The 57671-nt window shown below is 36.3% G+C and carries 66 protein-coding genes and 1 other annotated feature (2 of these 67 cut by a window edge); of the genes, 38 read left to right on the top strand and 28 right to left on the bottom strand.

Annotation, left to right across the window (positions count from 1 at the left end):
* Nucleotides 1–198, top strand: partial view of a potassium-transporting ATPase subunit KdpB gene (gene kdpB, locus FH508_RS15825; protein ID WP_172772052.1) — the final stretch only. 1866 nt of this gene lie to the left of the window's left edge; 198 of the gene's 2064 nt are visible here — the last part of the coding sequence; the start codon falls outside the window, past its left edge; the stop codon is at nucleotides 196–198.
* A 12-nt stretch (nucleotides 199–210) separates the two neighbouring features.
* Entirely contained in the window at nucleotides 211–852 is a 642-nt protein-coding gene (gene kdpC, locus FH508_RS15820) for a K(+)-transporting ATPase subunit C (protein ID WP_172772051.1), read from the top strand.
* 88 nt (nucleotides 853–940) lie between these two features.
* Here kdpC and FH508_RS15815 read toward each other — a convergent pair whose 3' ends face one another.
* Nucleotides 941–1996: a 2,3-butanediol dehydrogenase gene (locus tag FH508_RS15815; protein ID WP_172772050.1), complete on the bottom strand. Its 1056-nt coding sequence runs from the start codon at nucleotides 1994–1996 to the stop codon at nucleotides 941–943.
* Nucleotides 1997–2295: 299 nt separating this feature from the next.
* On the opposite strand from FH508_RS15815, the gene FH508_RS15810 reads away from it, so the two are divergent.
* The 6 genes from FH508_RS15810 to FH508_RS15785 all read left to right on the top strand — a co-directional run bounded on the left by FH508_RS15810 (nucleotide 2296) and on the right by FH508_RS15785 (nucleotide 6824).
* Nucleotides 2296–3597 carry a DEAD/DEAH box helicase gene (locus tag FH508_RS15810; RefSeq protein WP_139860784.1) on the top strand — a complete coding sequence of 434 codons (1302 nt, stop codon included), beginning with the start codon at nucleotides 2296–2298 and terminating at the stop codon, nucleotides 3595–3597.
* A gap of 12 nt (nucleotides 3598–3609) precedes the next feature.
* On the top strand, nucleotides 3610–4503 hold the full coding sequence (locus FH508_RS15805) for a deoxyribonuclease IV (protein WP_139860786.1): 894 nt from the start codon (nucleotides 3610–3612) through the stop codon (nucleotides 4501–4503).
* A gap of 184 nt (nucleotides 4504–4687) precedes the next feature.
* A complete protein-coding gene (locus FH508_RS15800; RefSeq protein ID WP_217270137.1) occupies nucleotides 4688–5476 on the top strand; it encodes a lipid II flippase Amj family protein in 789 nt (262 codons plus the stop codon).
* Nucleotides 5477–5545: 69 nt separating this feature from the next.
* Entirely contained in the window at nucleotides 5546–5896 is a 351-nt protein-coding gene (locus FH508_RS15795; protein ID WP_172772048.1) for a VOC family protein, read from the top strand.
* A gap of 215 nt (nucleotides 5897–6111) precedes the next feature.
* Nucleotides 6112–6615: a DUF6773 family protein gene (locus FH508_RS15790; RefSeq protein ID WP_172772047.1), complete on the top strand. Its 504-nt coding sequence runs from the start codon at nucleotides 6112–6114 to the stop codon at nucleotides 6613–6615.
* A gap of 14 nt (nucleotides 6616–6629) precedes the next feature.
* On the top strand, nucleotides 6630–6824 hold the full coding sequence (locus tag FH508_RS15785) for a helix-turn-helix transcriptional regulator (RefSeq protein ID WP_024362980.1): 195 nt from the start codon (nucleotides 6630–6632) through the stop codon (nucleotides 6822–6824).
* Nucleotides 6825–7078: 254 nt separating this feature from the next.
* On the opposite strand, the gene FH508_RS15780 is transcribed toward FH508_RS15785, so the two are convergent.
* The 7 genes from FH508_RS15780 to FH508_RS15750 all read right to left on the bottom strand — a co-directional run bounded on the left by FH508_RS15780 (nucleotide 7079) and on the right by FH508_RS15750 (nucleotide 11618).
* Nucleotides 7079–7717, bottom strand: a complete 639-nt coding sequence (locus FH508_RS15780) for an ABC transporter ATP-binding protein (protein ID WP_172772046.1) — start codon at nucleotides 7715–7717, stop codon at nucleotides 7079–7081.
* A gap of 12 nt (nucleotides 7718–7729) precedes the next feature.
* Nucleotides 7730–8428: a hypothetical protein gene (locus FH508_RS15775; protein ID WP_172772045.1), complete on the bottom strand. Its 699-nt coding sequence runs from the start codon at nucleotides 8426–8428 to the stop codon at nucleotides 7730–7732.
* On the bottom strand, nucleotides 8425–9162 hold the full coding sequence (locus tag FH508_RS15770; protein WP_172772044.1) for a hypothetical protein: 738 nt from the start codon (nucleotides 9160–9162) through the stop codon (nucleotides 8425–8427). The genes FH508_RS15775 and FH508_RS15770 overlap by 4 nt, the downstream gene beginning before the upstream one ends.
* Entirely contained in the window at nucleotides 9146–10039 is an 894-nt protein-coding gene (locus FH508_RS15765; protein ID WP_172772043.1) for an ABC transporter permease, read from the bottom strand. Before FH508_RS15765 ends, FH508_RS15770 begins: the two co-directional genes overlap by 17 nt.
* Nucleotides 10040–10152: 113 nt before the next feature.
* On the bottom strand, nucleotides 10153–10545 hold the full coding sequence (locus tag FH508_RS15760) for a hypothetical protein (protein ID WP_172772042.1): 393 nt from the start codon (nucleotides 10543–10545) through the stop codon (nucleotides 10153–10155).
* Nucleotides 10546–10675: 130 nt separating this feature from the next.
* A complete protein-coding gene (locus FH508_RS15755) occupies nucleotides 10676–11068 on the bottom strand; it encodes a hypothetical protein (protein ID WP_172772041.1) in 393 nt (130 codons plus the stop codon).
* A gap of 313 nt (nucleotides 11069–11381) precedes the next feature.
* Nucleotides 11382–11618, bottom strand: coding sequence for an endonuclease IV (locus tag FH508_RS15750; RefSeq protein WP_172772040.1), 237 nt, complete (start codon nucleotides 11616–11618; stop codon nucleotides 11382–11384).
* 108 nt (nucleotides 11619–11726) lie between these two features.
* Between FH508_RS15750 and FH508_RS15745 the strand changes: the two genes are divergently transcribed.
* The 3 genes from FH508_RS15745 to FH508_RS15735 are packed head-to-tail and all read left to right on the top strand — an operon-like array spanning nucleotide 11727 to nucleotide 13776.
* The gene (locus FH508_RS15745) at nucleotides 11727–12473 is read left to right on the top strand and encodes a metal ABC transporter ATP-binding protein (protein WP_172772039.1); all 747 of its coding nucleotides are present in this window, start codon (nucleotides 11727–11729) and stop codon (nucleotides 12471–12473) included.
* 14 nt (nucleotides 12474–12487) lie between these two features.
* The gene (locus FH508_RS15740; protein ID WP_172772038.1) at nucleotides 12488–13351 is read left to right on the top strand and encodes a metal ABC transporter permease; all 864 of its coding nucleotides are present in this window, start codon (nucleotides 12488–12490) and stop codon (nucleotides 13349–13351) included.
* Nucleotides 13348–13776, top strand: a complete 429-nt coding sequence (locus FH508_RS15735) for a Fur family transcriptional regulator (protein WP_172772037.1) — start codon at nucleotides 13348–13350, stop codon at nucleotides 13774–13776. Before FH508_RS15740 ends, FH508_RS15735 begins: the two co-directional genes overlap by 4 nt.
* Nucleotides 13777–13843: 67 nt before the next feature.
* On the opposite strand, the gene FH508_RS15730 is transcribed toward FH508_RS15735, so the two are convergent.
* Nucleotides 13844–14179 carry a hypothetical protein gene (locus FH508_RS15730; protein WP_172772036.1) on the bottom strand — a complete coding sequence of 112 codons (336 nt, stop codon included), beginning with the start codon at nucleotides 14177–14179 and terminating at the stop codon, nucleotides 13844–13846.
* 334 nt (nucleotides 14180–14513) lie between these two features.
* Nucleotides 14514–15602: a 3-phosphoserine/phosphohydroxythreonine transaminase gene (gene serC / locus FH508_RS15725; protein WP_172772035.1), complete on the bottom strand. Its 1089-nt coding sequence runs from the start codon at nucleotides 15600–15602 to the stop codon at nucleotides 14514–14516.
* 223 nt (nucleotides 15603–15825) lie between these two features.
* On the opposite strand from serC, the gene FH508_RS15720 reads away from it, so the two are divergent.
* Nucleotides 15826–16362, top strand: a complete 537-nt coding sequence (locus FH508_RS15720) for a hydrolase (RefSeq protein ID WP_172772034.1) — start codon at nucleotides 15826–15828, stop codon at nucleotides 16360–16362.
* A gap of 237 nt (nucleotides 16363–16599) precedes the next feature.
* Here the strand turns inward: FH508_RS15720 and FH508_RS15715 are convergent, their stop codons facing one another.
* Nucleotides 16600–17106 (bottom strand): PCYCGC motif-containing (lipo)protein, encoded by a 507-nt coding sequence (locus tag FH508_RS15715; RefSeq protein ID WP_172772033.1) that lies wholly within the window; start codon nucleotides 17104–17106, stop codon nucleotides 16600–16602.
* A gap of 80 nt (nucleotides 17107–17186) precedes the next feature.
* Nucleotides 17187–19487, bottom strand: a complete 2301-nt coding sequence (locus FH508_RS15710) for a YhgE/Pip domain-containing protein (protein WP_173477649.1) — start codon at nucleotides 19485–19487, stop codon at nucleotides 17187–17189.
* A gap of 191 nt (nucleotides 19488–19678) precedes the next feature.
* Between FH508_RS15710 and FH508_RS15705 the strand changes: the two genes are divergently transcribed.
* The 6 genes from FH508_RS15705 to FH508_RS15680 all read left to right on the top strand — a co-directional run bounded on the left by FH508_RS15705 (nucleotide 19679) and on the right by FH508_RS15680 (nucleotide 26461).
* Entirely contained in the window at nucleotides 19679–20158 is a 480-nt protein-coding gene (locus tag FH508_RS15705; RefSeq protein ID WP_172772032.1) for a thioredoxin family protein, read from the top strand.
* 151 nt (nucleotides 20159–20309) lie between these two features.
* The gene (locus FH508_RS15700; RefSeq protein WP_172772031.1) at nucleotides 20310–21011 is read left to right on the top strand and encodes a tetratricopeptide repeat protein; all 702 of its coding nucleotides are present in this window, start codon (nucleotides 20310–20312) and stop codon (nucleotides 21009–21011) included.
* 334 nt (nucleotides 21012–21345) lie between these two features.
* Entirely contained in the window at nucleotides 21346–23466 is a 2121-nt protein-coding gene (locus tag FH508_RS15695) for a bifunctional diguanylate cyclase/phosphodiesterase (RefSeq protein ID WP_172772030.1), read from the top strand.
* A 244-nt stretch (nucleotides 23467–23710) separates the two neighbouring features.
* Nucleotides 23711–24892 carry an NAD(P)-dependent malic enzyme gene (locus tag FH508_RS15690; RefSeq protein WP_172772029.1) on the top strand — a complete coding sequence of 394 codons (1182 nt, stop codon included), beginning with the start codon at nucleotides 23711–23713 and terminating at the stop codon, nucleotides 24890–24892.
* Between the two features lie 99 nt (nucleotides 24893–24991).
* Nucleotides 24992–25549, top strand: a complete 558-nt coding sequence (locus FH508_RS15685) for a hypothetical protein (protein ID WP_172772028.1) — start codon at nucleotides 24992–24994, stop codon at nucleotides 25547–25549.
* Between the two features lie 258 nt (nucleotides 25550–25807).
* A complete protein-coding gene (locus FH508_RS15680; protein ID WP_172772027.1) occupies nucleotides 25808–26461 on the top strand; it encodes an alpha/beta hydrolase in 654 nt (217 codons plus the stop codon).
* A gap of 60 nt (nucleotides 26462–26521) precedes the next feature.
* Here the strand turns inward: FH508_RS15680 and proC are convergent, their stop codons facing one another.
* Nucleotides 26522–27322, bottom strand: coding sequence for a pyrroline-5-carboxylate reductase (gene proC, locus FH508_RS15675; RefSeq protein WP_172772026.1), 801 nt, complete (start codon nucleotides 27320–27322; stop codon nucleotides 26522–26524).
* Nucleotides 27323–27628: 306 nt separating this feature from the next.
* Between proC and cyoE the strand changes: the two genes are divergently transcribed.
* On the top strand, nucleotides 27629–28579 hold the full coding sequence (gene cyoE, locus FH508_RS15670) for a heme o synthase (RefSeq protein WP_172772025.1): 951 nt from the start codon (nucleotides 27629–27631) through the stop codon (nucleotides 28577–28579).
* A gap of 38 nt (nucleotides 28580–28617) precedes the next feature.
* Here the strand turns inward: cyoE and FH508_RS15665 are convergent, their stop codons facing one another.
* The 6 genes from FH508_RS15665 to FH508_RS15640 all read right to left on the bottom strand — a co-directional run bounded on the left by FH508_RS15665 (nucleotide 28618) and on the right by FH508_RS15640 (nucleotide 33314).
* Entirely contained in the window at nucleotides 28618–29352 is a 735-nt protein-coding gene (locus FH508_RS15665) for a metallophosphoesterase (RefSeq protein WP_172772024.1), read from the bottom strand.
* Nucleotides 29353–29670: 318 nt separating this feature from the next.
* The gene (locus FH508_RS15660; protein WP_172772023.1) at nucleotides 29671–30123 is read right to left on the bottom strand and encodes a helix-turn-helix transcriptional regulator; all 453 of its coding nucleotides are present in this window, start codon (nucleotides 30121–30123) and stop codon (nucleotides 29671–29673) included.
* Between the two features lie 176 nt (nucleotides 30124–30299).
* Nucleotides 30300–30704 carry a hypothetical protein gene (locus tag FH508_RS15655; RefSeq protein ID WP_172772022.1) on the bottom strand — a complete coding sequence of 135 codons (405 nt, stop codon included), beginning with the start codon at nucleotides 30702–30704 and terminating at the stop codon, nucleotides 30300–30302.
* 161 nt (nucleotides 30705–30865) lie between these two features.
* Nucleotides 30866–32194 carry a hemolysin family protein gene (locus FH508_RS15650; RefSeq protein ID WP_173477648.1) on the bottom strand — a complete coding sequence of 443 codons (1329 nt, stop codon included), beginning with the start codon at nucleotides 32192–32194 and terminating at the stop codon, nucleotides 30866–30868.
* A 31-nt stretch (nucleotides 32195–32225) separates the two neighbouring features.
* Entirely contained in the window at nucleotides 32226–32567 is a 342-nt protein-coding gene (locus FH508_RS15645; protein ID WP_255639750.1) for a MerR family transcriptional regulator, read from the bottom strand.
* 261 nt (nucleotides 32568–32828) lie between these two features.
* Nucleotides 32829–33314: a hypothetical protein gene (locus FH508_RS15640; protein ID WP_217270134.1), complete on the bottom strand. Its 486-nt coding sequence runs from the start codon at nucleotides 33312–33314 to the stop codon at nucleotides 32829–32831.
* Between the two features lie 199 nt (nucleotides 33315–33513).
* On the opposite strand from FH508_RS15640, the gene FH508_RS23975 reads away from it, so the two are divergent.
* On the top strand, nucleotides 33514–33642 hold the full coding sequence (locus FH508_RS23975; RefSeq protein ID WP_255313805.1) for a hypothetical protein: 129 nt from the start codon (nucleotides 33514–33516) through the stop codon (nucleotides 33640–33642).
* A gap of 121 nt (nucleotides 33643–33763) precedes the next feature.
* Here the strand turns inward: FH508_RS23975 and FH508_RS15635 are convergent, their stop codons facing one another.
* The 4 genes from FH508_RS15635 to FH508_RS15620 form a co-directional block, all read right to left on the bottom strand.
* Complete coding sequence (locus FH508_RS15635) at nucleotides 33764–34336, bottom strand: 5' nucleotidase, NT5C type (protein WP_172772020.1); 573 nt, start codon at nucleotides 34334–34336, stop codon at nucleotides 33764–33766.
* A 12-nt stretch (nucleotides 34337–34348) separates the two neighbouring features.
* Nucleotides 34349–35464 (bottom strand): flavodoxin-dependent (E)-4-hydroxy-3-methylbut-2-enyl-diphosphate synthase, encoded by a 1116-nt coding sequence (ispG, locus tag FH508_RS15630; RefSeq protein ID WP_172772019.1) that lies wholly within the window; start codon nucleotides 35462–35464, stop codon nucleotides 34349–34351.
* Between the two features lie 96 nt (nucleotides 35465–35560).
* Nucleotides 35561–35905, bottom strand: a complete 345-nt coding sequence (locus tag FH508_RS15625; protein WP_172772018.1) for a hypothetical protein — start codon at nucleotides 35903–35905, stop codon at nucleotides 35561–35563.
* Nucleotides 35906–35958: 53 nt separating this feature from the next.
* On the bottom strand, nucleotides 35959–36468 hold the full coding sequence (locus FH508_RS15620) for a DUF1189 family protein (protein WP_172772017.1): 510 nt from the start codon (nucleotides 36466–36468) through the stop codon (nucleotides 35959–35961).
* Nucleotides 36469–36662: 194 nt separating this feature from the next.
* Between FH508_RS15620 and FH508_RS15615 the strand changes: the two genes are divergently transcribed.
* From FH508_RS15615 to FH508_RS15600, 4 genes are all read left to right on the top strand, one after another.
* Complete coding sequence (locus tag FH508_RS15615; protein ID WP_172772016.1) at nucleotides 36663–38294, top strand: Na/Pi cotransporter family protein; 1632 nt, start codon at nucleotides 36663–36665, stop codon at nucleotides 38292–38294.
* 64 nt (nucleotides 38295–38358) lie between these two features.
* A complete protein-coding gene (locus FH508_RS15610; RefSeq protein WP_173477646.1) occupies nucleotides 38359–38838 on the top strand; it encodes a DUF456 domain-containing protein in 480 nt (159 codons plus the stop codon).
* 196 nt (nucleotides 38839–39034) lie between these two features.
* A complete protein-coding gene (locus tag FH508_RS15605; RefSeq protein ID WP_172772015.1) occupies nucleotides 39035–39640 on the top strand; it encodes a superoxide dismutase in 606 nt (201 codons plus the stop codon).
* Nucleotides 39641–40043: 403 nt separating this feature from the next.
* A complete protein-coding gene (locus FH508_RS15600; RefSeq protein WP_172772014.1) occupies nucleotides 40044–42248 on the top strand; it encodes a peptidoglycan D,D-transpeptidase FtsI family protein in 2205 nt (734 codons plus the stop codon).
* Between the two features lie 165 nt (nucleotides 42249–42413).
* Here the strand turns inward: FH508_RS15600 and FH508_RS15595 are convergent, their stop codons facing one another.
* Nucleotides 42414–42608: a hypothetical protein gene (locus FH508_RS15595; RefSeq protein WP_217270153.1), complete on the bottom strand. Its 195-nt coding sequence runs from the start codon at nucleotides 42606–42608 to the stop codon at nucleotides 42414–42416.
* A gap of 232 nt (nucleotides 42609–42840) precedes the next feature.
* Between FH508_RS15595 and FH508_RS15590 the strand changes: the two genes are divergently transcribed.
* The 9 genes from FH508_RS15590 to FH508_RS15550 all read left to right on the top strand — a co-directional run bounded on the left by FH508_RS15590 (nucleotide 42841) and on the right by FH508_RS15550 (nucleotide 51826).
* Nucleotides 42841–43818, top strand: coding sequence for a PstS family phosphate ABC transporter substrate-binding protein (locus tag FH508_RS15590; protein ID WP_172772013.1), 978 nt, complete (start codon nucleotides 42841–42843; stop codon nucleotides 43816–43818).
* A 64-nt stretch (nucleotides 43819–43882) separates the two neighbouring features.
* Nucleotides 43883–44830: a phosphate ABC transporter permease subunit PstC gene (gene pstC / locus FH508_RS15585; protein ID WP_172772012.1), complete on the top strand. Its 948-nt coding sequence runs from the start codon at nucleotides 43883–43885 to the stop codon at nucleotides 44828–44830.
* A 1-nt stretch (nucleotide 44831) separates the two neighbouring features.
* On the top strand, nucleotides 44832–45710 hold the full coding sequence (pstA, locus tag FH508_RS15580) for a phosphate ABC transporter permease PstA (RefSeq protein ID WP_172772011.1): 879 nt from the start codon (nucleotides 44832–44834) through the stop codon (nucleotides 45708–45710).
* Nucleotides 45711–45722: 12 nt separating this feature from the next.
* Nucleotides 45723–46556 carry a phosphate ABC transporter ATP-binding protein PstB gene (gene pstB / locus FH508_RS15575; protein WP_172772010.1) on the top strand — a complete coding sequence of 278 codons (834 nt, stop codon included), beginning with the start codon at nucleotides 45723–45725 and terminating at the stop codon, nucleotides 46554–46556.
* A gap of 18 nt (nucleotides 46557–46574) precedes the next feature.
* The gene (gene phoU, locus FH508_RS15570) at nucleotides 46575–47234 is read left to right on the top strand and encodes a phosphate signaling complex protein PhoU (RefSeq protein ID WP_172772009.1); all 660 of its coding nucleotides are present in this window, start codon (nucleotides 46575–46577) and stop codon (nucleotides 47232–47234) included.
* A 241-nt stretch (nucleotides 47235–47475) separates the two neighbouring features.
* Complete coding sequence (locus FH508_RS15565; protein ID WP_172772008.1) at nucleotides 47476–48348, top strand: vWA domain-containing protein; 873 nt, start codon at nucleotides 47476–47478, stop codon at nucleotides 48346–48348.
* 115 nt (nucleotides 48349–48463) lie between these two features.
* Complete coding sequence (locus FH508_RS15560) at nucleotides 48464–49519, top strand: mechanosensitive ion channel family protein (RefSeq protein ID WP_172772007.1); 1056 nt, start codon at nucleotides 48464–48466, stop codon at nucleotides 49517–49519.
* Between the two features lie 57 nt (nucleotides 49520–49576).
* Nucleotides 49577–49788: a binding site (T-box leader), on the top strand.
* Nucleotides 49789–49862: 74 nt separating this feature from the next.
* The gene (trpE, locus tag FH508_RS15555) at nucleotides 49863–51248 is read left to right on the top strand and encodes an anthranilate synthase component I (RefSeq protein ID WP_172772006.1); all 1386 of its coding nucleotides are present in this window, start codon (nucleotides 49863–49865) and stop codon (nucleotides 51246–51248) included.
* Nucleotides 51245–51826, top strand: coding sequence for an anthranilate synthase component II (locus FH508_RS15550; protein ID WP_172772005.1), 582 nt, complete (start codon nucleotides 51245–51247; stop codon nucleotides 51824–51826). Before trpE ends, FH508_RS15550 begins: the two co-directional genes overlap by 4 nt.
* Nucleotides 51827–51949: 123 nt before the next feature.
* On the opposite strand, the gene FH508_RS15545 is transcribed toward FH508_RS15550, so the two are convergent.
* Both FH508_RS15545 and FH508_RS15540 read right to left on the bottom strand, forming a co-directional pair.
* Nucleotides 51950–52453 (bottom strand): hypothetical protein, encoded by a 504-nt coding sequence (locus FH508_RS15545; RefSeq protein ID WP_217270118.1) that lies wholly within the window; start codon nucleotides 52451–52453, stop codon nucleotides 51950–51952.
* Nucleotides 52454–52455: 2 nt separating this feature from the next.
* Nucleotides 52456–52908 carry a hypothetical protein gene (locus FH508_RS15540; protein WP_228134114.1) on the bottom strand — a complete coding sequence of 151 codons (453 nt, stop codon included), beginning with the start codon at nucleotides 52906–52908 and terminating at the stop codon, nucleotides 52456–52458.
* Between the two features lie 158 nt (nucleotides 52909–53066).
* On the opposite strand from FH508_RS15540, the gene rpmG reads away from it, so the two are divergent.
* The 4 genes from rpmG (at nucleotide 53067) to FH508_RS15520 (ending at nucleotide 56262) form a co-directional block, all read left to right on the top strand.
* Complete coding sequence (gene rpmG, locus FH508_RS15535; protein WP_008408521.1) at nucleotides 53067–53216, top strand: 50S ribosomal protein L33; 150 nt, start codon at nucleotides 53067–53069, stop codon at nucleotides 53214–53216.
* A gap of 65 nt (nucleotides 53217–53281) precedes the next feature.
* On the top strand, nucleotides 53282–53866 hold the full coding sequence (locus FH508_RS15530; protein WP_172772003.1) for a 5-formyltetrahydrofolate cyclo-ligase: 585 nt from the start codon (nucleotides 53282–53284) through the stop codon (nucleotides 53864–53866).
* Nucleotides 53867–54076, top strand: coding sequence for a YqgQ family protein (locus FH508_RS15525; protein WP_172772002.1), 210 nt, complete (start codon nucleotides 53867–53869; stop codon nucleotides 54074–54076).
* Nucleotides 54077–54366: 290 nt separating this feature from the next.
* Nucleotides 54367–56262 (top strand): LTA synthase family protein, encoded by a 1896-nt coding sequence (locus FH508_RS15520; protein ID WP_172772001.1) that lies wholly within the window; start codon nucleotides 54367–54369, stop codon nucleotides 56260–56262.
* A 307-nt stretch (nucleotides 56263–56569) separates the two neighbouring features.
* Here FH508_RS15520 and FH508_RS15515 read toward each other — a convergent pair whose 3' ends face one another.
* Both FH508_RS15515 and FH508_RS15510 read right to left on the bottom strand, forming a co-directional pair.
* Nucleotides 56570–57106, bottom strand: a complete 537-nt coding sequence (locus FH508_RS15515) for a TlpA family protein disulfide reductase (protein WP_172772000.1) — start codon at nucleotides 57104–57106, stop codon at nucleotides 56570–56572.
* A gap of 193 nt (nucleotides 57107–57299) precedes the next feature.
* Nucleotides 57300–57479 (bottom strand): DUF2759 domain-containing protein, encoded by a 180-nt coding sequence (locus tag FH508_RS15510; protein ID WP_172771999.1) that lies wholly within the window; start codon nucleotides 57477–57479, stop codon nucleotides 57300–57302.
* A 168-nt stretch (nucleotides 57480–57647) separates the two neighbouring features.
* On the opposite strand from FH508_RS15510, the gene FH508_RS15505 reads away from it, so the two are divergent.
* Nucleotides 57648–57671 carry the beginning of an MBL fold metallo-hydrolase gene (locus tag FH508_RS15505; protein ID WP_172771998.1) on the top strand. The gene runs 621 nt beyond the window's last position, so only the first 24 of its 645 coding nucleotides appear in the window; it begins with the start codon at nucleotides 57648–57650; its stop codon lies beyond the right edge, outside the window.

The raw sequence follows: 57671 nt of genomic DNA, 5'->3' as shown, positions 1-57671 counted from the left end.
TTAATTTTTAACGCGGTTATTATTCCGTTATTAATTCCTATAGCGATAAAGGGTGTAAAGTATAAGCCGATGAGCGCTGCAAAATTATTACAGAAAAACTTGATCATTTATGGAATTGGTGGCATCTTTGCTCCCTTTATTGGAATAAAGGTGATTGATTTACTAATAGGGCCACTGTTATCCATGCTTGGGCTATAGGAGGGACATGACATGAATCGATTTTGGAATAATGCAAAGCAAGCGTTATTTGTATCATTAATAATGTTTGTAATATGTGGTTTAATTTATCCTTTTACTGTGACAGGCATTGCACAAGGACTATTTAACGAGCAGGCAAATGGAAGCATTGTTGAAGTTGATGGTAAAGCTGTTGGTTCAGAATTATTAGGGCAAGCCTTTACATCACCAGCATTTTTTGGGGGACGTGTTTCTTCTATTAATTATAATGTGTATGAAAAAGAAGATATTGTACCAGATGAACATGGAGCAACTGTCTATGGAGGAGTTAGCTCAGGTACCTTTAACTATGCACCTTCCAATCCAAAATTAATAAAACGAATCGATGAAGACATTCAAGCATTTTTAGAGGCCAATCCAACAGTAAAACGACAAGAGATTCCTGCTGATTTAATGACAGCCTCAGGGTCAGGCTTAGATCCACATATTAGTGTGCAAGCAGCACAAATTCAAATAAACCGAATTGCACATGTAAGTGGCCTGTCAGTAAAGGAAATTGAAGAAATTGTAGAGGTTCATACAGAAGGACGCACGCTCGGCATATTTGGAGAAGAGAAAGTAAACTTTTTAATGGCGAATTTGGAAATTTTTAAAAGGATGAAGCAATATGAATAGGATATAAAGTGCTAATATAAAAGGCAGATAGAGAAAAGGGGATAGCATCATTTTCTCTATCTACTTGTAAAAGAAATGATACGGAGTTTTATCCTTGTGCGTTAACAAGAATTTTAATATGATTTTTCTCCTTTAGTAACGCTTCAAAGCCTTCTGTAACAATATCATCAAGCCCAATCCGCTTTGTGACAAGCTTGTCTGCTAGGAAGTAACCTTTTATCATTAACTCCATAACGGATGGGAAGACATCACGATAAGCCATAACTCCTTTTACGGTGCGCTCTGAACGCACAATAATATTAGGCTGTATAGAAGCGACAGATTCCCAAATAGAAACGATTATTGTTTCGCCTTCAAAAGTAGTGGAGTCAATGGCTTGTTGTAAAACGTCTGGTGCGCCTGTTACTTCAAATGCTACATCGACACCGCCATCTGTTAATGCATGAATACGCGTAACTGCATCCTCTTCCTTTGGATTAATAACAGCGGTTGCGCCCAATTCCATCGCTTTTGCAGCACGTTCGGCTGAAAGTTCCACAGCGTAAATTTCGGAAGCTCCAGATGCCCGTAATGCATCAATCAAGAGGAGACCAATTGGCCCTGTTCCAAAAACAGCTGCTTTATCACCAACTTTTAATTTACTTTGACGTACTGCGTGTAAAGCGACTGCTGCTGGTTCTACAAGTGCACCTTGTTCATAGGATAGCCCTTCAGGCATTTTGTGCACCATCCGTTCATCTACCATTGTATATTGTGAAAAGCCACCGCCGCCGCCGGAAAGTCCATGGAAACCAAGGTGCTTACAAATATTATACTTTCCCTTCCTACAAGCAGCGCATTCACCACAGGCTAGAGTTGGTTCGATTACGACTGCATCACCGATTTTTACCTTTGTGACCCCTGCGCCAACTTCTACTACCTCGCCTGAAAACTCATGACCCATAACAAGTGGATAAGTATCACTTCTATCATGATGGAGTTGTTTGACTGGAATAAAGATAGGTCCAACTGTATACCTATGTAAATCGCTGCCACAAATTCCTGCCCAATGTACTTTAATTTTTACTTTTCCAGATGCAATGGTAGGCTCTACAATATTTTCAACACGGATATCCCTTGCTTTATACCATCTTGCTGCTTTCATGATCTAGCAACCTCCTTATAGTATGTGATATTTTATTTTATCATGTGGAAAATATTCAAATCATTAGTTGGATAAAAATCGACATAAAAAATATAAAAAGTCTATTGGTTTTTTTGCATTATTCACACTTTACATTTTTCATTGCATAATAGTCGCAATTAAAGTAAGTTTGTTAAAGGTTAGCGTTGCATCGATGAAAAAAATAATAGAATTTTGTAAATGCTTATGTTAATAGTAAGGAAACATACCTAAAAGGCCGAATCATGGTACAATGGGAAAGATGTAAGGAGGAACGAATTATGTCAAAATATACTGATTATAATTTTCAGCCATTTTTGCAGGACGCAATTGCAAAACTTGGCTTCACAGAACCAACACCAATACAAAAGGAAATTATTCCGCTAATACTTAAAGGTAAAAGTGCGATTGGTCAAGCACATACAGGTACAGGGAAAACACATAGTTTCCTTATTCCGATTGTGCAACGTATTCAAGTTGACAAGCAAGAAGTACAAGCTGTTATTACTTCGCCAACACGAGAGCTTGCTCAACAGATTTTTGATGCGTTAAATCAATTAATAGAAGGAACAGAGATTCAAGCGAAATTATTTATTGGGGGTACGGACAAACAACGCTCCATTGATAAGTTAAAAACGCAACCACAAATCGTTGTTGGTACACCAGGACGTATTCGTGATCTTGTTTCAGCTCAAGCGTTATTTGTGCATACGGCACCAATTTTAGTGGTAGACGAAGCGGACCTAGCGTTCGATATGGGCTTTATCGAAGAGATTGATGGCTTTGCTTCTCAAATGCCAGAAAAGCTTGAAATGTTCGTATTCTCTGCAACAATTCCAGAACGTCTACAGCCATTTCTAAAAAAATACATGGAAGCACCTGTACACATTCATATGAACGATAAGCGTCCAGTAGCAGAAGGTATTGACTTTGTGCTAGTGCCTGTTCGTTCGAAATCACGCAACAAACGTTTACTAGATGTCATTGAAGGCATTAACCCGTTTTTAGCGGTTATTTTTACTAATACACGTAAAACGGCAGAGCATGTTGCTGGTTATTTAAACGAGCAAGGGATTCGCTGTGGTCAAATACATGGTGATTTAACACCGCGTGATCGTAAAAAAATGATGAAGCAAATTCGTGATTTAGAATATCAATATATCGTGGCAACAGATCTTGCTGCGCGTGGTATCGATATTCAAGGGATTTCACATGTCATTAACTATGAAATTCCAGAAGATCTTGAATTCTTTATTCACCGTGTTGGTCGAACAGCACGTGCGGGTAATAAAGGTACGGCGATTACATTATTTGAGCCTTCAGATGAGGACGCATTGGCTCGTGTTGAGAAAATGGGTATTCCATTTGAACAAAAGGATGTCAAAGACGGTGAATGGTCTGAACTAAAAGAACGTCATGCCCGTAAAAACCGAGTGAAGCACGAAAATGAAATTGATGTAAAAGCAAAATCTTTAGTGCGCAAACCGAAAAAAGTAAAACCAGGCTACAAACGTAATATGAAATGGGAAATGGAAAAAATTAAAAAACGCGAACGTCGCATAAAAGCACGCGGCAAAAAATAAGGAGGCATATATATGTTACTTGGCTCACATGTTTCAATGAGCGGTAAAGAAATGCTACTCGGCTCTAGTAAAGAAGCTCTTTCTTATGGTGCGAACACCTTTATGATTTACACGGGTGCTCCACAAAACACGCGTCGAAAACCAATTGCAGATCTTAATATTATGAATGGTCTATTACACATGAAAGAGCATGGCATGTCCAATATTGTCGTGCACGCTCCATACATTATAAATATTGCAAACACAGAAAAACCTGAAACCTTCCGTCTTGGTGTAGATTTCCTACAATCAGAAATTGAGCGCACGGCTGCATTGGAAGCAACGCAAATTGTTTTACATCCTGGTGCACATGTAGGCGCAGGAGCAGATGCAGGTATTGCCAAAATTATTGAAGGTTTAAATGAAGTGCTTTCACAAGATTATCCCGTGCAAATTGCATTAGAAACAATGGCAGGTAAGGGAACAGAGTGCGGGCGTTCTTTCGATGAGCTGGCAAAAATTATTGATGGTGTTACAAATAATGAGCGCCTTTCTGTATGCTTTGATACATGCCATACGCATGATGCTGGCTACAATATTGTAGAAGATTTTGATGGTGTGTTAAACGAGTTCGATAAGATTATTGGTGTGGATCGTATTAAGGTCCTTCATATAAATGATTCTAAAAATGTTCGTGGCGCAGGGAAAGACCGTCACGAAAATATTGGCTTTGGGCATATCGGATTTGATGCTTTAAAATACGTAGTCCACCATCCTCAATTGATGGACGTGCCAAAAATATTAGAAACACCATTTGTTGCATTAAATAGTGATGCTAAATCAAAAACAGCACCTTATAAATATGAAATTGAAATGTTACGTAGTGGCGAGTATAAACCTGAGCTTATTGACGCCCTACGAGGTTAATTAAACCGTAGACAAACGCAGAGAGATTTGTGTTTGTCTACGGTTTTTTGATAGTTAAATGGCTATAATTCACAGGTATTTTAAGCATTCTGGAACTAATTTAAAATTCAAACGTCTACATGTGAAATAATTGGAAAGTTAAGAGTAGGTATAGAGAGTGGAAATTGTAACGGAAAAATTAATTATGATTGCTTTATTTATTCTCATCATTCATTCAATCGAAACCCTTGCGTATGCAGTCCGTTTATCAGGCGCACGTGTAAGGTTGCTAGCTTCAGCTTTATCGCTTTTTAATGTGATGGTCATGGTTTCGAGGCTAGCGAATATGATGCAGCAACCATTTACAGGAAGTTTGGTGGATACAGCTCCTGCTGACAATGCGTTAGCCTATGTAGAAAACCAATATCGCATTATTATTGGAGCGGCATCGGTAGGAACTCTACTAGGGATATTATTACTGCCAACGTTCGTAGCCATCTTTTCGCGAGGGATAATCCATTTGGCTGAGGAAAGAGGTTCAATCCCAGCGTTATTGAAAAAAGGATTTACGCTTGAATATGTAAGACGTGGAATTAAACATATTCGTAAGCCAAGTTTTTCGTATTTAAAGGGAATTGGCTTAAGAGATATTCCAGTAAAATTATTTGTCATTAACATTGTCATTACAGCGATTTATACGATTGGTGTTTTATCAGCTTTATATGCTGGGTTATTAGTACCAGAATTAAGTAACACTGCTGTTATGGCGTCTGGACTAATCAATGGTATGGCGACGATTTTGTTAATTATTTTTATTGATCCTAAAATTTCAATACTTGCGGATGATGTGATTAACAAGCGAGGTAGCTATTTAGATTTAAAAAGAGCGTCAGTTATGATGATGACATCCAGATTTTTAGGAACGATTTTGGCGCAAGCTTTATTTATACCTGGGGCACATTATGTTGCTTGGTTTGCGAAGCTTATTACTTAATCACTAGAAGGAAATCGCTTTTATAAAGAGAATTGAAATGAATAACGAAAAGATAGGAAGGTGAAATTTATGAATATAAAGGGCTTTGGTGGAATCTTTTGGAGAACAAAAAATTTAGAGGATATTAAACAATGGTACAGTAAAGTTTTAAATATGGAAATCGAAGGCTGGAATGGTGCCATTATTACACCACAAGCAGACAATGAAACAATTTTTTCTTTCTTTACCGAGGATGATGGCTATTTTCCATTAGAACAACAAGTGATGTTAAACTTCCAAGTTGAAAATCTAGATGACAGTATTAAGCATCTAGAGAAATTGGGTGTTCCTTTTGTAAAGGAAAAAGAGGTTAGTGAATTTGGAAATTTCATATGGATTGAAGATCCAGAGGGCAGACGAATTGAGCTATGGGAAAAGTAAACGAATAGAAATTCCTAACGTTAATAGGCAACATGGACATTTTTAAAAAATGAATTTTTAAGGCACATTTTCCACAAGAAAATGTGCCTTTTTCATGTCTTTAAGAGAACTCATTTTGCATTTTGTAAATTATAAATAACTTTATGCAATTTATATATTGCAAAAAGCAATGTTGTTTTATATAATAAAATTAATAAAACGAATGGAGGAAAATTATGGCTGCCAGACAGAAGAAGCAAGTTGATGAACGTGTAAAAAATTTACAAAATAAAATATACAAAGAAGTTTATGTATTGATCATGATTGTATGTTCAATATCGATCTTAATTAAATTCTTTAAAATGGGCGTGTCCTTGGATAATGTATTAACAGAGTGGTTGATTATATTTATATCATCTGTCTATTATTATGTTAGAACGGCATATCTTGGCATTTTAACAGATGAAATAGAGGTTCACGATAGTAATAGCAAAGTCAAATTAGGAACAAAAAATGTACTTATTGGTGTTGTATTTGGTTTAGTTTTTGCAATTATTTTAGGGCTTAACAGTGCATTTAACTACGCAGACAGTACACAACAAGCAATAGAATATTTCTTCGTTGTATTTTTAGTATCTCTACTGATATATGTACCATTTTTTGCAGGGTTTTTGGGATTATCGTATAAGGCTGCAAAAAAGAAAAGTGATCAAGTCGTACAAAAAAATTTAGAAGATTAACAGTGGTGATTAGCATGAAAAATATCCGTTTAAAAATGGCTCGAATAGAACATGATTTGTCACAAGAAGATTTAGCACAAAAAGTAGGGGTTACTCGACAAACGATCGGCTTAATTGAAGTAGGTAAATATAATCCGACTTTAAACTTATGTATTGCAATCTGTAAAACGTTAAATAAAACGTTGGATGAATTGTTTTGGGAAGAGTAAATTAAAGAAAACCTCCATTTTGAACTTTGTCAAAGTGGAGGTTTTACTATATTTGAGGGAAAGCAAAAGTTAAAATTACTGCATTTGTTTTCAAAGAAAAGATAAATACCGCGGTTGATTTCCGCTACGGGCTGGCGCTTTCCGCGGGCACACTGTAAGCCGCAACCCTCGCTAACGCGCGGTTTGTTGCGGCTTACGTTGTGTGCGTTCTCGCAGGAGTCGCCCGCCCTCTGCTCCAATCAGGCAAAGAGAGGTCAGACGGGGCTTCCCGTTAACACACCTTCACGCAGTTTATATACTTGATCACATAGAGACTCAATATCGATTTTATTATGTGAAGTTAATAATATGGTAGCACCGCGCTGTTTTTCGGCGTTAATGAGGTTATATACATTTTGTACAGAATCTTCGTCCAAGCCATTCATTGGCTCATCTAATAAAATTAATTCAGGTGTTTCCATAATGCTTTGAGCAATTGCTAGTTTTTGTTTCATACCAAGAGAGTAGGCTTTAACAGGGCGTTTATCATCAGGGTCTAAACCAACTTTTGTTATTGCAGCTTTTATATCCTGGTCGGTAATTTGATTGCGTATCGCTGCTAAAAATTTTAAGTTGGAGAAACCTGAATAATGCTCTAAAAATCCAGGCTTTTCAAGGATAACACTTGCACTTTTAGGAAACGAAATATCCTGATGTAACACATCTCCGAATAATTTTACGGTTCCAACAGTCGGTTTTACTAAGCCACAAATAACGCGAAATAACATCGATTTCCCTGAACCGTTATGGCCAACGAAGCCATAGATTTTCCCTCGTTCTAGCTGAAAGTTTATATTTTGTAACACTGTCCTTCCTTTAATCACCTTAGAAACGTTTGATACTTCAATCGACATATCGTAACCTCCCTAATCGTAATCATTTTTTAACCCTATTCGAACTATGAATAAACTCAAAAGGCAAATAAATAGACCTTCCATAACTAAAATGACAGCGAACATATTTGCCTCGAAATTGCCCATTAGCCCATAATAAAAAGGAATATAAGGAGCGGATTGTTTAATACCTGCAAAAAATAGGACAATGAGCGAAATAGTCCCTATTTTTGCTGATAGCAATAATTCGATGATTTTCCATAGCAGTGCATGGCAGTACATATTGATGCCCAGAAACAATGCCTGTAGAACAATTAAAAAATCAAATTGTAGCACCACATGAGCTTTTAAAAAAAGGAAAAAGCTCATGATATAAGTCATTGCGACATAGCATGCAGTGAATATAAGTAGGATTAGCAGCCGATTAAGCCAAAACCAGCTTTTTTTAGGATAGCGTAATAGCATGTTGTATGAAAAAGAAGTGGAGCGAGGCTTCCAAATAATTTGAATTAAAAGTACATAACCAAACCATAGCAAAGTCCAGTACATCCAAGTAAGTTCCTCCACTTGTCCCAAAAGGGCAGTAAATGCTTGGCGCAATGTCATGCCATCAAAAAGTGATGTCATATAGAGTAACAATAAAGTAGTACATAATGGGTAGACGATACAAATACAACAAATTTTAAGGGCATCTTCTCGCAGTAGTTTCCACTCTAACGAAAATGTCCTCATGAATCATCATCTCGCACGTAAAAGTCTAGTTTATTGACTAAATAATGAATGGTATTGATTAACAATATCATAATGGCAACTATTATAAAGAATGTACTAATAGGTGACGTAAATTCAGTTTTATTAAAGGCAATATACACAAAGTGCTTTATATATCGATCCAACATGCCAAGAACCATAACTACAATCGCACTAATGAAGTTATTTTTGAAAAGTTGTTGGAACACGATATAAAGCAACCCAAAAATAGCCGTAACACAATAAAACATATACATAAAGTAAAGCAAGGAACCGTTTCCTTTTGGCTCAGGCACATATAATAATAGAGCACTGTAATTTGTGATATAAGGGGAAAATAGCCACTTCGCTAACGATGTGCTCAACATACTACTTCCGAAAGCAACCGCTGTAAAAAAGGCAGTCACGATAAAAACAAAGCAAATTTTATAAGTGGCAATTTGCCGTCGGTGACGATATCTTCTAAGCAATAGCCAATCATTGTCTTTAGATGAAAAGGGTGCTAATAATATTAAAAAAATAGGAATATAGAAATACTCATAAAGAGAGGCTAATATAAAGTCTTTTAGCGTATGCCATCTTGTTGCCACTGACATAAAAGGCAATACCTCAAGTAAATGTAGCGTTATCATAAAACATGCCACAATCCAAAAGAGCAATTTTTTCAAGCGAATATCCTGTCGACAATAGGTGCAGTACTTATAAAACATCTTCATGTTTCTTCATCCCAACTAAGTAAATGACAAATGTAATGGAAATTTGCAACAGAATTTCGATCATCATAATAGAGATGGAGTTGTCTCCATGTATACCTTCTGGGGCTAAAAAGTAAAAGGGAGCCCATTTTGGGTGATTGGCAGCTAAAAACCAAAGGCTAGTATAAATAATTTGCGGCATAAAAATTAATAAATAATAATTTTTAATAAACATAGATAGTGCTAGTCCCATACAAACATACGTACTAGCAAACAATCCTCCGATAATATAAAATACAGCAACATATGCATATGGAGACATGCTTAGTAAATCCGAAAAAAGAGGTTGGATATCTCCTTTAAAAGCACTTAAAACATTATCGGGTATTGCCAATGTTCCTTCAACAAACCCTTTATAGTTAGTAGCATAGGCTGTATAATCCCAGTGATTTGTAAATATATTAACAAGCACTACACCTAGACATAGTGGTAGTACGAACATAAAAAAAGCAGTTAGAAAAGTAGTAGCAAACTTTGCAATGTAATATTTTCGTCTATCCATACGCATAAAAATAAAATGTTGATAGCCGCTTTTTCTTTCGCGATAAATGGAATCCACGAGTGCAATTGAAATCAACAATGGAAAAATAAAATAATACAAATCAGATGGAAAATTATTAGTAAAACCGAGCCATTGTTTATGCGGAGATACGAAATTGAGCACTTCATCAACAATAGGTTTTTCATAGCGTTGATTAAAAAGTCTCTCTGTTAATAAATATTCTTCATTATGTTCTTTTACACCTATAAGCACAGCAATCACAACAACTAATAATAAGGCACAAATGCTAAGATAAAAGTTTTTATTTTTAAACAGCTTTTTATATTCAAGTAGCATTGATATCCTCCTATTCAAAGAATAGGGCCGTCCAGGATAGACAACCCTATCAATAAAATGCTGATAAAAGAATCACTATCAATGTTGTTATATTATAAATTGTGCATGCTAGATTATCGTGTGTCTGGATAAAAACTTCCTGAAATACTTACTTCAATAAGGGCAAATCTTGAATTTTCTGCTACTAGAGTTACATTGCCGCCAACAGCACTTTGATCTACTGTGAAGAGCCGTGTATCATTATCCGTTACTCTTGTAGTTGTTGGAGATACTTTTGCTCCTTTAGCATCCACAATCCACATATTTGCAGTGTAATTTTTATCAACTATAGCGTTTTCTACTTTTGATTGACTATTATTGTCTTTTGTTCCTGTTGCTAAACTAATATCACCTGAAAATTTCGGCAGTTCCTTCGCATAAGTGATAGCACTCGTCCCTGCACTTGCTATACCTGCACTAACCAATAAACCTAAAGCACAAACTGTTGTTGCTAGTCTTTTCTTCATAAAAAACCAACTCCTTCATTGTATTTTGCTGAAAATAAACTGAAAGCAACACAACAACATTGCAACAAAAAGATTATCTTTATGGAAATTCGATATGACAACCATCTATATATACTTAAATTCATTTATTTTATTTTGTATCTGGATAAAATCTCCCGGAAATTTCCACACTTACACGAGTTATTTTATCATTTTCTGCTACAAGAGTTACATTGCCGCCTACTGCACTATCATCTACTGTAAAGAAGCGTGTATCATTATCAGTTACATCTTTTGCAGTATTAGAAACCTTTTTCCCACTAGCATCCACAATCCACATAGTTGCCTCGTAATTTTGACCAACTATAGAATTTTCAACTTTTGAGTCACTGTTATTGTCTTTTGTTCCGTTCGCTAAATATATGTTCCTTTTAAACCCAGGCAGTTCCTTCGCATAAGTGATAGCACTCGTCCCTGCACTTGCTGCACCAGCACTAACTAATAATCCTAAGGCACAAACTGTTGTTGCTAGTCTTTTCTTCATGTCAATCCAACTCCTTCTTTGTATTTTGATGAGAATAAACCATAAGCAACAAAACAACTAAGCAACAAAAAACATAGACATAGAGAAAGAGTATTTTATTCTCTAATTATCAATTATTATAAAATTCCAAACTTTCTATTTTCAATATTTTTGTAAAGAAAAATCTATTTTAATTTACTAAAAAGTTCAAAAAAAATTTAAAATATAGGTAGATTTTGGAGGATATTTGTCAATGTAAGGATAAGAGGAAACAATTTTCACTATTACATAAAAAAAAGCCCGAAAGTCAAAACTGACCTTCGGGCTTACTATATTATTTAGTAAATAGTGCAATAAGCTGGCGGGAACGTTTTCTTCCTAGAACGGCTTCCACTTCACTCAGTACTTCTTTTGGAATACCTAAAAAGAGCCAAGAAAATGAGAATTGCTCAAGATAAGGTCGAAGCTTTTTTACTTCTGACGTGCTAATTTCAAAACCTTCGGCACGTGCAATGGCAACTACTTCTTTATCTGTACTTTGAGATAATTGCTGCAAAAAATGAATACTCACAACCAATCCCTCCTTTTAAGTCTTGTTTTCTTTACAAATATGGAACATTCATTTATACTTACAATTTGTAAATCGTAATGATTTTGAATTAGAAAGAAGCGATCATGCATGAAAAAAACATTAATTGACATCGATAATGTGTCATTTCAATATGACTATACACAAGTATTGAAAAATATCTCATTCCGTGTGGAAGAAGGAGATTTTTTAGCACTCCTCGGACCTAATGGTTCAGGAAAATCAACATTATTAAAAATTATTTTAGGTTTATTGAAACCAATGTCTGGTGAAATTAAGTTGTTTGGAGAGCCAAGTGCAACATTTAAACATCGTGAATGGATAGGCTACGTTTCCCAAAAATCCAATGCTTTCAACTCAGGTTTTCCAGCAACTGTACAAGAGGTAGTCATCAGCGGATTAACAAAAAAATTAGGGCTATTTAAAAGACCTACAAAAGATGTCAAAAACAAAGTATATGAGGCTTTAAAGGCAGTAGGAATGGACGCCTTTATGAATCAAAATATTGGTGAACTATCTGGTGGACAGCAACAGCGTGTCTTTATTGCACGAGCTTTAGTAAGCGAGCCAAGATTATTGATACTGGATGAACCGACTGTCGGCATCGATCATGAGAATGTGCAGTCCTTTTATGATATGCTGGCGAATTTAAATAGGGAACAAGGAATTACGATGATTCTTGTCACACATGATGTTGATACAGTTTCAAACCGAATTAGCCATGTTGCTTGCCTCAACCAAACGATTCATTTCCACGGTTACAAAGACGAATTTGATTCTATTTCTCAGGATGCGCTAGACGCTTGGTACGGCCATTCCGTGAGAAAGATTCATTAGAAGGAGAAGGCACAATGATTGAAGCAATTTTTAACTATGAGTTTTTACAAAATGCCTTTTTCTCTGGCTTATTGATTGGCATCATTGCACCTTTACTAGGTGTATTTATAGTAGTTCGCAGACTATCATTAATTGCAGATGCTTTATCCCATGTTACACTTGCGGGTATTGCTGGTAGCTTGTATGTAAGTCAATCTTTTGCTGCATTTGCAATGCTAAATCCTATTTACCTTGGCATTATAGCCTCAGTTAGTGGTTCAATATTAATTGAACGCTTACGTCGACTGTATAAGCACTATGAAGAGCTTGCCATACCGATTATTATGTCTGGCGGTATTGGAATTAGCGCGATTTTTATATCACTTGCCAGTGGCTTTAGCACCGATTTAATGAGTTATTTATTTGGCTCCGTTTCGGCTGTCTCAAGGCAGGATTTATGGGTTGTCATTGGGATTGCCATTGTAGTCATTGTTTTTTTATTTTTATTCTTTAAAGAACTTTTTGTGCTATCGTTTGATGAGGAATATGCGAAAGCTAGTGGACTACCCGCACGATGGGTTCATCTTTTATTTATGATTGTGACAGCGCTTGTGATTGCAGCAAGTATGCGTATCGTTGGTATTTTACTAGTATCTTCTTTAATGACTTTGCCAGTTGCTGCAGCAATGCGTCTTGCAAAAGGCTTTAAGCAAACGATTATCTATGCAATTGTATTTGGCGAGGTAGCGGTATTAATCGGTTTAGTAAGTGCATTTTACTTAGATTTAGCACCAGGTGGTACAATTGTTGTTACATCAATTCTTATCTTATTACTTGTAATAATAGGTAAGAAAACGATGTTAAAACTATCTGCAAAACAAGGGGAGGCAGCACAGTGAATATTTCACGAGCGTGGGAAATTTTAAAAGAAAACGGCTATAAAAAAACAGATAAACGTGAGTTAATTTTAAATATGTTTGCAGAGACGGATAAATATTTAACCGCTCGAGATTTATTAGATGTGCTGAAAAAAGATTTTCCTGGTATGAGTTTTGATACGATTTATCGAAATCTCTCAACGTTTGTACAGCTTGGCATATTAGAAGAAACCGAGTTATCCAGCGAACGAAATTTTCGCATGCATTGTGAGTCTGAACATCATCACCATCATTTCATATGTATGGATTGTGGCAATGTGAAAGAGCTCAATCTTTGTCCAATGGAGATGCTTGGTGAAAAGCTTCCTGATTATGAAATCGAAAATCATAAATTTGAAATATACGGTAAATGTCCAGATTGTAAACATGAAACCCTGTCAAATTAATATTTGACAGGGTTTTATTTATTGTGAAGGAGTAATGCTAGAAGGAAAGGGCATAAGAAGACTACTACTATCTTCTTACAATACGGATAGCATCTATTTTTTTACAGTCAATAATAAGTGGTGTTGTAGAACCTGCTTCTAGGAAATAAGCACAGCAATTTCTTGCATTAAAGCTCACGAAAGTCAAACCAAGGAAACTAAGGCCGCCTGTTAAGAAAACATCTACTACAGTGCCAACTTCTAAACATTTTAATTGCTCACAGATACAGCTTCTGCAGTGATTCATTGCTTTATGACCTTTTTCTTCTTTGCACTCATGTTGTTTCTTTTGGTGACAGTTGCAAGGTTTTTGGCATTTACAAGGAGCCCAATTCATGTGTGTAACATATCTTCTATCTTCCATTTGATACTACCTCCTTTCGTTAGAAATAATGTAAAGCTATTGCCTTACACTTATAATCTATGTTTTTTAAAAGGAAGGAGGTTGGTAATATGTCCGATAGACACTAAAAAAACTATTTTTTTCTTTAAAAAAATGCTTTGTAAGTTTATTTTATTTTGTAAATGTATGTTTGTACCAATGGAATTGTCATAGAGATAGAAGTCTATCATTGGGAAATGTGAAAGAATTTTTAGCGGAAGACGGAGGCTATAAATTAGAGAGGGAGCATAAAAATGCCATTGAATTAAAATAAACGACGAATGATATGATTAAGCTATCATTCGCCGTTGTATTATTATTGGTGTTTTTGTTGGAATGCGACCATAAAGTCACGTAGTGCTTTACAAGTTTCTAATGGAACAGCATTATATGTTGAAGCACGGCAACCACCAACTGAGCGGTGACCATTTAGACCAATAAATCCAGCTGCTTTTGCTTCAGCTAGGAATTGTTTTTCAAGCTCTTCATTAGCGACACGGAATGTGATGTTCATTAATGAACGACTTTCAGGCGTTGCGTGACCAGTGTAAAAGCCATTACTGTTATCAATCGCATCGTAAATTACTTGTGCTTTTTCTTCATTAAGTTTAGCAATTGCTTCAACGCCACCTTTAGCGTCAACCCATTTTAATACTTCACCTAACATATAAATACCGAATGTTGGCGGCGTGTTGTATAACGAGTTACCGTCTGTATGCGTTGTATACTTTAACATTGTTGGAATGTCTTTGTTCGCTTTTTCTAATAAGTCTTTGCGAATAATAACGACAGTTACACCAGAAGGGCCAAGGTTTTTTTGCGCACCAGCATAAATGATCCCAAATTTGCTGATGTCAACAGGTTTCGATAAAATGTCACTCGACATATCTGCTACTAAAGGAACATTGCCTGTTTCGGGGAATTCCTTCCATTGAGTACCGTAGATTGTATTATTTGATGTGATGTGAAGGTATGCATCATCTTCATTAAATTGAATTTCTGACAAAGCTGGAATGTTACGATATTTATTTTCCTTCGTGCTTGCGGCTTCAACAGGAGTACCAAATAATTTTGCTTCTTTGAATGCTTTTTCAGCCCATGAACCAGATAAAACGTAGCTTGCTTTTTTATCTGCTTGAAGGAAGTTCATTGGTACCATTGTAAATTGCAGGCTTGCCCCACCTTGTAAAAATAGTACCTCATAGTTTTCTGGAATAGCATAAAGTTTTTTTAGTAGAGCAATTGCTTCATTATGTACTTCGTCGAAGATCGCACTACGGTGGCTCATTTCCATAATAGACATACCTGAATTACGGAAGTTAACTAATTGTTGTTGAGCGTTTTCTAGAACTTCTAGCGGTAGTGCAGATGGACCTGCGTTAAAATTGTATGCACGTTGTGTCAAAGTGGTACACTCCTTGTTTGTTTTGTTTAATAAAAGCACTTTACTGGATTATAACTTAATTTTCAAGAGAAAAAACAAAATTCTCAATATTTTATTTATGTAGGATGAAAATGAGCATTTTAGTGTCAGGCACGCACACAATTCGCACACAATTTATTTAAACACTACAAAGACAAAGAAATTTCGGTATACTATCGTTAAGTAATGAAAAGGGGTGTTTTTAATGTTTACAGTTGAACAAGCAAGTCTAATTGTCGTTGATGTGCAAGGGAAATTGGCAACAATTGTAGATGAAAGCGAAACGGTTATTCAAAATGTGTCAAAACTTGTACAAGGAATGCAAGCGCTGGATGTGCCAGTATTATGGCTGGAACAAAATCCAAGTCGCTTAGGGGGCACTGCGCTAGAAATTGCACAGCATCTGCCAGGCAATCCAATTGCCAAAATGGCTTTTAGTGCATGCCAAGAAGAGGACTTCATTAATGCAGTTAAAGCAAGTGGACGTACGCAATTTATTGTAACGGGAATTGAAACACATATTTGTGTCTATCAAACAGCAAGACAGTTGAAGGAACAGGGGTTTGAAGTTGAGGTAGTCGTTGATGCCGTATCTTCTCGCACTAAAGCCAATAAGGAAATAGGGTTAGATAAAATGAAGGCACTAGGCATTTTGCCAACGAGCACGGAGATGATTTTGTATGAACTTTTACAAAGAGCAGATCATACTCATTTTAAAACGGTGTTACAACTTGTAAAATAATATAAAACGCACTAAGAGGATATGTTTATAAGTATCGTCAAAAGTAACATAGAAAGCATGGACATTGGTTGTTGCATATTTGTTAGAGATAGTGACTTTTGCTTACGGGGAAGCGGCTGACGCTAAGCTGGTGAAAAGTAATCGCCAAAGTGGGACCATTCACAGCGCAGCAAAAAAGTGTTAGGTTGATTGCAGTCAATCTAACACTTTTTCCTTTTCATCGATAGCTCTTATGATTTAAGCAGGCATTTCAGTTGGTGTTGGTTTGGCATAACCATTTTTGTAAGTCTCATCAATTGTTTGACGGATTTCTTTCAAGCTCATGCCATCTTTATGCATTTTTGCTGATTGCAGTGCAATTTCCAAGCATACGCCACAACGTGTACCATGATCGTCCCAGACGATTGTTCCATCTTCACGCTTTTCTTGAATGAAGCAGTTTAAATTGCTTTTATGTCCTGCGGATTCTCCACAGCCACAGTAGCAAGGCATCCACTCCAAAATATCTGTCGATTGCCCCGCGATTTGGTAAACTAAGCGAATATTCTCGGTTTGGCTATCTAAAAAAGATGGTAGAACATCAGCACCTGCTGTTTCTTCCTGAATATCTCCTGACACATGAGCATGTCCATCATGTGAAGCCTCATCTTGTGTGTCACTCGGATTTTCTTTCATTGCCTTATCTGTCCCGCAAGCACTTAATACGAGTAGTAATAACGTAAAAATGGATATTAGTTTTTTCAAAACAAACGCCTCCTACTTGTTTACAATATTTCCATTATAACATTGTCCCTGTCAATATTTATAGCAAGCAAGGACGATTTTCAATGAAATATATCTAAACCTCGTGTTTTGTTCATCAAAAGTTCCATTTTTTCGCCTAGTAATTTTTTTAAGAAAAAGCCAAACAGAAGAAAGACTAGCCAAAAGCCTAATAAGAATGCGAGGTCTACCCATACTTTTTGCCAGATGATTCCACCAACTGCTTCCCGCATCATTTCGATTGCATAGGTAAACGGTAAAAACGGATTGATTATTTGGAAAAACTTAGGTAGCAACTCGACTGGATAAGTACCACCAGAACCAGCAATTTGTAAGACCAACATAACAATTGCTAACGCCTTTCCAACATTTCCAAATACAGATACTAGCGTGTAGACTACGGTAATAAAAACAAAGCTAATAATTAGTCCAAACATAATGAAGAAGTAGGGTGCACTAATTGAAACATCTAATAGTAAAGCATCGCCAATGGTAATAATTAATGTTTGTATTAATGAGATCGTTGCAAAGGTCATTAATCGGCCGAAATAAATTTCCCGAATACTATATTGTTGATTGTCATGTATATTTACCGCAAGTAAGGAAATCAATAACAAACAACCTACCCAAATGGATAACACCGTATAAAAAGGCGTCATGGCTGTTCCATAATTCGCGATTGGGAACATTCTATGCTCTTCTAGTTGGACAGGCTCTTCAAAGAAGTTCCGTTCAGCATCAACATCGTTTTTTAATAACTGAACAATTTCAGAAATATCGGTTTCGTTTTCTAGCGTTCGAAGCTTATTAGCAAGATCAATAATTTTTTTACTTAATGTAGGGAAGTCTGACTGAATTGTCGCTATTGCCTTATTGGCTGTTACAAGTGTATTTTTAGCATTGTTTAACCGTTGCTGCGCCTGTGGAATGGAGCCTTGCACCTTTGTTAGCATTGTCGAAGCATTCGTTAACGTATCTTTTGCTGCATTCAACGTTGTATGAATTTGCGGCTCAAGATTTTCTGAATAATAGCTCAGAAACTGTTTTAAATTGTCAGCAGCATCTTGCGCAATTTTTTGGACTTCAGCAATATCGTTTTTTATCTTTTCTTCATCGATATTATTTATTTGCTGCACTTTACTTGATACATCTGTTAAAAGTGAATTTAGTTGACGCAAAGTAGAAAGTGCATCTATCGAAGAATCTGTTATTGTCGGATTTACTTGTAACGCATCTTGTATAGACTCCAATTGCTGAATGAGATTTTTATTAGCTTCAGCGGTAGAATCTTCTTGTTGAAGTGATTGAATCACATCAGTAAGTGAATTTTCAAGTTGTTTACGAGAAGTTGCGTCTGCCTGTGTTAGTTTTTGTAAAGCCTCCAATGTCTGTATACTACTGTTTACTTTGTCTAGTGAAGAGGTTAATTGTTTTTGCAGTTCGTCTTTTGACTGCGCTAATGTCGAAGTATCGGAAGTAGCACTTTGTAGCTTTTCTAAAAGATTTGTGAATTGCTGTGCGATTGTTTGCGCACTTTCTAAATCCTTTTGAACGATTGGTGAAAGCTGATTGAACAGTGTATCTGCTTCATTAATTAGCTTTAACCCGCTTTGAACAGTTGTGAGGCCGTTATTCGTAATTTTCTCTATTTCAGGAATTTCACTAATCGTCGTGTCTAATAATTTTTCAGCGTCTTTTCCACCTGTTGCCGTTTGCGCTAGAATGGACTCAATATCAGGTAAATGTTGCTCAATTGTAAAAATGTACTGTTCAAATTTTTTAAAGTCTGGAAGTTCATGTTCTATTTCAATACCAATTGTATTGAACATTGAAAAAAGGGTGCCATTGACAGTGGATATAAACTCACTCGAAACTTGTTGCGTAATAACGCCAGCCCCTTTACTAGTAATTTTAGGGGCAATCGGATTAATTTTTTCATTTACATAATAGTCTATATGCGCCTTTGTCGGTTCATCTGTCAAAATGGATGTGAGCTTCTGTGAAAAGTCACTAGGAACGATAAGAACTGCAAAATAGTCACCATTTTTTAATGAATCGAGCGCTTCTTGCTTAGGCGTAAAATACCAGGAAAAGCTATCGTTTTCTTTTAAATTGGTCATTAATTCCTTTCCTATATTTAGATCTTCTCCTTTAACGGTTGTCCCGACATCTTCGTTTACAACAGCAATTTTCATATTGGAAGTGTGAGCGTAAGGATCCATAGAGGCATAAATATTAAGCCATGCATAAAGTGAAGGTAAAAAAATAAGGCCACCAACGATAACTGCAACTACCCAGTTTGATACAATATTTTTAATATCACTTTTGTAAATTCGAAAGACATGTTGGAAAGTGTGTTTCATAGTCAAAGTTCACTCCAATTTCATTTTGAGCTTATAGTAGTATGTTCCCTTAAAAACACTAAATTATGTTTGAATAGTTGGAAAATTTAATATGAAAGACTAAATAGTTTACTAGGTTCTAAAAACACTTTATAATCAATCCCAAATACACTAAAAGTAGGGCATTTTTGTGTGAAAATGGAGGAGTTTAATTGAAAAAATTACTAATTATTGGGTCGGTTATTGTTGTATTGTTTGCAGCGATTATTGTGCTCACAAATGTCTCGAACAAAAACAAACTTGCTAGTGCGAATAATCCGTATGGAGACAAAAAGCTAACACAAGAAACAATCGATCAATTAGATGATGAAAATTACCAAAATATTATGTTGCCTGATGAGCTAGAAAAGAAAATTGAAGCAGGCGAAGATGTGAACGCATACTTCTTTAGTCCAGTTTGTGTGCACTGCCAAGCATTTACACCTGTATTAATGCCAATTGCAGATGAACTTGATGTAAACATCGCTCAATTAAACGTATATGAATATGCAGATTTATGGGATAAGTACGGTATTGAAGCAACACCAACTTTTATTCGTTTTGAAGGTGGTAAGGAAGTAGCACGCTTTGTAGGTGCTTTATCCGAACAAGATTTACGCTCTTTCTTAGATAAAGAAGTGTTAAAAAAATAAGCATATAGGAGACTAGTCCAATGGGAATATTGGACAGTCTCTTTTTTTGGCATAAGATGAGCTCATTTTTATAAAACATAGTTTGTTTACGATATGGAATATGTATAATGGATACTATAAAGACTGTAGGTTTAAACTGGAGGAAATTTGTATGACAATGGATGATTACTTTTATAATGGAGAGCTAATGAAATGTTATGAAGCCGCTTTGCAAGTACAAGAAGGACCCGAAAAGGCGTTAGCTATTAAATATCTAACTTTGCTAGAAGAGTACGATTTTGCTACATTACCAAAGCCAACAGTTTTAGTAGAAACACAGCATGCTGAACGCGCGAATGAAAGTTACCCTGAATCCGATGCTGTTGCAGAAATACGTGCGCTAAAAGATGAAGCTACATTCTCTAAACGTGTTAAAGAACTAGAGCACGTAGCTAGAACAGGAACAGCAGATGAAAAAGCACTATCATTTTTTACTCAGGGGGAGCTATTTTTATTTGCACATCATTATAATGAAAGTGTCCATTGCTTCAAACAAGCAGTTAAAGAAAATCCGAACAAGGCTGTATTCTGGGGGATAACAGGACAAACAATGCATCGTTTTGGTTGGATGCCTTTTGATGCACTTGCTTATTTAGAACAAGCGATTAATTTAGATCCAACAAATGCACGCTGGAAGTGGAATAAAGCACTTGTACTCATTCAACTTGCAAAAGATTTACAACTCGCACCCTTTATGGCCAATGCAGCGATTGTATTAGAAGAAGCGATTGCTGCTTGCGGCGAGCAGCAGCGTTCATTAAAAGAGGCTATTCAAAATACAATTGATAATATGGATAGTTATGTATTCTCATAAACGCATACTTAGAAATATTTATTTTAAGACTGAAGACAACTCATAAAATTCGAGTTGTCTTCAGTCTTTCGGTTTTTATTGGAAAACTACTAATATTGAAGGGGATTTTAATAGGAATTTAGTAATTCCATAAATTTTTCATCCGTGCTCAATAAAGACTATAAATAAAATTTTCTTTTGATTGAAATTTAGGTATATCATGGTAATCTATTAGTAGAATATTAGCTTTACATTATATATAGATAATGAATTACTTATGGGCAAAGAGAAGGTAGGTGTCATCTTGTGGGAATTAAATAAACAATATTCTTTTGTGAGGCAAGGGATTCAATACATGATATACTCCATTGTTATTCTGCTAATTATCGGTTACTGGAGTGAAGAATTTTACGCGATTTTCGGAAAAAACAATTATGTTTCCATTCATTTGCTAATGGAAATTCTTATTATTGTAGTAACGATGACCATTGCCATACAGTCGTGGTTAACGACACCATATATTTTATCGAATAAGACTTTATACATAGGTGCTTTGTTTTTAACCTGTAGTTTTATTGAAGTAGCTCATGCACTTGCCTATAAAGGAATGCCATTTTTTATTACGGAGAGTTCTAGTTATGCCGCAACATGGTTTTATATAATTGGTAGATTAGTTTTGTCCTGTGGAATCCTAGGCATTTTTTGCCTAAAGGAAAAACCTATTCAAAAAAATACATATCGATGGTTTATTTATAGTACACCATTATTTGTCATTGTTGCTTTACTTATGCTGATCTACGCGCCGAATCCTGTACTACCACCACTTGTTATTGATGGTGTTGGACCAACAACTTTGAAAACTTCATTGCAGTATGTCGCAATTGTTTGTCACCTCGTCATCATGTACATATTGATAACTAAAATCAACAATGCACCTAAAATCATTTTTTTATTACTAGGAAGCTCTATTTATTTAATTATTAGTGATATTCTTTTTACTATCTATCGGGATGTCTACGATATTAAAAATTTTTTAGGACATATTTTTCAATTAAGTTCATTTTATCTCCTTTTTAAAGCAGTGTATTTCTCCTCCATAGAAAAGCCGTTTCGGGAATTATTAGAAATGCAAAAACATCTGGAAAAATCCAGAGAAAAGATGCATCACATGGCTTATCATAATGAAGTGACAAACTTACCAAATGAACGCTTTTTAATGGAATCACTGCAAAAAAACTTATATAAAACTAAAGGCAATAAGGCTATTTTAGCTTTAGAAATCGAACGGTTTTCAGCGATTAAAGCTTCACTGGGCAGCTCATATGCAGATAAATTGCTTAGTATGGTGGCACAAAGGTTGAAGGATAGCTTACCTGAAAAATATTTACTAAGCATGCAACGAGAAGATTGTTTTATCGTTTTTCTGGATGAGGCGAAAAGTACACAACATATTATGCAGCTTTGTAAACAGCTACAGGTGGCTATGCTGGAGTCTTTCCAAATCCAGCATTTTTCACTAAACGGGAATTTAAATATAGGAATATCTTTATTCCCAACAGATGCCTATAAGGAAGAGGAACTTGTAAGGTATGCTGTTTATGCAATGCATGAAGCTAGCAAAGTGCCATCACGCATATTATTTTATGAAACGTCAATGTCGAGCGAAATTACAGAGAAACTTATTTTAGAAAATGATTTACATCATGCAATTGACAACAATGAATTATTGTTAGAATATCAGCCACAGGTTGATTTACAAACAGGGCAAATTCTCTCTGTTGAGGCATTGGTCCGTTGGCAACACCCTCGTAAAGGGATAATTTCACCAGGCGTCTTTATTCCAATTGCGGAGGAGTCAGGAATAATTATTCCGATTGGGCAATGGGTGTTAGAAACAGCATGTCAGCAAGTGAAGGAATGGGAGAGAGCTGGATTACCGCCCATCAAAGTAGCAGTCAATCTGTCATTAGGTCAACTGTTTCAGCAAAATATAGTGGAGATGATTCAGCATGTCCTTGAGCAAACAGAATTGGATCCTCAATATTTACAACTGGAAATTACAGAAAGTATGACAATCAATATAGATCATATGACGATGATTTTACATCAATTAAAGGCACTTGGTGTAACAATTGCTGTAGACGATTTTGGGACAGGTTACTCATCGTTATCCTATTTAAAGGATTTTCCAATTGATTGTTTAAAAATTGATCGTTCCTTCGTTCAAAAAATTCAAAGCGATGATACGGATAAGGCATTAGTTGATATGATATTATCGATGGCTAAGCATCTCCGTTTAAAGGTAGTTGCTGAAGGAATTGAGGAAGTAGAGCAGCTTAATTACTTATTGGCAGGTCATTGTGAAACAGTTCAAGGCTTTTTATTTAGTAAGCCATTACATCCATCTTCTTTACAAGAAAACTATCAAATGCTCCAGCATAATGCACAAAATATTTTAGAGCAATTACATGTCTAATTGTAATGGAACAAATGAAAAAGTGTTAGATTGATTGTAATTCAATCTAACACTTTTTTGTGCTGGTGATGTCCGCTAGACGCAAGCTTTCGCGAAAACATCTACACTATAAAGTATTCAAGAGCTTACTAATACGTTTTGTATTAAATATGTAATTTTGGTTAGTACTATAACGTATGCTATTTTGTCATTTTATAGGGGCATATTTTTGTAGGACAAGGAATGAAAGATAGGAGTTTTGCCGATGGATATTATGCAAAAAGCAATAGAGCTGCACAAAGAAGCACGAGGGAAAATGGAGATTGTTGCAAAGGTGCCAGTACAGGATACATATGATTTAAGTCTTGCTTATTCACCTGGCGTTGCACAACCTTGTATTGAAATCCAAAAAAATCCGCAAGCAGTTTACGATTACACCATTAAAGGAAATTTAGTTGGCGTTGTTACGGATGGGACGGCAGTTCTCGGTTTAGGTGATATTGGTCCAGAAGCGGCTTTACCTGTAATGGAAGGGAAAGCAATTTTGCTGAAGCGTTTTGCCAATGTTGATGCTTTTCCTATTTGTCTTGCAACACAGGATGTCGATGAAATTGTTAGAATCGTTAAGGCGATCGCTCCTACTTTTGGCGGTATTAATCTTGAAGATATATCAGCACCAAGATGCTTTGAAATCGAAAATCGTCTTCGTCAAGAATGTAATATTCCAGTATTCCATGACGATCAACATGGAACGGCGATAGTAGTAGGAGCTGGCTTAGTTAATGCAATGAAAATTGTTAACAAAAAACCAGAGGACATGAAGGTAGTCATTAATGGAGCAGGTGCTGCGGGAATAGCGATTTTACGTATTTTACTACAACTGGGATATAAAAATGTTGTGATGTGTGATACAAAAGGAATTATTTATAGTGGTCGAAAGGAAGGGATGAATAGCGTTAAAGATCAAATTGCAAAAATCTCTAACCCGCTAAATTTAAAAGGGACATTAGAGGATGCCATTGCACGAAGTGATGTGTTTATTGGTGTATCAGTTGCCAATTTATTAACAAAAGAGCATATTGAGTCAATGAATAAAAATCCGATTGTTTTTGCTCTAGCAAACCCTAATCCAGAAATCACTTATGACAATGCAAGAGCATGGGGCGTTCGTGTCATGGCAACAGGTCGTTCAGATTATCCTAATCAAGTAAATAACTTATTGGCGTTCCCAGGAATTTTTAGAGGTGCGTTGGATGTCCGCGCTACGGATATAAATGAGGCAATGAAGCTAGCAGCAATAGATGCCATTGCATCATTAGTATCTACCAAGGAATTATCTGAAGAATTCATTATCCCAAAATCGATGGATGAGCGTGTAGCAAGCATTGTTGCAAAGGCTGTTGGAGATGCAGCAATTAAGTCAGGTGTATCAGAATTATTTCACTAACCTTATAGCCAAAGCTAAACGCTGTCCATTTCTTTCTATTCAACAATCATGGTATGATAGGAAAGAAATGATTTGTTGAGATAAGGACGGGTTTTTATCATGGCACAAGAAGTAGCGAATAAATTTATAGAAAAAGTATGTAATCATTTAGTACGTAATATGAATATTGAAAAGGTTGAGCAGCACTTTAATCAGACGATTGCTATGCAACGCCAATCAGCATTATCTAAAACAGAATTTTGGGATATGTTGATGGTGAATATGCTGTATTTCACTGATAATGAGCAAGTTTGGGAAAAAGAACTTATTAATATGCTAGAGAAAAAACAATGGTTAACACCAGCAGTATTGGAAGAGGAATTACTTATGCATCAGATGCGCATTCGCCAGCAAGTAGCTGAACGAATGGAGATGGCGAAAGAGTTGTTTCATCAACAATACGAAACAGATGGCCTAGCAGAAGAAGATATTATTTATGATTATGCTTATAGCTCTGCTGGCCATTCAATGCGTATGGACTTACTGACAGTGCTTGTATCAACACCTGAGCAATCAAACGTATTATTTGAAGCTGACCCACAGGAAACGGTGCGCATCATCAACGGTTATATTGCCTACCATACAGACGGGTTAATTTCGAAAACAAACTTAAAATAGAGTGCCTGGCACCCAAACAATTCTGAATTTTATCCACTTTGAACTTGCGGGAACCCACGCAATGTAAGCCGCCCCAAGCCGTGCGTTCGCGACGGTTGCGGCTTACGTCGTGCCCACAACAAGCAAAGTGGATTTTCCTATCTAAGGGGAGTGCCAGTCACTCAAACAATTCAATGCTATATAAAAAACAACATCTGTGCAGGATAATCGCGCATTATGATAAAATAGGACTGAGTTTACTTGAAAGGAATTATGTCCATGAATACACCATTTACTTTTAAACATACACAGCCAACAAATATGGACCCAACTAAAAAATATCCAGCTATTTTTTTATTGCATGGAATGGGTAGTAATGAGGATGATCTACCGCAATTAGTACAAGAATTTCAAGGCCAATGTCATATAATTAGCTTAAGAGGTCCTATTACGCAAAAGCCTGGTTATGCGTTTTTCACTATTCAGGAAGTTGGAAAACCAGATCGAGCTATTTTTGACAAAGTGTTAATTGCTCTACAACGCTTTATGTTAGAAGCAATTGAAGAGTTCCAAATTGATCCTCACAAAGTTTATGTTCTTGGATTTAGTCAAGGTGCGGTTTTGGCACAGTCATTAGCTTTTGTGATGGGCAATTTAATTACAGGCATTGTCGCATTAAGCGGATACACGCCAAAATTTGTCACTGAGGAATATGCGATCCGTACAGTTAATCATTTACATGCCTTTATTTCTCATGGCGATTATGATTATGTCATTCCTTCGCAATGGGGTGTTGAAAGTAAGGAACTATTTGAGCAATTCGGTGCTTCTGTTACATTCAGACAATATCCAGATGGTCATGGTGTTACACCGGAAAACAGACAGGATTTAGTGATGTTTTTAACACAACAATTACAAGAGAACATTCAGTAAGGATAGAAAATAAAAGGCATTGGGAAGAATCTTCTCAATGCCTTTTACTATTTTCTTTTATTATTTAGAAAGACTGCGATCCTTATCCGTTACAGCGGCAACTGCATCGTGGATTGTCGTTTCGAAATGATTGCTTTGCAAGGAAGAGACACCTTGAATTGTTGTGCCGCCTGGAGAGCAAACTTGATCGACAAGTGCCCATGGGTGTTCTTTTGATTGTAAAATCATTTTCGCACTGCCCAGTACGGCATTCGCTGCAATGTCAAGTGCCATATTTTTAGGCATCCCTTCACGCACAGCTGCTCGCGCTAATGCATCTATATACATATAGGTGAAAGCGGGTGAAGCCCCTCCGATTGTCGTAAATATGGAGAATAAGTGTTCAGGTACTTCAATAATCGTGCCAATTGTTTCAAATAATGTTGTAATGAGACGGAGTTGTGAATCTGTCACTTGCTCATTTGCCGTGTAGCAACTTGTTGAAGCACCGATTAGTGCATTAATATTTGGCATAACGCGAATAATTGGTGTGGACTCTGAAAGGTAGCCTTGGAAGTAGTTAAGATTTTTACCAGCAGCAATCGATACAATCATGTGCTTTTCTTGTAAATAATTTTTAACTTCTGGCAAAACATCAGGAAGCATTTGTGGTTTTACACCTAAAATGATGACATCACATTTCACCATGAGTTCCTCGATGGAAGTTGTCGGTTGTATGCCATAAGAGGTTGCAAGTTTAGTTGTTTTAGATTTTGTACGATTATAGCCATATATATAAGAGGAATCAAAATCACCGCTATTGCACATTCCTTTTATAATGGCTGTGGTCATATTACCTAGACCAATAAATCCGTATTTCACGTGTTAGACACTCCTTCAATTAAATAGAACATACTTCATAGTATAGAGTAGATTGTTTTTCTTGAATAGTATTATGCAGGAAAGAAGGCAATTAGGTTCAAATTCATGCTAGTCGGTGGTATCATAGAAGAAGTTGTGATCTGGCTTAAACCTATTTCATTCATGAAATCATGTACTTTATGTGAACTTTGAGACATAGTCACCCTAAAAGAGGTAAAATAATAATTTGATATGTAGAATGCAAAAAATGTCTCTTTCTATCGAAGGACACATATAGAAATTATAATAGAAAAGGAATTAAGAGGAATGGAACAAAATCTAAAAACGGATCAAAATCCACAGACTGTAGAAAAGACAATAGAGAAACATTCACTCTCTAATGTTTTAGCACAAACAGTTAAAACAGGTATTATTAAATCCAATTTAATTCCTATGTGGGCTGGCTTGACGCTAGGGATGTATAAAAATAAAATGACGCTTTTGGACAATATACCAGAAATCATTTTTGCAACAATAGGTTCAGCGCTTGTAATCGGTGCTGCTGGTGCGTTTAATAATGTGTATGACCGTGATATTGATGCCATTATGCCACGTACGAAAAGTCGTCCTACAGTAACAGGTGAAATGTCAGCAAAAGCAACGTTAATTTTAGCAATTGCTATGCTAATTGTTGGAATAGGTGTACTAGCACTAGCATCACCACTAGCTGCATTATTTGGTTTTATTGGTGTCTTTTTATATGTTGTACCATATACAATGTGGACAAAACGTCGAACAATTTATAATACCGAAGTAGGGAGTATTTCAGGCGCTGTACCACCTTTAATTGGTTGGGCGGCTGTATCTTCAGATATTACACACCCAGCTTTAATGGGTCTCTTTTTTGTTATGGTCATCTGGCAAATGCCACACTTTTATGCCATTGCCATTCGTAAGCATGCAGATTATGAAGCGGCCAATGTTCCGATGTTACCTGTCATTAAAGGGATGCGTCGTACTTATTACCAAACGAACTTTTATTTAATTTTGCTCATATTATCAAGCTTTTTATTCGGTTCGTTAAGTAAGGGGATTATGCTTGTTGCACTTATATTAAGTGTCGCATGGCTCGCAATGAGTATTTACGGTTATCATAGCAATAAAAATCAAGAGAAGTGGGCGACTAAAATGTTTGTTTTCTCACTATTGCATATGACGATTCTCTTCTCAACAGTAATTATTTATTCGCTAGCTGGGGTTATATTTAAACTATATTAACTGTAGCTATAGGTGAAATAAAGAGAAAAGCCAACAAGTTATTCTAAGCTTGTTGGCTTTTCACTTTTTACAGAAGTAGTATGACGATGCGGCCATTCGAGCGCGTGAAGCTTCCCTCCAAAAACAGCACCACCATCTATACCAATAATATTATTATCACCAAAATAAACATCGTAATTTGTTGGATCCTGATGCAACTTGTAGGTAGGGGTATGCCCAAAAATTACGGTTTTCTCTCCATTATAGCCTGTATGAAATTCTTCTCGAATCCAGATAAGTTGTAAAGGATCTGTGTCAGACACTGCTATCCCAGGCACAACACCGCCATGAACAAAAATGGCATCTTCTAACTCTATATACGTTTCAAAAGTTTCTATAAGTTGTAAATGTTCTTCCAGTTTCGGTAATGTTTGAATGTAATTAGGCAATGTATTACTTTCAATAGCGTCTTGGAAATCATCCAAATGATAGCCATAGCTGGCAAGTGTTGCATCTCCACCACAGAGCGAAGTCCAATGATGCCAAGCCTTTGGTGTTCCTGAACGACAGGCTTTTAGCATAATAGCTTCATGATTCCCTAGTAGAGCCCTAGCCCCAGTCGCTTGTAGTTCAGCAACAATATTTAAAACGCCGCAAGAAGCTGGACCTCGATCAATATAATCACCAAGTAAAAATAGCTCATCTTCTGTTGCATCGAACTTTACTTTTATCAATAATTCTTCCAAAAGCTCTAGTTCCCCATGTATATCACTAATTGCTAGTATACGTGTCATAAAAAAGCATCCTTTCTAGTATAGCAGGCGTTACTTTTCATTATAGAGAAGAATCTTACAATATTCGACTTTTCTCATTTACTAATGACGGCAAAGATACCTGAACTTGTATTAGATAAGTAACTTATCGACTTCTTTTATCTTATGTCAGAGCGTTAATGAGCATTTAATCGTTTGTCTATAGATTTGCAAGAAGTGAGGGGAGTTATAAGAGTAAAAGCACTAGAGAAGCATAAAAGGGACGGTAGTTTTGTTGGGAAATATAGTATTTGAATATAAACCTCCTTGCAATTAGGGATTTATATTCAAATCAGAAATTTAAGTGTTTTTGATTTTGTTCCATTCTTGCTCAGCAATGCTTTCCTCAAAGGTTGAAAGCAGGCGATAGTTGTCGGTATCTAAAATTCGATAATGCTGACTAATCATATTTTGTTGTAAACGATAGCCTTTCCACTCATTTACGTTTTTCCACCATATGTATCCGCCCATCGTTTTTTCCTTAGGTTGTAAAGTGCCGTTGTTGGCAATTAGGTCAACAACCTCAAGGGGGTCACCGCCTAGCTCAAGCTGTAAAATTGAACTTTCACGACATAATGCGCATATTGCAACTGTAGTAGTCCAACCCGTTTGAATTCGACCTTTTTCAATTTGCACGAGTGTTTTTTTGGAAAGTCCTAATAGGTTGCTCATTTGATCTTGCGTTAATGATCTTTCTGTTCGAATTAATTTTAACTTCTCTGAAATGAGTAAAATTAGTTGTTCACGATTCATGCAAACATCCTTTCTATCTAGGTTGTTATGGTTCATTATACATGAAAGTCAAAATAGAAGGGCAAAGATTTGAAGAGCTAGCATACGATCGGTGAATGAATACGGAGCGACAGAAAAAGACTGCTCAAAGAAGATTCTTACTCATTGAACAGTCTGCTGCTTGTGATTATGGGTTATTAATATTCATATTTTTTTGTATCAGAAATAACCCTGAAATGAATCCCTTTAATTTGGGCACTTACTTTATGACGAAGTGTATCAAGATCCACAAGCTCGTCTCCATCATTTACACACTCAGCGATTTCTTGTAATAGTTTCGTAAAGGCTTCTTTGAATAATGAACGCATATTATCAAAGTCAAGACTTCTGAAGCTTCCATCAATATCGAATGCTTCAACAGAATTTAACTGCTTAGAAGCCCCAGCAAAGCGGTCATCGTATACTGTATAGTTTTCGTCCGTTACAACGATAATATATAAAATTTCCCCAGTAATTGTTTTTAATTCAATATTTGTCTTGTGTTTTTTGACATCGGTAATAATGTGGATACCGTCAGAATGATAAAGTTTAAAAAGTTTCATAGCATTGCCCCCTAAAAAAGAATCATTTATAAATTCATTATATATAAATATGGCTAATAATGGAATGAGTCGAAAAGTATATAGAAATACTAGTAGAGCCATATTTATCTTAAGTTTTGCTTGCCATTTGATACTTCAAATGAGTAAGGAAAAGTGTCCAGTTAGCCTTCTGTTGTAACAGGGGCAGCTTTAAGAAGGGGACGAACTTCAATATAGTGAAGCTGATGACCATGTTGTTCAAAGATGCTAAATACATACTGTGCCAGCTCAATATTTTTACTAGCCTTAATACCATTATTGACAGTTAAGAACCAACCACCAAGTGTTTCAACATCATCTGTATCTAGTGAAATTTGTAGTAGGTTTTCTACATCTTCTACTAGCATTTTAGCATTCAAAATATAGTGATTATCGCCTAATTTTCGAATTTCAGCAACTTCATCATCGTCAAACTCATCACGAATCTCCCCAACGATTTCTTCTAAAATATCTTCAACCGTTACAAGTCCAGAAGTTCCACCGTATTCATCCATTAAAATAGCCATATGAATGCGTTCCTTTTGCATTCGTCCAAGTAATTGTTGAATAGGTGTCGTTTCTATAACTCGAATAACAGGGTTAATAAAATCTTCAAGCACAAATGATTCATCAGTTAATTGTTCTAGTAAACCATGGGTGAATAACTCTTTTGCATTAATAAAGCCCAAAATATTATCTCGGTCGCCATCATAAATAGGGTAGCGAGTATATTTTTCAGAGGCAATAAAATGAATAATATTGGTAAAAGTTTCGTTCTTTTCAATGCCTGCCATTTCTGTGCGGGGAACCATAATTTCACGAGCAATCCGCTCGTCAAATTCAAAAACATTATTAACGAATTTTAACTCAGTTTTATTGATTTCACCGCTTTTAAAACTTTCAGATAGCAATGAGCGCAATTCTTCTTCTGTATGCGATATCTCGTGCTCATTTGCTGGCTTCATGCCGAAGAAGCCTAGAAGAATACGTGCTGATCCGTTCAAAAACCAAATGAATGGGTACATCAATTTATAGAAAGCGATAATCGGTTTAGCAAAAAGTAATGCAATCTTTTCCGTCTTTTGGATAGCTGCAGTTTTTGGTGCCAATTCTCCAACGACAACATGTAAAAAAGTAGCGATAGCGAAAGCGGTACCAATTGTGAAAATCGGTATATACTTATCAGAAATTCCGATTATTTCAAAAAATGGGTGCAGCATAAATTCAAAGGTTTTTTCTCCTACCATCCCGATGCCAAGTGCTGTTATCGTTATGCCAAGCTGACAGGCAGATAGGTATTCATCTAAGTGATTGACAACATGCTTCGCGGGAATAGCTTTCTTATTGCCCTCTGCGATTAATTGGTCAAGTCTAGAGGAACGCATTTTAACAATTGAAAATTCCGTTGCGACGAAAAACGCGGTTAACGCTAATAAAATCGTGAAAATTGATAAATTCAGTATGGTCTCCAAATAGTCGTTCTGCAAAACAGAACGTCACCTCCTAGGTATTAATAAGTAGTAATAAAGATTGCATAAGTGCAATGCTTTCAGGTGAAACATTTTTTTTTATTGATTGGATATTTTTATTGTCTTGATTGTTCATTTGTTCAAGTAAAGATGATACATCATGTTCTAAATCTTGCATTTTTAAACGTAGCATTTGAACATCGATTTCTTCATAACTAGGAATATTAAGTGCTTCTTGTATTTCTCCAAGTGAAAGCCCTTCTTGTTTACGCTGTTCAATAAAATAAAGTCGATCAATCATCGCATGGTCGTAATAGCGATAGTTTGATTCGGAACGTTCTGCCTCCAACAGACCTAAATTTGTATAATAATCAATTGTTCTTTTTGTAATGCCTGTTTTTTGAGCAAGTTCACCAATTTTTAGTTTTTCTGTCCCAATGCAATGACCTCCAAACCGTCACGTGATACTTTGATTATAACGTGATGGTTTACGAGCATTCAAATAAAAAGCTTTAATATTTCTAAATTGTAAGATTACTTTGTGTCAAATGCCTTATTTGAGAGAATGTCGTGCAAATTGAGTTACTCTACATAAAAATAGCTTCTCTAACGATAACCGTTAGAAAAGCTATAAAAATTATTTTTTAAAATATGTATCATATAGATGACGAAGTGCTTCATCGCCACTTAATTGTAGTATCTTCTCTTGATTTAATATAAGCGTTATTTCCGTCTGCGAGCTATCTATTTGGTCATCCTCAATTACACATGTAATGCTTACTACACCTGATTCAGCAAGCTGTTTTTGCATACGTTCATCCCAAGCCTGCTCAGAGAATAATGGTGCCTGCCATGTGCCTTGTACATGAAGCTCGTTTTTTTTACCGTCATATTCCCAGCGTAAGTCACGTAAAATAGTTTTAAAAAGATCATTAATTGTAAAGGATTCGTCGTTGTAGTTAATTGTCAGTGCTCTAATTGCATGCACATCGCGGCTAACTGCGCTAGCTGCTGCATCAGCTGCTGAGTTAATCCCCGAAAAGGCATCTTTAATTTCAGTTAGTCGATCGCCACAGCCAGCAAGCAAAACAGACAGGCTTGTTACGAAAGCTAGTTTTGTCATCCATTTCACAAGGAGTACCCCCAGTTCCACTAGTTGTTACTACTATATTATCGAAAAGAAAATTATGAAGAAAGGGTATGTTAGAGGCAGATTGTGACGTATTTTCAACGATACGACCTTTTCCAAAGTTTAGAGGATTGTAAAAGATGAATAGATTGAATGTTTAAATAATTGTTATTCGAAAGGGGAGCGTTTTAGGATGAAAATCAATGATGAAATACTCGACCGATTAGGAACATATTTTGTTTATCATGCAGTATATGATAATTATGGGATAACTTTTGAAAATTTTGTTGAGCGTTGGTTACGGGGGATTCTCGAAGTATAAAACGCATGTCAAGTGTGTTGCCATAAATGATTTTTAGACAAGTTCTTCATTGTAACTAATAACAAAAGAGTCGTGTTCCATAAAAGGAAACACGACTCTTTTGTTATTAATTTCACACGAATTATTTAAAGTAATTCGTAATAAATTGATTTGCTTCTTGCCAATTATAAACACGCACAACATTGTCAGGTACAGTAAGACGATTGTATGGTGTATCAAATAATACTACAGGAATTTTTAATTCTTCAGCGAGCATCACAGCATTATCATGTTTATCCTCAAAGAAAGCTGCTACACCATGCTTTTTCGCTGTAGCTAGTTTATCATGACTACCAATTAGCTCGATATGATCGAATGGGATAGCCTGTGATTTAAACCAGTTCATCGTAATATCTGATACATTTTGACCGCGTGCAGAAATGTAATAAAGCTCATAAGTATTTTGCCAAGCACTTAAAATTTCTTTGGCATCTTTTGCGGCCTCAGAAACTTCATACATATAGGGCTCATTTTCCTTAAACCACGAGTTGAAAGCTGAGCGATCAACTGGATGGGGAAATGCTGATAAAAAATCATATTCACATACATCATCCAATGTAATATTCACATTATACTGCTTATTAATATGAGGAATGAGTGTACTAGGACATGTGACTGTTCCGTCTATATCGATTCCAAAACGGGGCTTTGTCATGCAAGCACCTCCTTAGGCGTTCGCTTTTGCTGCTTCTTCAGCCGCGCGTTTTTCTGCCATTTCGGCAGCTAGCTTATCAATTTCTTTTTTCAACTCTTCTACCATTGTTTCTTCTGGCACTTTACGGACCGTTTTGCCTTTCATGAATAAAAGACCTTCACCTCGCGCACCAGCTATACCGATATCTGCTTCACGCGCTTCACCAGGACCATTTACGGCACAGCCTAGAACAGCAACTTTTAAAGGAACATTTAATTTAGAAATGTATTCTTCAACTTCGTTTGCAATCGAAATAAGATCGATTTCAATACGTCCACATGTAGGACATGAAATCAGTGTAGCCATATTTGACGCTAGGCCAAATGATTTTAATAGCTCACGTGCAACTTTTATTTCCTCCACAGGATCGGCTGAAAGAGAAATACGCAGCGTATTACCAATACCTTTTGACAAAATCGCGCCAAGCCCAGCAGCTGATTTTACAGTCCCTGCAAAAAGTGTACCTGATTCTGTAATCCCTAAATGTAGAGGATAATCAAATGCTTTTGCAGCTTTTTCGTATGCTTCAATCGCTAAATTGACGTCTGATGCTTTCATTGACACGATAATATCGTGGAAATCTAAGTCTTCCAAAATTTTAATATGGTGTAATGCAGATTCTACCATGCCATCTGCAGTTGGATAGCCGTATTTCTCAAGAATATGACGCTCTAATGAACCAGCATTTACGCCAATACGAATAGGAATTCCTTTTGCTTTTGCTGCGGTAACAACCGCTTCAACTTTTTCTTTACGCCCAATGTTACCTGGGTTAATACGAACTTTATCAATACCATTTTCAATTGCTTTTAAAGCTAATTTATAGTCAAAGTGAATATCAGCTACTAATGGAATATGGATACGTTTCTTTATTTCTGCGATTGCATCAGCCGCACGCTCATCTGGGACTGCAACGCGAACGATTTGACAGCCTGCTTCTTCAAGTCGAAGAATTTCTGCTACTGTTGCTTCGACATCATGTGTTTTTGTTGTACACATACTTTGAATGAATAATTCATTACTACCACCAATTGTTAAATTACCGACACGTACTGGACGTGTTTTTGAACGGTGACAAATTTCACTCATTAACTTTCTCTCCTTTTCGGGCCACTACTTTCAGCCGTCACTGACACTTATTTTATCAGTGTAAGAAAATAAGGACAAGGAAGAAACGTTAACTTTTCATTTTCCACATTTATTTTCGAATGCAAAAGAGAGGGGAAGCTTAATATTTTCGCCTGGTACAAGTGCTTGTAATTGTAAATGTGGATTTAATTGATAAAAAAGCTCCAGTCGTTCTGGAAAGGTCATTGGCACTTTTGCAGGGTGTAGTGCAAATAAGCTATGTATCGTATCACCTTGAATAGTTTGTACACTAATGTAAGTAGGCTCGCGCTGATCTTCACAAAGTGCATTTTGACTTTCTTTCGGATAGAAGGCAGCAAGAGATAGTGTTCCTTCTGTTAAATCTACTTTAACGATAAATGCGATAAGCACGATTGCGACAGTTAATAAGAATGCACGCAAAAAATCCCCTCCTTTTTCTACACTATATTGAGAAGAGAGGGGAATCATGCCTATTATTTTGAAATTGGTTGTTTCGGATATTTTGTAAAGGCTACGATTAATAGAGTTAAAGTTAAAAGCAATGACAAAATAGAGATAATCGTAGCTATATTTGGAAGGTATTCTGCTAGCATGCTCAAAATAATGGCCCATGTAATTGCGAATGTTGTTGTGCGCCAAATATGGCGGTATTCACCACGGCGTTTCATGATTTTTAATATAAATAATCCTGCTAATGCATAGAGCGCAATTTGTCCAAAAATTAACATAGTCGTCATTACAAACAGCATAATGAATGTAACAGGGTATAAAAGCCACTTTATTTGTTCTATGTATTCGGTTATACCGCTAATATCAATGGTATTGATAGACATATCAGCAGAAAAACGTCCAAAAGAAAATACAGTAACAATCGTAATTAATAGAAAGGTATATTGGATCACTTTTCCGATAGGTAGTAAACGATAGGCTGCTAGTTTTTTAGGGTGTATTAAACTATCGATGAATAATTGTGAGTGTTTCATTTATATCACCTCCAAACGTTATTCTAACATGTTCAGGAATGACTAGATATGGATCTGCGTAACTTTATCTGAGAATACGATGCTAAAATGTTAACATTGTGTAAAGAAGTTAAAGGTTTTCTTTACTTTTTGTACAATTTCATTTAATGATTAGGAATAGAGTAGTAGAGACGTAGGAATTGGAGCGAAAACCATTGACAATAGATTGGCAAAGCATATTATTTCAATTTTTAGGCGGATTAGGGGTCTTTTTATTTTCCATAAAATATATGGGGGAAGGTTTACAAAAATCGGCAGATGATAGACTTCGAGAATGGTTAAATCGATTTACGACAAATCCCCTAATGGGTGTGTTAGTTGGTATTATCGTAACGGTTTGTATCCAGTCGAGCTCAGCAACAACAGTGATTGCTGTTGGCCTAGTGAGTGCAGGCTTCTTAACACTACGTCAAGCGATTGGCGTTATTATGGGGGCTAATATTGGTACAACGATAACGGCATTTATTATTGGTATTAATATTGGTATTTATTTTTATCCACTACTTGCAATTGGTGCAGCGTGTTTGTTTTTCTTTAAAAAAGCAATCTACCATCATATTGGCCAAATATTATTTGGCTTTGGTGGTTTGTTTTTAGGGCTAGAGTTAATGAGTGCAAGTATGCAGTCGTTGCATCAATTAGCGGATTTCGAATCATTAACCATTCATCTAAGTAACCAGCCTGTAATTGGAATATTTCTAGGTACTATTTTTACGTTGCTCGTACAAAGCTCGACAGCGACAGTCGGGGTACTTCAAGGCTTATATGCTGAGAACTTAATTGGCTTAAATGGCGCACTACCGATTTTATTTGGCGAAAATATAGGAACGACAATAACGGCTGTTTTAGCTTCACTAGGTGCTTCAATCTATGCAAAGCGAGCTGCAGCAGCACATGTATTATTTAATGTATTTGGGACAGTTATTTTTATGTTGTTGTTTACGCCATTTATAAACTATGTACAATGGATTAGTGCTCTGTTTCACTTGGAGCCTCGCATGCAAATAGCTGTAGCACATGGCTCATTTAATGTTTTTAATATGATGATTCAACTACCATTTATTGCAGGGCTATCGTTACTAGTAACGAAAATATTACCTGGTCATGATGGCAATATTGATGTTACAACGAAGCATCTAGATCCAGCATTCATTGACTCTTCTCCTGCCATTGCGCTAGGGCAAGCAAAAGAGGAAGTGTTGCGGATGGGAGATCATGCACTTAGAGGCTTAGAAGAAACGTTCCTATACATGAAAACGGGAGAGTCAGCACATATTCCGACCGTATTACAATTAGAAGTTGCTCTCAATCACTTAGATAAAGAAATAACAAATTATTTAGTCATGATATCAAAGCAGCCACTTTCTCATGCAGATTCGGTTCGTCATCATACGCTGCTAACAAATGTACGTGATATTGAGCGTATTGGGGATCACTTTGAAAATATATTAGAGCTATTACAATATAAAGATCACCATGAGGTAAGTTTAAGTAAATCAGCGCGACAAGATTTAATTGGTATGTTCAGTCTCGCGATTGAAGCAGTACGTAAAAGCATTGAAGCACTTGATACAGCGAGTCTTAGTTTGGCACAAGAGGTAACAGAGCTAGAGAGTTTAATTGATGATATGGAGGATAAACTAAGACAAAAACATATCGCACGTTTAAATACAAATGAATGTAGTGGCGCTGCAGGTATCGTTTATACGGATATTGTGAGTAACTTGGAGAGAATCGGAGATCATGCTGTTAATATTGCAGATTCTATATTAGGTATTCGTCATTAAGTATGAAACTTTTAAGATGATGTTTCGTATTAAAGGCAATGCACGACAAAAGGAGAGAATGTTTATGGAGGTCGTTGGCTGGATCGTAGTAATTGCCTGCTTTATCATTTCATTTGTAGGACTAGTGTATCCGATAATCCCTGGTGTTTTATTTTTACTCGGTGGGTTTTTACTGTACGGATTATTTTTCTCATTCGCCGATTTAAGCTGGTGGTTCTGGGCAATTGAAATTTTATTTGTTGTCCTACTATTTGGTGCGGATACTGTTGCAAACGCTTTTGGTATTAAAAAATTTGGCGGTTCCAATGCAGGAATGTGGGGAAGTACTATTGGGCTATTAATTGGTCCATTTGTTATTCCTGTTGCAGGAATATTAGTAGGTCCATTTTTAGGAGCGGTGATTGCAGAGCTTCTTGTGGAGCGAAGAACAGTTGGAGAAGCAGTAAAAAGTGGTGTTGGCTCCCTTATCGGCTTTTTAACATCAACGCTAGCGAAAGCGGTTATTCAAATTGTAATGATTGTCGTTTTCTTTATTGCCATATAATTTGTATGAGTATTTTTTGTGGGTGTAATTATAAAGTTTAACAAAATAAAGAAGTGGGTATGATAGACATTGGATTGTTTTTTCGGTCAAAAGGCTGAAATCTTTGATTTGAGGTATTTTTCATTGAATGGTTTGACCAATTTTGATAATCTAAGGATGTACTAATTATTTCTTTATTTTAGGGAGGAACTTAAAAATGGCTTACGAATTACCACAATTAACTTATGCATATGACGCATTAGAACCAAATATCGATGCAAAAACAATGGAAATTCACTATTCGAAACATCACAATACTTATGTAACAAATTTAAACGCAGCAGTAGAAGGTACTGAATTTGCTGAAAAAGACATTAACAACTTAATCGCAAACATCGATGCACTTCCTGCTGACAAACAAACTGCAGTTCGTAACAATGGCGGCGGACATGCTAACCACACACTATTCTGGGAATTAATCGCTCCAGGCGGTTCAAACACTCCAGTTGGTGAAGTAGCAAAAGCAATCGATGCTAAATTTGGTTCTTTCGATGCTTTCAAAGAAGAGTTTGCTAAAGCTGCAACAACTCGCTTCGGTTCAGGTTGGGCTTGGTTAATTGTTGATGGTGATTCTGTAGCAGTTACATCTACACCAAACCAAGACTCTCCAATTATGGAAGGTAAAACACCAATCCTAGGATTAGATGTTTGGGAGCACGCTTACTACTTAAATTACCAAAACCGTCGTCCAGATTACATCAGTGCTTTCTGGAACGTAGTAAACTGGGATGTAGTAGAAGCTAAATTCCAAGCTGCAAAATAATTATGTTTTGGCGAAGCTGACAACAGTGAAGCAAAACGAATAAAATTAAGTTCAAGTAAAGGGCTATGCGAAGGGTGAAAAATCACCTAGGCATAGCCCTTTTTAAATATATTAATCGCACTAAGAAAAATACCCCATTTAGTTATCAGATTTAAAAAATCAATAGGCATGGAAGGAAACTTTTCTTGCAAAGTACCGTCAAATAAAATGACGAGCTTGCTAATGGAGTGAAAGGCAATGGAAAGCGTTTACTTCTAAAGCGTAATTCTTTTTTCAATGGTTGTTTGAATGATGAAAAGCAAATTATGAAATTGATTCAAGTGTATGCTTTTCTGACTCAGCTTCGAATGGTATACTAGGTATCGTGTATTTAAACAGTTATTAGATGAGGAGGGTAATACATATGCGCAAAGCACCGGGAAAAAATCGCGCAGCGAGTGTTAAAGCAAAGCATCACTCTAATTTAACATTTCGTATGAATGTCCTTTTCTTTGCTATATTTATCGTGTTTTCGATGTTAATTTTTAGGCTTGGTTATATGCAAATAGTAAAAGGGGAAGATTATGTTCGTATTTTAGAACGGACAGAGGAAGTACCTGTTAATACTAGTGTGCCTAGGGGTAGAATGTATGATCGTTATGGGCGAATTTTAGTTGATAATCAGCCAGAAAATGCAATTACATATACGAAAATGCAGACGACAAAAACTGAGGATATGTTAGCAATAGCAGAAAAGCTTGCGCAGCTAATTGATCAGCCGATAGATCGTGTCACATTACGTGATAAATATGATTTTTGGATACTAAAAAATCATGATGCGGCATACGGAAAAATTTCTGATGCAGAGCAAACGAAAATTAAAACGCAAGAAAATATTACGACAAGTCAAGCAAATGCAGAGATTGATAAGGTTGTGCGTGAGCGCATTACCGACGAAGAATTAGCACAATTAACAGATGCTGATTTAGAAGTACTAGCCATTTATCGTGAGATGGTATCAGGATATAATTTATCGCCACAAATCATTAAAAGTGAAAATGTAACTGCTGATGAATTTGCACGTGTTTCGGAACGTTTAACAGAGTTACCAGGAGTCAACACGACGACAGACTGGAAGCGTGTCAAGCTATCTTCACTTTCTGTATTAGGACGGACAACAGTTCCAACAAAGGGTATACCGAAAGAGAAGCTAAATTATTATTTAGCACGAGATTACTCACGTAATGACCGCGTAGGAGAAAGTTATATTGAAGCGCAATATGAAGAGCTTTTACAAGGGCAAAAAACCGTTGTCAAAAATATTACGAATAAAAAAGGGCAAGTTGTCGATACTGTCACAACCTATGAGGGTGAGCCTGGAAAAGATTTAGTATTAACTTTTGATAGCGAGTTACAAGCAGCGAATGAAAAAATTGTTGAGGAAGAATTGCTTAATTTAAAAGCAATGTCAGGCTCTAGTTTATTAGACCGTGCTTTCTTAGTCATGATGGATCCGAATACTGGTGACATTTTATCAATGGTCGGTAAAAAAATCGAAAAAGATTCTGAAACAGGAAAAAATGTCATTGTGGATTATGCGTATGGATCATTCACAACAGCTTATGAGGCAGGGTCTGTAGTAAAAGCTGCCACTTTGCTGACAGGTTATAAACTAGGGGCAATTACTCCAAGTACAGTTTTAGGAGATGAACCGATCCATTTACTCGGCACACCAGTAAAAAAATCGATATTCAACCATGGTGGTTATATTTCAATGGACGGATTAAGCGCACTTGAACAATCTTCCAACGTTTATATGTTTAAAACGGCAATGCTTATTAATGGCACACCATATAGCTATATGATGCCATTACGATTAAATGATAAGACATTCCCGAATATGCGTAATTCTTATGCACAATTTGGTTTAGGCGTTAAAACAGGAATCGATTTACCGAATGAATTCAGTGGTGTTGAAGGTCCTTCTGGTCCGACAATGGGTGGTAAAACGCTCGACTTAGCGATAGGTCAGTATGATACGTATACACCGCTACAACTTGCTCAATACATTTCAACGATAGCAAATGGTGGTTATCGTATTCAGCCTCATGTTGTGAAAGAAGTGCGTGATCCATCAAAAGATGGTCAACAACTAGGACAATTAGTGACAGAAGTAGGACCAAGAATTTTAAATCATATCGATAATACAGATGATGAAATTAATTATGTTAAACAAGGTTTGCGTCGTGTTTATACAGGTACTCGTGGTACAGCGCGTTCAGCATTTGCAAATGCGCCGTATACAGCTGCGGGGAAAACAGGAACAGCCGAAGTAGTTTACTATGGTCCGTTACGTGAGCGTTATGGAACAAACACTATTAATTTAACGCATGTTGGTTACGCACCATATGAAAATCCTGAAATTGCTTATGCTGTAGTGATTCCGTGGGCAACTACTAACCTGAATCAACATTTGTCAAATAACAATACGATTGCAAGACGTGCTTTAGATAAGTACTATGAGCTAAAAGAAAAGTATGACACTACAAAAGTGACAGATAATAAAGTAGAGCAACCAATTTTACCTGCAATTACAGATGAAAAAATTGGTGAGGATGAACAAGAATAAAAAAACCGCTAGCGCATGTTAAATGCCTAGCGGTTTTATTTTGTTTATAGTCAAAGCGTTTGGATTTCTATCGGCGATTCTGTCTAGGTAAGCGGCGATTCTTGGGCATTTATCGGCGATTTCTACATATCTATCGGCGATTACTAGACCCCTATCGGCGATTTACTAGACAGAAAGTTGTTGAATTGCTAATTCAAACTGTTGCTTCGGTTTTTTTCCATACAGCTCTATATTATTAAAGAAATAAGATGACATCATAAAATCAATAGCCTCCTGTAAAGACAACTCTCGATGGTCCATGATAAGTGTTAAATATGTTTTAAAGTAATCGGCATTTTGTACTTTTGCATGATTAATCACAAAGTCAAACTCCTCTTATAGTATTTCTTGACACAAATGTTTATTATAGCATGTTCCCGAAAGGAAGCAAGTATTAAAGCGATTGTAAATGCTTCTTTACAATCGTTTACAAACCATTACATTCCTTTACGTGTCTTTTACGAACGATTTATACGAATTCAACAATAAGTCATTATAGTAAAGATTGTAAGGCAAACAACAAATAAAAAAGTTAGTGACGGAGGCAAATGAGATGAAAAAGTGGAAGTACTTAACGATGACAGCGGTAATGGGTTCAGCATTAATGCTAGGTGCATGTAGTGGAGACAACTCAGCGCAAAATGGTAACAATGCAGAAACGAATGCACCAGCGAACTCAGGACAAGAAGCTGCTGACGAAAAACTGCAAGGTTCAGTTGCTGGAGATGGTTCATCAACAGTGGCACCAATCATTGAAGCAGTTGTTGAAGAGTATGCAGGTGCACAACCGGATGTCAAAGTATCGGTAGGTGTTTCTGGTACTGGTGGCGGCTTTGAAAAATTCATCGCAGGTGAAACAGACTTTTCAAATGCATCTCGTTTTATAAAAACTGAAGAGAAAGAAAAACTAGAGCAAGCAGGAATTGCTTACACTGAGTTAGCTTTAGCATATGATGGTTTATCTATAGTGGTGAACCCTGAAAACGATTGGGCAAAGGATTTAACGATAGATCAATTAAAGAAAATTTGGACTGAAGATGGCACAGAGAAAAAATGGTCAGATATCGATCCATCTTGGCCAGCAGAGAAAATCGTATTCTATTCACCAGGTACTGACTCTGGTACGTATGACTACTTTGATGAAGTAGTTTTAGATGGTGCTGATCTAGTAAGTGCTGCAACATTATCAGAGGATGATAATATGCTAGTCCAAGGTGTTGCTGGAGACAAAAACGCAATTGGCTTCTTCGGTTTCGCTTACTACCTAGAAAATAAAGATAAATTAAACATTGTGAAAGTAAATGGTATTGAACCAACACATGACACAATTGAAGCAGGCGAATATACGCCACTTTCACGTCCATTATTCACATATGTGAAGAACAGTGCTATTAAAGATAATGCTGCAGCATATGATTTCATCAAATTCACACTTGAAAATGCAGGGGATATGGCAGAGGCTGTAGGTTATGTTAGTCTACCTGACGAAAAATATGCTGAAGGCTTAAAAACTTTAGAAGGTTTAAAATAAGCAGACATGCATAGAGGGAAAGAGATGTATACTCTTTCCCTTGCTTAATGGAAAGGAGTACCCAATGGTTTCTCATAAAGAAAATAAGACATCATCTGTGCAACAATTAATTGCAAATTCGCGCAATCAAAAAACTAAGAAAATAGTGGAAAAAGCCATGCCAGCTTTATTATTTTCTGCAGCGCTTATCTCGATTTTGACGACATTTGGCATTGTTTTCACCCTTATTTTTGAAACGTTTGAGTTCTTTAAACGTGTTTCGATTACGGATTTTCTATTTGGTACACAGTGGCTACCGTTTTCTGGGAAGGAGCCTTTATTTGGGATATTACCACTTATCGCAGGGACACTGAAAGTTACATTCATTGCAGTTGCCGTAGCTGTACCATTTGGGATTGCTTCAGCAATATATTTGAGTGAATATGCAAGCGAAAAAATAAGACGTACGGTTAAACCGATATTAGAAGTGCTAGCAGGTGTGCCAACAATTGTCTATGGTTTCTTTGCATTGACGTTTGTCACGCCTTTGCTACAAGAAATCATCCCGCAACTTAAGCTGTTTAATGCACTTAGTCCAGGGATTGTAGTGGGCATTATGATTTTGCCAATGATTACTTCACTATCTGAGGATGCGATGTCATCTGTACCTAACAGTATGCGTGAAGGGGCTTTAGCCCTAGGTGCAACGAAGTTTGAAGTTGCTATAAAAGTAGTGTTACCAGCAGCTTTATCGGGGATTATAGCATCAGTAGTACTCGCTATTTCCCGGGCAATAGGGGAGACGATGATTGTATCACTTGCTGGTGGATCAACTCCTAAATTTAATCTTGATGTTACAGATTCCATCCAAACAATGACAGCCTATATTGTACAAGTATCAACAGGTGATGCAGGCTATGGCACGACAATTTATTACTCGATTTATTCAGTTGGATTCACTTTATTTATCTTTACTTTAATGATGAATCTACTTGCTCATTATATTTCGAAACGCTTCAGGGAGGTTTACTAGCATGCGCTATATCGATGATACAGTCGTCAAGAAACGTATGACAAAGCGTATTACATTCAATAAAGTGTGGAAGTTCTTATTTTTCTTGGCAACTACATTTGCTCTTGTGATGCTAGCTATTTTGCTCTACCGTATAGTGACGCAAGGAATAGGCTATTTAAACTTTGATTTTTTAACAAACTTTGCTTCTCGTTTCGCGAATAAGGCGGGCATTAAAGCAGCATTAGTTGGCTCGCTCTGGTTGATGGCGGTTGTAGCTCCAGTATCAATCATTCTAGGTGTAGGAACAGCAATTTATTTAGAAGAATATGCAAAGAAAAATAAACTAAACGATTTTATTCGTATGAATATCTCAAACTTAGCAGGTGTACCTTCCATTGTTTTTGGTTTACTTGGCTTAACAATTTTTGTTCGTATGATGGGACTTGGAAAAAGTATTTTAGCTGCAGGTTTAACAATGAGTTTGTTAATTTTACCTGTAATTATCGTGGCAGCACAGGAAGCAATTCGTGCAGTACCGAATGAACAACGAGAAGCATCTTACGGTATGGGTGCGACAAAATGGCAAACAATTTTACGTGTCGTATTGCCAGCAGCTATACCAGGAATTTTAACAGGTAGTATTTTAGCGTTATCTCGTGCGATTGGTGAAACAGCTCCATTAGTAGTAATTGGGATTCCTGTAATTCTACAGTTTTTACCTAATGATCTATTAAGTCAGTTTACTGCATTACCAATGCAAATTTACGATTGGGCAAAACGTCCGCAAGAGGCATTTCAATATGTAGCAGCAGCGGGAATTTTAGTGCTGATGATTATGCTGTTATTAATGAATTCCATTGCCATCTTTATTCGAAATAAATTCCAAAAACGTTATTAATGAGGTGACCGTATGATACTAGATTATAAAGAGGAAAAAACAGTTGTTAAATCGATTAATATAAATGTAAAGCCTAGCGCTGAAGTTGCGAAAAAAGTAGTTTATGATACGCATAACTTAAATTTATGGTACGGAGATCATCATGGTTTAAAAGATATCAATTTAAGTATTTATGAAAATGAGGTAACAGCAATTATTGGCCCATCAGGTTGCGGGAAGTCAACTTATTTAAAAACGTTGAATAGAATGGTAGAGCTTGTACCATCTGTCCGTACTTCTGGCGAAATTTTGTATCGTGAGCGAAATATTTTAGATAAAAGCTATACGGTAGAGGAATTGCGTACTCGCGTAGGAATGGTTTTCCAAAAGCCTAACCCATTCCCAAAATCGATCTATGATAATATTGCTTATGGCCCTCGTATCCATGGTATAAAAAACAAAAAGATACTTGATGAAATTGTTGAGAAGTCTTTGCGTGGTGCAGCGATTTGGGATGAAGTAAAAGATCGTTTAAATCAAAATGCCTACGGTTTATCAGGTGGACAGCAACAGCGTATTTGTATCGCGCGCTGTTTAGCGATAGAGCCAGATGTTATTTTAATGGATGAGCCGACATCTGCACTTGATCCGATTTCTACATTAAAGGTAGAAGAGCTTGTTCAAGAGCTTAAAAAAGATTATTCAATCATTATCGTTACCCATAACATGCAACAAGCGGCTCGAATTTCAGACCGTACAGCATTTTTCCTTAGCGGCGAAGTCATTGAATATGACAAAACAGATGTCATTTTCCAAACACCAGCTGATCAACGTACAGAAGATTATATTTCAGGACGCTTCGGCTAAGCATAGGGGGAACGGTAGATGGCAGTACGTGAACGCTTTGAGCAAGAGCTTAAAGAAATACAAGAACAATTTGTAGAAATTGCAACAAGTAGTATTAATGCGTTAAAAACTTCATTTGAAGCATTACAAGAGCAAAATTTAGAGAAATCGTTAAAAATTTTAGAAGATGATTTAATTATTAATCGTCTAGAAGAAGAAATTAATGATCGAGTTATTTTGATGATTGCCAAGCAACAGCCTGTTGCTACAGATTTACGTCGTCTTATGGTGCTTGTAAAAGCGGCATCCGATATGGAAAGAGTGGGCGATTATGCGGTAAATATCGCTAAAGAGACAATACGTATTGGCAAGGAGCCACTAGTCTTTCCAACAACCAATTTACAAACAATGTGTAATAAAACAGTAGAAATGCTAGAGAGTATTATTATAGCATTTAAGGATGAAGATACAGTTCGAGCAAAAGAAATTGCTGAGTTGGACGATTACGTAGATGATCTATACGGAGCGACCGTTACATTATTGCTTCGTGCAGGAGCAGAAAACCCAGCGCATATTTCACAAATAACACATTTAACGTTTGTTTGTCGCTATCTTGAACGCTCAGCAGATCATGCAACCAATATTGCTGAACATTTATTTTACTTAATTAAAGGTAAACATTATGAATTGAATAATTAAAAGATGGCTGCATATTGTGGTCCTATAGATTATAGCAAACTCGAAAGACTTCGAATTTGCTATAGTCTTTTTTGTTTGAGTGCCTGTCACTCTTGGTGGTTTTTTGCATTAAATAATGGAATTGCAACATTGCACTATAGGGATGCGTCAAATACTGGAGTGTTATTGTATTGTCAAAAAAATAATTTGGTTATACTATAGACATTATCCAAAAAAATAGGTGCGTAGGAGGTGCTGCTGCATGAAAGACAGTGTAGAATCACTTATTAAGAAATTTGGTCTAGAAATTTCAATAGAACAACGTAAATACTTAAGTTTTCTATATGAAAATTTACATCTAGAAGAGTTAAGTGATAAGGAACAACATTTTTTTATTGACTATTTTTACAAGAGTGAGACACTACGAAATATGGCAGCATTTGCACTTGAGCTAGCAGATGTCACGCAGGAGATTCGTGAAAACGTTCCAACAATTGAACAGGCAGAGCAGCTAGCGAATGGGAAAGAACAACGGTTGTATTATGAACAAAAGTGGCAAGAAGCTAGACGACAAAAACTAAAGCAGCAAACAACAAAAAGTGGAAATGTTTTATATGTTCCATTTGTTGATTACAAAGAAGAACAAGGCCCAATGATTATTTGTCTTGAACAAACATCTGGGATGGCAAGATATTCAGAGTTATGCAAAAGTATGATTTTGTCTTTATTTATGACTGCACATCAGGAACAACGCGATTTATATATCGTGCCTTACGATTGTCAAATTCATGTCCATTATCGCTTTGAAAATGGACATTTAAATCTATCTGATTTTAAAGATTTTATTGAATATAAGGCAAAAGGGGAAGCGGCAATTTTGCCTGTTCTACAGTTTGTGAAAGGTTTGCTGCAAGAAAATCAACAATGTGCAGAAACAGATGTCCTTATTTTTACGGAAGGTAATCCTGTTGATGGGCAATATTTATTAGGGAAGCGTGCAAAGACGATTATCGAGGAAATGAAGCAACGTTATCATGCTGAATTTTCGGTTATTGCAATGAATGAACAACGTTTTAATGAGCATCATTTTTGGTTTGCGAACAAGGCTATTTTTGCAGACGATGCGATACAATAAAATGTACAGCTGACCAGAAAGATTTTGGTCGGCTTATTTTTACTGAACGACCACATAGTTTATTAACAGTAAAAAATTTATAAAAATGTACATAGGTAAGTAAAAGGAGAATTACATGGATTCAATGAAATGGTTATTACCGAACTTGACTGCGCCAACATGGATGGACATTACAATTGCAGTTGCGTTTTGTGTGTTTGGTTGGTTATTCCAGCATTTTGTACTGAAGAAGATAATTACGAGTAGTGTATCGTTTTTAAAAAAGAGACAACGTAATTTTCAAGCGACTGTGCTTTCACAATTTAATAACGCAATCCGCTATGCGTTTATGTCTGCAGTAGTTGTACTTAGTTTATCAAATTTACTCAAAATATTTTTATTTACACATTTTGCAACAAAAAATTTCGTATTATCAATCATGGTGTTTTTTGCATTTAAAGGCGTATACGATGTCCTTCATTATTATACGAAGCAACCACTGCAGTTAAATAACGATGAAGAGCAAAATGTTCTTCTGCCTTTTTTCCTTCGTATCGGTAAAGTGCTCGTCATGATATTGGCCATGTTTACTATTGCTTCATTTTGGGACTTTAATATTAATGGCTTCTTAACAGGGATTGGCCTAACAGGAGTAGCAATTGCTTTTGGTATACGTGATACGTTGGCACATGTCTTTGGTGGGATGTCAGTGGCACTCGACAATCCTTTCCAAATTGGCGACTGGATTGCGACAGAGGATCAAAAAATAGAAGGCACAATTGAAGATATAAACCTTCGCAGTACGCTTATTCAAACAGGCGATAAAGGGCTTGTATATGTTCCAAACTCTTATTTAGTGAATCGTCCAATTTATAATTTATCGAAACGAGAAAAACGAAAATGTGAACTGTTTTTATATGTTGCGGCAGAAAATGAAGAGGAACAATTGCGCAGTGCATTAAGTACAATTCATCAGCAAATTTATTTGCATGCAAATACTGAAAAAGAAATGATTCATGTTTATATTGATGAGTTTCACCAAACATCATATCGTGTTCTTGTTCGCTTCTTTGTTGCAACAAATGATACGGCAGTTATGCTAAGTGTCCGACAGGATGTTTTATTTGCTATCCGTCAGGTTGTAAGTGAGTATGACATTGTTCTTGCTGAGGAAACCGACGATAATTGTTGATGATATGGTAAAATATAATTTGAATTGTTTGATACTTTACATTACAATGTAAACTAGTAATCAGCTTAGATGAAGAGTAGTAACTATTATGATTTGTTCTAGAGAGCTAGCGGTTGGTGGAAGCTAGTACAAAGAAATAGTGAATGGACTTCGGAGCTCTAATTCAGAAAAGAGTAGTATGGATTAGCGTTTGCCTACGTTACAAGGCATTGAGAGGGTCTTAGTAGTAAGGCCAATGAAGGTGGCACCACGGCTTTTCCGTCCTTTTGTGATGGAAAGGCCTTTTTATATGGATTTTTGGTGTAGCAGAGCAGAGTAGAGTAGAGCGAAGGAGAGATTGAGTATGACAGTTGAGCTTAGCAGATTTGCCATGAAAGTATTACAAGGGGACATGATGACGCCCATATCAGTTTATCAAGCCCTTACAGGAAAGTATAAAATGTTATTTGAATCTTCAGCGAAGCATGAGGAAAGTGGCCGTTATTCCTTTATTGCTGTTAACCCAATAGCTGAATTAATTGGGGATCAAAATGGGTATCAATATTCAAAGGGTGGGGAGATTGATCAGTCTAGCGATAATGTGTTGAAAAAATTAAAAGAAGTTATGCCATTCCATCAAGCGGACTATCCATTTGCCTTTTTCGGGGGCGCAATAGGTTATTTTGGTTATGAGACTGCCTTTTATGCAGAGAAAATTGGAACGTATTTACATGATAATTTAGATATGCCAGACGTCCATGTTTTTTTCTATGATACATTTATTGTTTTCGATCATTTAAAACAAGAGATTACATTAGCAGCGATTGATTTATTTAATGAAGGACGTTCACTTGTCACGATGGAAGCTGAACTTGCTGAAATGGAAAATCAACTATGCGCAGGTACTACGTTCGGTTTCATGGAGGTAGATCCATTAGATTTCCAGCCGATGATACCGAAGGAAGTGTTTATTGCAATTGTGGAGCGCGCGAAACAGCATATTGTAAGGGGCGATATTTTTCAAATTGTCTTATCGCAACGTTTTTCTTCCCCGTTTGCAGGCAACCCATTTGCTTTGTATCGTCAGTTAAGAACATCCAATCCATCGCCATATATGTTTTATATGGATTTTGAGGCTTACACTATTTTAGGTACGTCACCAGAGAGTCTTGTAAAGGTTAAAAATCGGAAAGTCACTACTAATCCAATTGCAGGAACAAAGCCCCGTGGTACAACGCAACAGCAGGATGAGGCAATTGCCAAAAGCTTATTAACGGATGAGAAAGAAATTGCTGAGCATCGAATGTTAGTTGATTTAGGGCGGAATGATATTGGGCGAATTTCCAAGGTTGGCACAGTAAAGGTTTCTAAATATATGAACATTGAACGTTATAAGCATGTTATGCATATCGTTTCAGAGGTAGTAGGGGAGCTTCGTGATGAGGTACATGTATTAGACGTCCTCAGTGCATGTTTGCCAGCGGGGACAGTATCTGGAGCACCAAAAATTCGAGCGATGCAGCTAATTAATGAGATGGAACCAGTAAAGCGAGGTGTGTACGCTGGTGCAGTCGGCTATATTTCAGCTACGGGAGATATGGACTTAGCGCTAGCGATTCGTACAATGGTTATAAAGGATGGGCATGCGCATGTGCAGGCAGGTGCAGGGGTCGTTTATGATTCAGTCCCATTATCAGAATATGAAGAAACACTTAATAAAGCTCGTGCGCTACTGGAGGTAAAAAAATGATTTTATTAATCGATAATTACGATTCGTTCACATATAATTTATTTCAGCAAATTAGTATGTTAGGTAAGGAAGTAAGAGTAGTACGCAATGATGACATAACAATTGAAGAAATAAAAGATATGAATCCAGAAGCGATTATTTTATCCCCAGGCCCAGGGACACCGAATGAAGCAGGAATGACAGTGCAAATTGTTCAGGAACTATATAAAAAGTACCCTATTTTAGGGATTTGCTTAGGGCATCAGTCGATAGGGCAAGCATTTGGGGGCTCCGTCGAACAAGCGAAAAATATTATGCACGGTAAACTATCAGCATTAAGCTACGAACAAACAGGCGTATTCGCACAATTAGAAGGTGAAGTGGAAGTGATGCGCTACCATTCACTAATTATAGAACCAACTACATTACACGAGGATTTCATTATTACTGCAACTTCTAAAGATGACGGGGAAATAATGGCGATTCAACATAAGCATCACCCACTAGTCGGATTGCAATTCCATCCCGAGTCTATAGGCACTAAAGCAGGTAACAATATCGTGCAAGCCTTTCTAAATCTTTATAGTGCCTGTCACTAAAACAATTCTGATAATTTAAAGTGAAAAATCCACTTCGCCTCCTGCGGTTTACAATTTTCCGCAGGAGGCGAAGTGGATTACGAGTGTCAGTCACTAAAACAATTCTGCATTTTGCCAGTCTATTTATTGCTTTTTACCTGTAATTAATTTAGCGATGTCTTCTAATGTCATAGAAGAATTAACCTCATAGGAGCCAATTTGTAAGCTTCGAGCATATTTGGAATTGGCAAGAAGGAGTTCCATTTCAACACTATTTGGAATAATGCCGCCATCCTCTAGCTTTTGAGCTACTATATAAGGCGTTATTCCACTATATATTTGAAGCGTCATTGTTACTGTATCATCAGAAGCAGGTGTACTACTTTCAGCAGGCTCACTCTCGGCATGTCCGTCAGTTGTATTTGCTTCCTTAGTACTTTCAGTTACCGTTTCTTTAGTGGATTGTGCTTTTAATGAAGCTATTTCTTTTGTTGCCTGTTCAAGCTGTTGTTGTAGCTCCTCCACTTCCTTATCATTTTTAGAGGCAACTGTAGGCAGACCAATATTAAAATCAAAGCGGTCGGCAACCGATAGTAATGCGCCGACTAAGAAAAGGGCGATCCCAAATGCACGGATAGAGGATTTCATAATCACCGACCTCCGTTTGCAATCACTTGCTGTACTTGCTCTTCTGTTAAATTGGAGCGAATACTAATATCAGCAATTGAAAGGCCTTGTTTGTTCAATTCAAGCACTTGACTGATAATAATATCGTGAATTGGTTTAGGATTGTTAGGTATTGACTCGGATTTTTTTACTTGAGCTGCTTGTTGAACAGCCTGCATTACTTGTTGAACCTTTGGATTATGTAGCGTTGGATTTTTAGTCGCTGGTGACTTAATCTGAAATTCTGGTTCTAGTAATAGCTCTTCTTCTACAATTTTTAGTCGACGCTTTAAATTATTGGTTTCTTGAAAAATTGAGATAGATAATTCTTCGACATCTTGTTCGACTTTTTTCGCACTATTTTTGAAAAAGAACGATAGAACGATTAAAACGATACCGATAATCATAAGTATGATGGATAAATCCAATAGTTTCACCCCATTAAATTATGTAATTATAAGGTATTTTACCACATGCAAACTTATTATGAAATGAAGGTAGATTTTTTTTCAGTTTATGTTATAATAGGTTAGTCGTATAAATCATGCTCAAATTTAAAAATTTTAATTCTTGATATAGAGTGGGAGGGTTAATGATGCGCGTAAACATTACTTTAGCTTGCACAGATTGCGGCGAACGTAACTACATTTCTAAAAAGAACAAGCGTAACAATCCAGAGCGTCTTGAACTTAAAAAATATTGCTCTCGCGAGAAGAAATACACTCTTCACCGTGAAACGAAGTAATCGCTCATTAGGCCAAAACCACATGTGGTTTTGGCTTTCTACATTTTTATAGGAGGTAACTTATCGTGGATAAAACAACGTTACGAAACGAAGTACGTGAAGCGCTTGCGAATATGAGTGCAACAACGTATCGTGATCAGTCATTTGCTGTAGCAAAAAAAGTGCTACAGGAACCATATATAATAGAAGCAAATACGATTGGTATCACTATTTCCAATAAGCCAGAAGTAGACACAATCCATTTAATTGAAGCACTTTGGCAATTAGGTAAAAAGGTGGCTGTTCCTAAATGTAACGCAAAAACGAGAGAAATGTCATTTTATGCCATAGAATCGTTTGCACAGCTCGAAACTGTTTATATGCATTTGCGTGAACCAATTCCAACAGAGTGTGAGTTCGTTGACGCAAATGAAATGGATATCATACTCGTTCCAGGTGTTGTTTTTGATATAAAAGGTTACCGAATTGGTTACGGTGGTGGTTATTACGATCGCTATGTATTAAACTATAAAAAAGGTAAATTGATGTCTCTACTTTTTGATGAGCAACTTTATGAACAAGTGCCTATAGAGAATCATGATTGCCCAGTGGATTTTATTTTCACACCGACAAAACGTATTGATTGTGGAGCGCAACGAGGAGCGAAGTAAATGGATAAAATGTTAGATATTTATGAGTTATTAAAAACATATGGTACTTATATTTATACACGGGATCCAATTGGCGATTTGATGTTAATGGAGGATGAAATTCGTGAGCTGTATAAGGCGAATGTCCTGGACATTAAAGATTACCAAATGGCTTTATTGTTAATTCGACAAGAAGTGACAAGACTTCGGGTTGAACAAAATAAACAATAATGTTTTAATTGAGTATAATTTGGGTATCGTAAAAATATTGTAATATGTATGTAAAATTATCCAAAACAGTGGTTTTCCACTGTTTTTATGATTTTTGCGAAACTTTTTACAATCCAGAACGTATATATTAATGTTGAGTGTATAATTGGGTAGTCGTGATGACTTCCAAAAAAATATATCTGTTGATTATCTGTAAAAAAAGGATTAAGATATATTTTGTTTCAGTAATAAATTGTAACAGTTTGATAAATTTTATTATTTTTTTGTAAGGAATAGGGAGGATGTTAGGAATGAAATTAACAAAGTGGCCTAAACATTCATTTATGATACTAGCAATCGTAGCAACTTGGATAAAAACGGTCATTGTTTACCACACAAGCTTTGAGTTGAAGTTAGAAAATGCGATGCAACAATTCATATTGTTTATCAATCCATTAAGTTTTGTACTGTTTATTTATGGATTATCATTATTCTTTAAAACACCTAAAATACGGAATCGTTATATAATTACTATTAGTGTCTTATTATCAATTGTTTTATATGGAAATGTTGCGTTCTATCGATTCTACAATGACTTTATTACATTGCCAGTATTATTCCAAACAAGTAACTTTAGTGATTTAGGAACTTCAGCTGCAGCTATTATCAACCCTTGGGATCTTTTATATTTTGCGGATGTATTTATATTAATTATTGCAAATAAATATTTACCAAGAATGAAAGAAGCAGTAAAAGTAAACGTTGAATTCCGACGTGCATTTTTCGTTTTAGCAATTGCAATGACATTTTTAAACTTAGGTTTAGCAGAAACTGAGCGTCCTCAATTGTTAACACGAAGCTTTGACCGTGAACTTCTTGTAAAAAATATTGGTACGTACAACTATCATTTATATGATATTTATATTCAGTCTAAATCATCTGCACAACGCGCATTAGCGGATGGCAGTGAATTAGTAGAAGTGAACAACTACATTCGTTCTAACCAAGCGGCAAGCGACGAAAATAAGTTTGGCAAATACAAAGATCGTAACTTAATTGTTGTTTCACTTGAATCATTACAAAACTTTGTAATTAATAATGACATGGACGGACACGAAATCACGCCGTTCTTAAATTCTTTAACAAAAGATTCAGATACGTATTATTTCAATAATTTCTACCATCAAACAGGTTTAGGAAAAACATCTGACTCAGAGTTTATTTTAGAAAACTCATTATTCGGTCTTGGTCGTGGTGCAGTATTCTTTACACATGGTGGTAATACGTACAATTCCATGGCAGAGCGCCTTGGGGAAAATGGATACTTTACAAACGTTATGCACCCGAACAATAAATCGTTCTGGAATCGTGACATGATGTATCAATCTTTAAAAATTAATAAATTCTATGATGTAGATTCATATACAGTAGAAGAAGGGCAAGCTGTCAACTGGGGAATGAAGGACATTCCATTCATGGAGCAATCTGCGGCGTTGATGAAAGACATGCCACAACCATTCTACTCTCGTTTAATTACATTAACGAACCACTATCCATTCACTTTGGACCCAGAAGACGTAATGATTCCTGAATACACATCAAACTCAGGCACATTAAATCGTTACTTCCAAACAGTTCGTTATATGGATGAAGCTTTAAAAGACTTCTTCCAAGATTTAAAAGATCAAGGTGTTTACGATAATTCAATTATCGTTATGTACGGTGACCATTACGGTATTTCTGAAAATCATAATAAAGCAATGGCACAATATTTAGGTAAAGATGGCATAACACCATATGATAATGCATTGTTACAAGAAGTACCTTTATTCATCCACATCCCTGGAGATGGGGAAGGAAAAGAAATGGAAGAGGTTTCTGGTCAAATAGATTTACGACCAACAATTTTACATTTACTGGGTATTGAAACATCAAAAGATATGCAGCTTGGTGCAGATTTATTCTCACCAGAGCATGAAGATTTCGTTATTTTCCGTGACGGACGTTTCATTACAGATAAATATGTTTATGCTGGTGAAGCATGCTATGACAAAGCAACAGGTGAACAAATTGATGTAGCGCCTTGCCAACCATATGCAGATCGTGCAACAACCGAATTGGAAAACTCTGATGCTATCATCAATGGGGACTTGCTCCGATTCTATGATGAAAAAACAGGTAATTTAAAACAAAATGCAGTGAAGTAAAACAATAAATGGTGTACTAGATTATTTCTAGTACACCATTTTTATGTGCCAGTCACCCAAACAATTCTGAAAATTTACCAATCGAGTAGCCTCCTGCGGGAACGCACAAATTGTAAGATACAACAAGCCGCGCGACAGCGAGGGTTGTGGCTTACATTTATACCCGCGGAAAGCGAAGTGGAATTTTACGATTTAGAAAGGTAACACAATGGGAGGAAAACAACTCAATAAAATTGTAAAATGCACCTAATACTGCTTTGCTAGATGATTTTCACAATGTGTAAGGGCGTACAGGATATTTACTTACTTAAAGATTCGATATTAATTGTTGTAAGTGTTCATGTGTCAGTTGCCCTTTAATTGTATGCTTTAAAACACCTTCCGTATCAATAATAAAGGTTGTAGGGTAGGCAAAAACTTCAAAAGATTTACCAAGTGATCGATCGTTATCTAAAAAAATAGGGAACTTCAAATCATATAATTGCTGAAATTTAATAGCATTTTCACGACTATCATTAGAAGTCGCATTAATCGCTAATAACTCAACATTAGCAGGCTTCTGCTCATAAAAAGTATTGAGGTCTGGCGCTTCTTCCTGACAAGGTCCACACCAAGATGCCCAAAAATTGATAACAAGAATTTTACCTTTATAATCATGGAGTGTCGTCGTTGATTCATCTAAACGAGTTAATGACGTATTAAAGTTAATCGACTTAGAACCGCTTTGTTGATCTACAATCAATTTTGGTGATTCCTCTTTAAATAACTGGTTCTTCACTGTAATGCCTATTAGAGATAAGACTACTAATAATGAAATAACGATAAAAATGTTTTTCCGTTTCATGACAATCTCCTTTATGTATTTGTTAGGAATCAATAATTCATAAATTATTGTTCCATTTCTTCAAAATACTTACTTATATCATAACGTAATTTTTTAAAAGTTACCTCCTAATTTTAAACATTTATTTGTAGGTAATTTACGACATAGAAAAAGAGCAGTCTCACATAGAGACTGCTCTTTTTCTGTCTAAATTTTAGTGTAACGTTGGTGGATATCCGCTATGAATGATTGTCATAATGACGAACCAGCCGAATACTCCAGCACTCGCTAAGTTGAAAACAATACTTAGTAAGTTCTTTTCTTTAATTGCTTGGAATGTACCAACGACAGCAAAAATCGCTACTAGACCAAAAATAACCATTAATAAGTTCATTAAAAAAGACACTCCTTTCGACATCAGAAAATGAATGTCGTAAACAATATTCCTCCTTAATTGTAAACGTTCTACCTGTTTTTGTCGAGGACTATTATAGAGCAAAGTATGAACTTTTATCGTCAAATTGTGGCAAAGAATGTATAATATGAAGTTGAGGTGATAAGTATGATGAACGTACGAAGCTATTCC

Source organism: Lysinibacillus sp. CD3-6, assembly GCF_006351725.2.
Lineage (GTDB): Bacteria > Bacillota > Bacilli > Bacillales_A > Planococcaceae > Lysinibacillus.
Note: the sequence above shows the minus strand (reverse complement) of the source record. Positions and strands in the feature narration are given on the sequence as shown.

Bases quoted from the DNA above. Each gene is read 5' to 3' on its own strand.
- kdpC (WP_172772051.1), top strand. From the start codon at position 211: ATGAATCGATTTTGGAATAATGCAAAGCAAGCGTTATTTGTATCATTA.
- FH508_RS15815 (WP_172772050.1), bottom strand. From the start codon at position 1,996: ATGAAAGCAGCAAGATGGTATAAAGCAAGGGATATCCGTGTTGAAAAT.
- FH508_RS15810 (WP_139860784.1), top strand. From the start codon at position 2,296: ATGTCAAAATATACTGATTATAATTTTCAGCCATTTTTGCAGGACGCA.
- FH508_RS15805 (WP_139860786.1), top strand. From the start codon at position 3,610: ATGTTACTTGGCTCACATGTTTCAATGAGCGGTAAAGAAATGCTACTC.
- FH508_RS15800 (WP_217270137.1), top strand. From the start codon at position 4,688: ATGATTGCTTTATTTATTCTCATCATTCATTCAATCGAAACCCTTGCG.
- FH508_RS15795 (WP_172772048.1), top strand. From the start codon at position 5,546: ATGAATATAAAGGGCTTTGGTGGAATCTTTTGGAGAACAAAAAATTTA.
- FH508_RS15790 (WP_172772047.1), top strand. From the start codon at position 6,112: ATGGCTGCCAGACAGAAGAAGCAAGTTGATGAACGTGTAAAAAATTTA.
- FH508_RS15785 (WP_024362980.1), top strand. From the start codon at position 6,630: ATGAAAAATATCCGTTTAAAAATGGCTCGAATAGAACATGATTTGTCA.
- FH508_RS15780 (WP_172772046.1), bottom strand. From the start codon at position 7,717: ATGTCGATTGAAGTATCAAACGTTTCTAAGGTGATTAAAGGAAGGACA.
- FH508_RS15775 (WP_172772045.1), bottom strand. From the start codon at position 8,428: ATGAGGACATTTTCGTTAGAGTGGAAACTACTGCGAGAAGATGCCCTT.
- FH508_RS15770 (WP_172772044.1), bottom strand. From the start codon at position 9,162: ATGAAGATGTTTTATAAGTACTGCACCTATTGTCGACAGGATATTCGC.
- FH508_RS15765 (WP_172772043.1), bottom strand. From the start codon at position 10,039: ATGCTACTTGAATATAAAAAGCTGTTTAAAAATAAAAACTTTTATCTT.
- FH508_RS15760 (WP_172772042.1), bottom strand. From the start codon at position 10,545: ATGAAGAAAAGACTAGCAACAACAGTTTGTGCTTTAGGTTTATTGGTT.
- FH508_RS15755 (WP_172772041.1), bottom strand. From the start codon at position 11,068: ATGAAGAAAAGACTAGCAACAACAGTTTGTGCCTTAGGATTATTAGTT.
- FH508_RS15745 (WP_172772039.1), top strand. From the start codon at position 11,727: ATGAAAAAAACATTAATTGACATCGATAATGTGTCATTTCAATATGAC.
- FH508_RS15740 (WP_172772038.1), top strand. From the start codon at position 12,488: ATGATTGAAGCAATTTTTAACTATGAGTTTTTACAAAATGCCTTTTTC.
- FH508_RS15730 (WP_172772036.1), bottom strand. From the start codon at position 14,179: ATGGAAGATAGAAGATATGTTACACACATGAATTGGGCTCCTTGTAAA.
- FH508_RS15720 (WP_172772034.1), top strand. From the start codon at position 15,826: ATGTTTACAGTTGAACAAGCAAGTCTAATTGTCGTTGATGTGCAAGGG.
- FH508_RS15710 (WP_173477649.1), bottom strand. From the start codon at position 19,487: ATGAAACACACTTTCCAACATGTCTTTCGAATTTACAAAAGTGATATT.
- FH508_RS15700 (WP_172772031.1), top strand. From the start codon at position 20,310: ATGACAATGGATGATTACTTTTATAATGGAGAGCTAATGAAATGTTAT.
- FH508_RS15695 (WP_172772030.1), top strand. From the start codon at position 21,346: ATGATATACTCCATTGTTATTCTGCTAATTATCGGTTACTGGAGTGAA.
- FH508_RS15690 (WP_172772029.1), top strand. From the start codon at position 23,711: ATGGATATTATGCAAAAAGCAATAGAGCTGCACAAAGAAGCACGAGGG.
- FH508_RS15685 (WP_172772028.1), top strand. From the start codon at position 24,992: ATGGCACAAGAAGTAGCGAATAAATTTATAGAAAAAGTATGTAATCAT.
- FH508_RS15680 (WP_172772027.1), top strand. From the start codon at position 25,808: ATGAATACACCATTTACTTTTAAACATACACAGCCAACAAATATGGAC.
- cyoE (WP_172772025.1), top strand. From the start codon at position 27,629: ATGGAACAAAATCTAAAAACGGATCAAAATCCACAGACTGTAGAAAAG.
- FH508_RS15665 (WP_172772024.1), bottom strand. From the start codon at position 29,352: ATGACACGTATACTAGCAATTAGTGATATACATGGGGAACTAGAGCTT.
- FH508_RS15660 (WP_172772023.1), bottom strand. From the start codon at position 30,123: ATGAATCGTGAACAACTAATTTTACTCATTTCAGAGAAGTTAAAATTA.
- FH508_RS15655 (WP_172772022.1), bottom strand. From the start codon at position 30,704: ATGAAACTTTTTAAACTTTATCATTCTGACGGTATCCACATTATTACC.
- FH508_RS15640 (WP_217270134.1), bottom strand. From the start codon at position 33,314: ATGACAAAACTAGCTTTCGTAACAAGCCTGTCTGTTTTGCTTGCTGGC.
- FH508_RS23975 (WP_255313805.1), top strand. From the start codon at position 33,514: ATGAAAATCAATGATGAAATACTCGACCGATTAGGAACATATTTTGTT.
- FH508_RS15635 (WP_172772020.1), bottom strand. From the start codon at position 34,336: ATGACAAAGCCCCGTTTTGGAATCGATATAGACGGAACAGTCACATGT.
- ispG (WP_172772019.1), bottom strand. From the start codon at position 35,464: ATGAGTGAAATTTGTCACCGTTCAAAAACACGTCCAGTACGTGTCGGT.
- FH508_RS15620 (WP_172772017.1), bottom strand. From the start codon at position 36,468: ATGAAACACTCACAATTATTCATCGATAGTTTAATACACCCTAAAAAA.
- FH508_RS15610 (WP_173477646.1), top strand. From the start codon at position 38,359: ATGGAGGTCGTTGGCTGGATCGTAGTAATTGCCTGCTTTATCATTTCA.
- FH508_RS15605 (WP_172772015.1), top strand. From the start codon at position 39,035: ATGGCTTACGAATTACCACAATTAACTTATGCATATGACGCATTAGAA.
- FH508_RS15600 (WP_172772014.1), top strand. From the start codon at position 40,044: ATGCGCAAAGCACCGGGAAAAAATCGCGCAGCGAGTGTTAAAGCAAAG.
- FH508_RS15590 (WP_172772013.1), top strand. From the start codon at position 42,841: ATGAAAAAGTGGAAGTACTTAACGATGACAGCGGTAATGGGTTCAGCA.
- pstC (WP_172772012.1), top strand. From the start codon at position 43,883: ATGGTTTCTCATAAAGAAAATAAGACATCATCTGTGCAACAATTAATT.
- pstA (WP_172772011.1), top strand. From the start codon at position 44,832: ATGCGCTATATCGATGATACAGTCGTCAAGAAACGTATGACAAAGCGT.
- pstB (WP_172772010.1), top strand. From the start codon at position 45,723: ATGATACTAGATTATAAAGAGGAAAAAACAGTTGTTAAATCGATTAAT.
- phoU (WP_172772009.1), top strand. From the start codon at position 46,575: ATGGCAGTACGTGAACGCTTTGAGCAAGAGCTTAAAGAAATACAAGAA.
- FH508_RS15565 (WP_172772008.1), top strand. From the start codon at position 47,476: ATGAAAGACAGTGTAGAATCACTTATTAAGAAATTTGGTCTAGAAATT.
- FH508_RS15560 (WP_172772007.1), top strand. From the start codon at position 48,464: ATGGATTCAATGAAATGGTTATTACCGAACTTGACTGCGCCAACATGG.
- trpE (WP_172772006.1), top strand. From the start codon at position 49,863: ATGACAGTTGAGCTTAGCAGATTTGCCATGAAAGTATTACAAGGGGAC.
- FH508_RS15550 (WP_172772005.1), top strand. From the start codon at position 51,245: ATGATTTTATTAATCGATAATTACGATTCGTTCACATATAATTTATTT.
- FH508_RS15545 (WP_217270118.1), bottom strand. From the start codon at position 52,453: ATGAAATCCTCTATCCGTGCATTTGGGATCGCCCTTTTCTTAGTCGGC.
- rpmG (WP_008408521.1), top strand. From the start codon at position 53,067: ATGCGCGTAAACATTACTTTAGCTTGCACAGATTGCGGCGAACGTAAC.
- FH508_RS15525 (WP_172772002.1), top strand. From the start codon at position 53,867: ATGGATAAAATGTTAGATATTTATGAGTTATTAAAAACATATGGTACT.
- FH508_RS15520 (WP_172772001.1), top strand. From the start codon at position 54,367: ATGAAATTAACAAAGTGGCCTAAACATTCATTTATGATACTAGCAATC.
- FH508_RS15515 (WP_172772000.1), bottom strand. From the start codon at position 57,106: ATGAAACGGAAAAACATTTTTATCGTTATTTCATTATTAGTAGTCTTA.
- FH508_RS15510 (WP_172771999.1), bottom strand. From the start codon at position 57,479: ATGAACTTATTAATGGTTATTTTTGGTCTAGTAGCGATTTTTGCTGTC.